This window comes from Streptococcus equi subsp. zooepidemicus, from assembly GCF_015689395.1.
Classification (GTDB): Bacteria; Bacillota; Bacilli; order Lactobacillales; family Streptococcaceae; genus Streptococcus; species Streptococcus equi.
In genome coordinates, this window is the sequence record NZ_CP065054.1 from 288,358 (window position 1) to 346,028 (window position 57,671).

Below are 57,671 nucleotides of genomic sequence, written 5' to 3' on the forward strand. Positions count from 1 at the left end.
GATTGGCGATGCCCAAAAACGAACCAAAGGCCAATTAACCGAGAAAGTCAAAAACAAGCCTTATGCTGTGGTCTTGTTTGATGAAATCGAAAAAGGTGCACCAGAAATGTATGATTTATTGCTTCAGGTATTGGATGATGGTCGCTTAACCGATAGTAGTGGTCGACTCGTTTCCTTTAAGCACACGGTGATTATCATGACAACCAATCTAGGTGCACCAAAAATTATCAAACAGACCGAATTGAAAGGGCCAATTGATCACTTGAATGATAGGGATTACAAACAGTTTTTGGCTAGTATGATGGGAGAATTGCAATCTGATTTTCGTCCTGAATTTCTCAATCGGATTGAAGGGATGGTTGTCTTTAATTTACTTGATCAAGCTATTATTCGTGAGATTGCGCAGAAGCACCTTGACCACTTAAACCAAACCTTGAAAGCAAGAGGCTTTAATCTCATCTATGATGACCAACTGGTTGACTACCTCGCAGAACTGGGGACTGATATTAAAAATGGAGCAAGACCGCTTGAGCGATTTATGAAAAAACACTTACTTGCCCCAATTGCCAAAACCATCTTACCACTCAAGCAGGAAGGCTATGATCTGCTTGTTAGTATTGAGGGCGAGTCACCAAGCCCCAATCATCGTTTCGATAAACGAACAATCAAGGTTCTTATGAACCCTAAAAAGGATTCTTAAAATGAGTTGCCCATTTAAGAACATGGTTTGTCATTATCCCTTATGATGATTCTAGAAAAAAGAAGGAGGCATGTATGCAATATCATCTAACACCATTTTTCAAACAGCTAAAAGAGAGTCGAAAGCGCTATTGGCTTAGTTTGTCTCTTTTTCTGACAAGTTTACTCAGTCAAACGGCTTATGCGGATGACCCTTTTGCTAAAACGCAGAATCTGGCTAATCAAGGCATTACCAAGTTTCAAACAGTTAGTGTCGCTGTCTTTGGAGTGGCTTTAGTTGCAACAGGTCTTGTCTACGGCTTCAGTGGACGAGAAACTAAGGCATCTATCAAGAAGCACTGGATTCATATTCTAGTTGCCATTGTAGTGGTCACGCTTGGACCTGCGATTGTGCAATTTATCATTGATTTTGTCAAGAGTTAGGAGGTGGCAAGATGGGATTTTCCCTTTTTCAAACCTTTCCTAATCTATCAGATGACTTATTTGTGGAGGTGACTTGGGGCAAAACCCTTTCACCAGAAACCGATGAGGACTTGGAAGAGTTGGTTGCGGACTTGGACCTGATGGATACCTTGCCTTATTTAACCTTTTATCAGGCAGAAGTCTTATTTCAATCCCTCAAAGATAACTATCAGATATTTGAATTGAGCCGAATTTCAATTTGCCATCAAGAAGGAGGGAAACCCTCATCAGAAGGAGAAGTTTTTAGCGAACCCTTTGTTATTAATCAAACCTATACCAATCTCTTGAACCCCTTAATGGATGTCATTCTAACGCATCCAGCTTTTTCTGATTATCCTTATTCTGAAAAACGGGATTACTTTGTAGGACAGGTCTTTCCTGCCTACCAAGCAAGTTTAGGGCTATCGCTAACTGATTTACCTGATTTTCCCCTTGAAGAACCCCAAAAGCAAGGGTTATCAAAGCAAAGTAGTAAGTCTAAGAGCGTTGCTAAACCCTCTAGAGCTTCTCCTAATGAGCAAGGAAAACTAGTCAAAAAGCAGGTCTTTATCTGGTTGTTGCTGATGGGAATGATTAGTTTAACTAGCTTAGGAATAGCTCTGAAATCGTATTATCAGTTGTCAAAACAAAATGAAAAGATGACGTATCTTTATCAAGAATTAAAGGACACTAAGAACTTAGCGAACAGAGAACATCAAATAGATGTTTTCAGTCGTTACTTCTTACCAAATTACTATTCTGGTAAAAAGGAAAACTTGAATGATTTTCTTTCTGATGGTGATGCCAAGTACACTGTTCCAAAAGAAGGAAGCTTGCAGTCAGTTATCCTAGAAAAAGTGACATATAATGCAAAAACGAAACACTATCAGCTAACCTATGTGTTAACGATTAAAGCAAAAGAGCAATTAACCAGTGTTCGTCTAGAGTTTGAGGTGAAAGAACAGCCTTCAAGGAAATATGGCTATGTCGTTACCTCTGAACCCAAGGAAACCCCTTATCTAATGAGAAATTAATGCAGGAGACACTCATGAAACAAGTAAAAGTATTAACAGGAATTGCAGTCGCAGCTTTATCGACAGGCACAGGTCTTGTGCAGGCAGATGATTTATCAAACACACGACCAGTTATAGCATCTGAAGTTGTGACACATACTGAAGTGACAGAAAATCAAGTGGCGGACGCTAAAACAAAAGCCGATCAAGCAACCCAAGCCGTTAAGGATCAAGAAGTTAAGGTTAAGGCTATTGAGGCAGAAAAATCTCAAGCCCAACAATCTTTAGTTGAGGCGACAACAGCAGTTAATGATACCGAAAAGTTAGCCAGTGAAGCAACGCCAGAAGGTCTAACAAAAGCCCAAGAAGAGACTGAGGCTAGTCAAAGCGCTGTTATTGATGCACAAGCACAACTTGAAGCAGCTCAAGAGGCTGAATCAACAGCTCAAACAGCAGTTGACCATCAGAAAGAAACAGTCGCCAAAGCGTCTCAAGCAGTTGTTGAGAAAGAAGCTACAGTGACAAGTGCTACTCAAGCTGTTAATCAAGCCAAAGCAGCTCTCACGACAACTAATCAAGCCGCTGATGTTAGTGCAGCAGAAGAAAAAGTGTTAGAGGCTCAAGAAGCGGTTACGAAAGCAGAAACACAAGTTAGTCAGGCTCAAGCAGCAGATGCTAAACATGAATCTGATGTGAGTCATGCTAAAGCAGAGCTTGACCTTAAGTCACAAGAGTTAGCAGAAAAACAAACAACTCTAGAACAAGTCATGGCTGCGATTGAAGCAGAGCGTCTGACTAAACCTGTTGAAAATGGCACTTACTTTAACCAAAGAGATAACGAGTGGCAAAAAGCTTATGGTAATCAAACCTTTGCAGCAACTGGTTGTGTACCTAGTGCCTTGGCTATGGTTTTTTCAGATTTGGCTAAAAGAGAGGTGACACCGACTGAGGTTGCTGATTACTTATGGCATAACACAGATGAGTTTAATAAACATTATGGAGGCACGAGTGGTAAAGGACTTGTAGCTGCTACTAATCGTTATGGCTTTGTTTCAACACATTTAGATAGTCAATCAACTATTATTGCAGCTTTGCAAGCAGGTCATCATGTTTTGGCCGCAGTACAGAATAATAAATTTAGTCCTTGGGGACCACAATATAGTCATGAAATTGTCTTGCGTGGGTACTCAAATGGAAATACTTATGTCTACGATCCATATGAAAAAGCAAATATTGGTTGGTATCCTGTAGCTAACCTTTGGAATGAACAAAGTCGTGATGCTATTGACACAGCAGAGGTTGGAGTACCTTTCTTTAAAATAACAACTCAAAAAATGGCACAACTCGAAATGGCAAAAGCAGTAGCTAATGAAGGCTTAGATGAAGCTAAGCAAGCTGTTAAACAAGCGGAAGCGAATGTAGAAGTCTTAGAACAAGTTATTTCTCAAACCTCACAAGCCAAAGAACAATTAGCTGCAGCTAACGCTAACTTAGTCATAGCCAAAGATATGCTGAATAAGGCTAAACAAACGGCTAAATTAGCAGAACAAGACCTAGAAACGAAAACAGCTAATCTTAAGCAAGCTCAAGAACATCTAACCCTTAAACAAGATGACCTAGCTAAAGCTCAAACAGTTCTAGCAGCTCAAGAGAAAAGCTTAGAACAGTTAACTCAAGTGCTTTCATTAGCTCAAGAAAATCTTGGCCGTGCTACAAAAGCAGTTGAACAGGCTAAGGCTGACTTCACCCAAAAACAGGCTTATGTGACGAATCTTAAGCAAGTGACAAAACTGAGACAAGAAAGTCAAGCCAAAGTAAACCAAGTTAAGGCGGTTCTCAGTGAAGCAAGTGCTCGTTTAGAACAAGAACTTGAGACCTTAAAAACCTTACAAGCCAAAGAGGCTGACCTAACAGCACAGTATCAAGCCATCTTTAAAGCCTATCAAGCTGTCATAGAAGCGACAACCAAACAAGAAGCTAACACAACAGCTATTGATCAAGCGATGGCAGAAAACAAAGCTATTGCTCAAGCCAATCGTGATGAAAAAGCTAGGGTTGATGCTCTTAACGCTAAAGGAGAAGAAGCTGTTCCTGTGGTCAATGAAGTAGGACATGTAACAGATTACGTGTCTGGGACAACACAGTTGGTTGATACTGTAGCAGTGAGAACAGAAGAAACATCATCAAAAACAATGAACACTTCTCTTGTTAGCGTACAACCGATGGACAAGCAAGGTCATCAAAGGGTTCTTGGTGCCACTACTTCTCAAAGTAGCCTTCCTCAGACAGGTGAGCAGTCCTTATCGCTTTTAAGCCTATTAGGAATGAGTTTTCTTTCACTCTTGAGTTTCTTGGGACTTAGAATGAAGCAACAAAAATAATGTACGGAACTAGATAGATCCTAAAACAGACTAAGCTTTTAAATTAGCCCCTTTACAAAATAATTTTTATAGGAGGTCATTCTTATGACAAAAAAACAATTACTTAGTGTCCTCACAGCGACCACAGTGGCCCTACTCACAACCTCTCTTGCTTACGCAGATGAGCCCCCAGTGCCAGTGGATCCGACTGCTCCCTCTACAGAGGTAGTCACTCCAGCTCCAAGTCAACCTGAGAAACTACCAGACACCTCAAAACCAGCAGAGCCAGAAACTCCAAAAGAAGAACTACCAACTCCTGTGGATCCGACCACCCCATCAGATGGTAAAGAAGACAAGCCAGAAACTGTCCCAGGTCAGGCTGAAACGCCTAAAGAGGAAACAAAGCCCAAAGAAGAAGTAAAACCTGAACCCCCTAAGCCTAGTGAAGACAAGAAAAAAGAAGAGCTTGTCCCAGATAATGTCTCAAAAGACATTATTGAAAAGGTGGATACCACGACAGGTGAGGTGGTCTTTAAACCGATTCCAGTCACACCAGACAAAACAGTTATCGGTACTAAGGACAGTCAGTTGATTATTCGTGACCAAGCAGGCCGGACACAAGTCGTTACCCCTGAGAGCCTTGGTGGTCATGTTAATCCTAATGGGACAGTGACCATTACAGATAGTACAGGCGCTAAAAAGACCTTGCCAAAAACAGGTGATAAACAAAGCGTGCTTGGTTACTTGGGCATGATGTTAATTTCGGTTTTAGGCTACGCTGTCAAGAAAAAAGTATCACACTAATTACATGACCTGGGAATGTCTTTAAAAGCAACTTAGAAGAGAGAAATTAAAGATGAACACATTGAAACCGAAAGGACACGGCTATTTCCGTAAATCCAAAGCCTACGGTTTAGTTCCAGTTATTGCTTTGGGGAGCCTAGTTCTTATGGGCACAACAAGTGTTTCTGCGGATGACGTAACTCCTTTAAATCCAGCGACTAACTTAACAACGCTACAAACACCTCCAACAGTTGATCAAACACAGCTAGCTCATCAAGCTGGCCATCAATCAGGGGAGTTGGTATCAGATGTGAGCAATACTGAATGGGATAATGCTGTCACAACAGCTCAAGAAGCAGGTGTTACTGTCAAACAGTCTGATAAGGTCACGCATGATAGCTTATCATCTGCGCAAGCCGATTTAGAGAAACAAACTCAAGCTGTCACAGAAGCGACAACTAAACAAGAAGCCAACACAACAGCTATTAATCAAGCAGTTTCGGAAAATAAAGCTATTGATCAAGCTAATCGTGATGAAAAATCTAGAGTTGACGCTCTTAATACTAAAGGAGAAGCAGAGACCAAAGCTAAAAATGAAGCTGGTCAAGCCCAAGTAGATGCACAAAACAAACAAGCCCAAGAAGCGGCTGATGCCATGAATGCTAGGTTAAAGGCAGACTATGAGGCCAAGTTAACTGAAATCGAGCGAATCAAGGCTGAAAATGAAGCTATCCGTAAACGCAACCAACAAGCTAGTCAAGCGACTCATCAAGCTAATCAAGCAGCCCAAGCTGCCTACCAAGAAAAGCTAGCAGAGATTGAGCGCATCAAAGCCGAAAATGCTGCCATTCGTGATCGTAATGCTAAGGCCCAACAAGAAGCAGAGCGACAAAACCAAGCGCTCCAAGCAGCTTATGAAGCAAAATTGGCAGAAATCAAGCAGATTGAAGCAGAAAATGAAGCTATCCGTCAGCGTAATGAACAAGCAGGTCAAGCGACGAATCAAACCAATCAAGCAGCTCAAGCTGCCTATCAAGAAAAGCTAGCAGAGATTGAGCGCATTAAAGCTGAGAATGCCGCCATTCGTGATCGTAATGCTAAGGCTCAACAAGAAGCAGAGCGTCAAAACCAAGCGCTCCAAGCAGCTTATGAAGCAAAATTGGCAGAAATCAAGCAGATTGAATCAGAGAATGCTGCTATCCGTAAACGTAATGAACAAGCAGCTCAAGCGACGAATCAAACCAATCAAGCAGCTCAAGCAGAATACCAACAAAAATTAGCGGAGATTGAGCGCATTAACGCCGAGAATGCCGCCATTCGTGATCGTAATGCTAAAGCTCAACAAGAAGCAGAGCGTCAAAACCAAGCGCTCCAAGCAGCTTATGAAGCTCAATTATCAGCCTACCAACAAGCACTACAGGCTAAAAAAGAAGCTGAAAACAAAGCTATCGATCAGGTTGTCTTTGGAATTGATGCAAAAGCCAACGGTGTTGATAATGCAGAATATGGTAATTCAATCATGACTGTTACAACGCAACCAGATGGTACTTTTGTTTTTAAGCATGACATGATCGATGGTGTTAAAACAATTGGGCATGGGACTTTAACGGGTAAAATTAATCATCATTATGAGGCTAATAAAGATGGTAGCATTACAGCTTATATTGATAGTGTAACATTTGATAAGTATGAATATCAAAATGTAGCTAAAAATGACGCAGTTGATAAAAATATTGCTTTTCGTATTTTAAGTGCCACAGGTCAAGAATTATTTGTTAAAGCCCATGATGGTGATAAAACTTTTAGTGAAACTTTAAATAAGACAGTGTCTCTTAAGTTAACTTACCAACTAAAACCGCATGAAGCTGTAAAAGATATCAAAGTATTTCAATTGCATGATGACTGGGTACACGACACACATGGTTCTGCTTTAGTTTCTTATACTAATAACAATGATGCTGTGCCACATGTAGAGGTACCAGACAAGCCAGTACAGCCTGATATAGTTACACCAAAAGTTGAGCAAGAAAAACCAGTACCAGAGGCTCCTCAAAAACCAACAGATGGTGTTCCAAACTTAGAGAAGGAAAAGCCGGTTCCTCCAACCCCAGTTAAACCAGAGGCAGTTAAACCTGTTTTAGAACAAGAAAAACCAGTACCAGAGGCTCCTCAAAAGCCAACAGATGATGTTCCAAACTTAGAGAAGGAAAAGCCGGTTCCTCCAACCCCAGTTAAACCAGAGGCAGTTAAACCTGTTTTAGAACAAGAAAAACCAGTACCAGAAGCTCCTCAAAAGCCAACAGATGATGTTCCAAACTTAGAGAAGGAAAAACCAGTACCACCAACACCAGTTGAACCTGAAGCAATTAAGCCAGATCTCAAGAGCTTTACGCCAGAGATTTATAATCCGATTAAACCAGTTGTGAAACCCCATGTCACGGTTCCTGAAAAGGTCGTCTATGAGGTTATGGTTCATCCTGTTCAAGTGAAACAAACGCCAACAAATGTTAAGTCTGTTACTAATAGTGATCAGGTTAATATCGATGGACAACTGGTACCAAAAGGATCAACGGTAACGTGGGAGCTTGTTAATGCCGCTCTCAAAGCTGGTCGTCAGGATATCACAAGCTATGAACTAACTGATCCACTACCAGATGGTTTTGAGTTAGATGTTACCGCCACACAAACCCTCTCTCCTGATTGGGTGATAACAACGGATGAAGCAGGCAAGGTTAGTCTTAAGGCTTCTCAATCCCTTTTAGATGACCTCAATAAACGTGACCAAGATGTAGAAGTCCCTAAGGTATCACTGGTTGGTCGTTTACTGAATGATGCGGGGACTTATCACAATACCTTTAAGACGGTGGTCACTACTCCAACTGGTAGCTATACGGTAACCTCTAACACACCAGTTATCTATACACCAGGGAACGATCCAAAAACACCTCGTAACCCAGGAGGAGATAATCCAACACCGCATGATAATCTGATTCAGCCAACTAAAACCATTGTGGATGACAAGGGTCAGTCCATTGATGGGAAGTCTGTCTTGCCAAACAGCACGCTGACTTACGTGGCTAAGCAAGATTTTGATCAGTACAAAGGGATGACAGCTGCCAAAGAAAGTGTCATGAAAGGCTTTATCTATGTCGATGATTACAAGGATGAAGCTATCGATGGTCATTCACTCGTTGTGAATTCAATTAAGGCCGCTAATGGAGATGATGTGACCAATCTCTTAGAGATGCGCCATGTGTTATCTCAAGATACGCTTGACGATAAGCTAAAAGCACTGATCAAGGCATCAGGCATAGTCGGTGAATTCTACATGTGGGTAGCTAAAGACCCAGCAGCCTTTTACAAAGCTTATGTTCAAAAAGGACTAGATATTACCTACAACTTGTCCTTTAAACTTAAGCAGAACTTTAAGAAAGGTGACATTACTAATCAAACCTATCAATTAGATATGGGGAATGGCTATTACGGCAATATCGTGGTTAACCACCTACCTGAACTAGCTGTTCATAAGGATGTTTTGGATAAAGAAGGTGGTCAATCAATCAATGCTGGCACTGTTAAAGTTGGTGATGAGGTCACCTATCGCTTGGAGGGTTGGGTTGTTCCGACTAACCGTAGTTACGATATTTTTGAATACAAATTTGTGGATCAATTACAACAGACACATGATCTTTACCTAAAAGATAGTGTTGTTGCAAAAGTAGATATTACTTTATCAGACGGTACGGTTATTGCCAAAGGATCAAACCTAGCTCAGTACACAGAAACAGTTTACAACAAAGAAACAGGACAATATGAATTAGCGTTCAAGCAAGACTTCTTAGCTAAAGTTGTTCGTTCTAGCGAATTTGGTGCAGATGCTTTTGTGGTTGTTAAACGCATCAAAGCAGGTGATGTGACAAATGAGTACACTTTGTATGTCAACGGTAATCCTGTGAAGTCTAATAAAGTCACCACTCATACGCCAGAACAACCTCAACCTGTGACACCGAAAGCATCAGCTTTACCATCCACAGGTGAGCAAGGGGTATCTGTCCTAACAGTGCTTGGGGCAGGTTTACTATCACTTTTAGGCCTTGTAGGGCTTAAAAAGCGTCAACAGTAACCAAGTTAATGGATAAGCCATAAAAGGAGTTTACCTTGGGTCTATCCATTCTCTCTAGCAAGTAACTATTAGGGGGATCTCCTTTCCCTTCAAAAAACTAGCCGAAAAAGTTTACTATTGGTTACTTGTTAGGGTGAGTGGATAGATCTTGGCTAATTCCAAAACTTTAATAAGGAGATTTGTCATGCAAGAATTTATTGCGAATGGCCGTGTATCGAATATTCCAAATGATGCAGTTGGGAGAACAGCCAATGGGCGTGTCAGTTTTAAGTTTGATTTTGCCTGTGACACCAGTTTACAGGATAATGATGGAAAACCATTGACGAGTTTCTTCCACGTACAAGTTTATGGTAAACAGGCTGAAGTTATGGCACAAAGTTTATCAAAAGGTTCTCCAATTCTAGTTAAAGGCGAAATTATTCAGCGACCTTATACGACTGAACAGGGACAACGTCGTACCTTCCAGTATATTTCTCCAAGCCAACATGATGGTATCACTTTCTTAGAAGGTAAAGAAGCAGCTCAAAGACGTAAGCAAAAAAACTTTAATACTTCTCAGGTAGCAACTCCAAAAGAAGAACTACCAGCGCCAGTGGATGCGGATGAGCCTTTTTAAGCACTATAAAAGTGGATAGGAAGACCTATTCACTTTTTTGACAATGCAGTTATGAAAGTGAGGTTTAGAATGGAAATAGAACGATTGTCCTTGAAAGAACTCATTCCTTATGAGAAAAATGCCAAGAAACACCCACAATACCATGTGGATCAAATCAAACGTTCAATAGAACAGTTTGGGAATATTGATCCCATTGCCATCGATGAAAACAATATGATTTTAGAGGGGCATGGTCGCTATCTAGCCCTAAAAGAATTAGGAATGACAGAAGTGCCCGTCATTCGGATCAAGCACTTGTCAGCTGAAGAAAAAAAGGCCTATATTCTAGCCCATAATCAGTTGACGCTTAGCACAGGTTTTGATTTGCCCATACTAGAAGAAGAACTAAGTGACATTGCTAGCCTTGATATGACGGACTTTGGCTTTTCAACACGCTTTTGGGAGCGTCCTATTCTCGATAGTCATTCGGATGAAACTGATTTCTTTATAAAAGAGGAAGAAGACAAGGTAGAAACATCCGTTGACGAGGGGGTGATTTATCAATTAGGAAGACATCGACTCATGTGTGGCGATGCGACCAATCCTGAACATGTGGCGAAGTTGTTAGAGGGTCAATGTATCGATTTATATGTCACCGATCCCCCTTATAATGTCGCTTATGAAGGGAAAACCAAAGAGGCCATGACCATTCAAAATGATCATTTATCTAGCCCCTCTTTTGAGGCATTTCTAGGTCAGGCTTTTTCAGCGGTTGATGCTCACCTTAAAGCAGGAGGTGCTTTTTACATTTGGTATGCGGATAAAGAGAGACTATCTGTCTCAAAAGCCTTGGATTCGTGTGGGTGGGACAACAAACAAACCCTGATTTGGGCTAAGGACCATTTTGTTTTAGGTCGACAAGATTACCAATGGCAACACGAACCTTGTATATATGGTTGGAAAAGCGGTGCTAAGCATTATTTTATCAGTGATTTTAGCTTAAGTACTATCTTTGAGTCCTCTCAAAGTTTATCTCAGTTGACAAAAGATGAGCTGATAGCACTGATACAAAGCTATCAAGAAGAGACACCAACCACCATTTTACGAGAAAGAAAACCGCTTCAAAATAAGGAACATCCAACCATGAAGCCGATTCCTTTGATGGAACGATTGATTCGCAACTCCAGTCGTCAAGAAGAGCTGGTTTTTGATTCATTTTTAGGCAGCGGCACGACTTTGTTAGCTTGTGAAAACCTTAATCGCAGGTGTTATGGTATGGAGCTAGATCCAAAGTATGTTTCAGTCATTCTGAAACGCTATGAAGAGTTGACGGGTCAAAAACCACTAAAATTAAGTTGATATCAAGGAGGGGGAAGATGGCAAATGAGAACAATCTCATCCCTATTCGCAAACGAAGCTCGAGGGAAGCTCGAGAAATGGGAAAAAAGGGTGGTATTGCTTCAGGAAAAGTCAGACGAAAAAAGGCTAATTTGAAAAAGGCATTTGACACACTTCTTGCTTCTGAAGTGAGCAATGATGACATGAAAGTCTTTTTGACAGAACAGGGCTTTGAACCATCCAATGAGATGGCACTGGCCATGGTCGTGTTACAAAAAGCCTTACGAGGCGATGCCAAGGCCTTGGATCAAATCATGGACATTTTAGAACGTCACTAAAAAAAGTCACCCCCTCGTAGAGATGACCTTGCCATCATTCTAAGGTTAAAAGCGATAAACAAAGAATGATACCATGATTATACCATAACCGTCTTAATGATCTGCCCCTTTAAGAGCAGACTTTTTCATTATCTCTTATACTAACTCAACAGAGATAGAAAGGACTTAATAATATGTTATCAAATGACCGCTTAGATGACTTGATGAGCGAGTCTCTTTACATGAGACGGTTAGTCTCTCGTTTAGGGACGCTTACAGAACCGCCACAGACAGATGAGGAGAAATGGTTTCATGCCTTTTTGGAGCGGTATTGGTTGCTTACGATGGCAGAACGCTATCGCTTATTTTGTTTTTCTTGTTTCTATATGCGAGAGGAGGAGTCATGGTGATGCTTGATTATGTGGTTTATGTGTTTGGTCGGTTGTTGGCCATCAATCCCATCTTAGCGATTGTCGGTACAGGAAGTATCAGTTATGGCTTGTGGGGGATTCTAAAGAGAAGTTGGTCTAGTTTCACAAATGGATGGCGACATCGTAAAGTCTTTTTGAAACGTTACAAGCATTTTATCTATGATCTACGCTCTAGCCTTTCTCAGCTGAAAACAATGAAACCCAGTCATTTCGCAAAATCCTTTGGCTGTCAATCGATCAAATGGATAAGAATGATTCCTCAGTGGCTCTTTAGTTTCCTCTTGTTAGTTGTTTGGAATCTCGTGGTAAGGGTTTTAGACTATTTACCATTCATTCATCGGGAACGCAAACGCTTTGCCAAAGAAATGCGCCCTATCCTTTACTTCAAGACGCCACGGAGCTTTGTGGTGATGGGACTTGCTTTTAGTGTTATTGCGCTCATGTTAACCAATTATGTGGTGGCTTTGCTTCGATCCTGTTTTCATTATCTGTACCTAACGCTTCAAAGCAAATCATTAGAAATAGCTTTTGATCAGACTGGTCTTGCTTTTTCCAACCTCTGGTGGTTTGCGTCGTTCTCAGTTGCCCCTATCTTAGCTGTTCCCATCTTTTTGCTTGGTCTTGGTTTAGCTTGGCGCTCTGCTTGGATTAATTTTGAGCAGTATCGCAATTACAATAACAACGAAGAAGGGGATGACCGTTTTGCGACAGAACAAGAAATCAAAGACCAATATATCAAAGTGCCTAATAAGGCAGCTTCTTTTGAGGGAAATGGAGGCATCCCTGTTTTCCATGAAACCAAGAAGAGCCTAGGAGGGGTAACCTTAAGAAGTCATATCATCTGGCAAAATCGCAAGATTAGCCCAATCATCACCCATGCGCAAAAAATCCTTGGTATCTATGGCAAACCCTCAGGCTATTATTACATTGAAACCAATCCCACTAATATGCTTGGTTTAGGAACAACTCGATCTGGTAAGGGAGAGGGATTTATCACAGAAACCATTGACATCAATAGCCGAGCTAAGGAAAAGCCCTCCATGGTTATCGCAGACCCTAAAGGGGAACATTATCAATCCTCTTATAAAACCATGCGACAAAGAGGCTATGACGTGGAAGTTCTGTCATTTCAGAACATGGATTGGTCGATGTCGTATAACCCTTTAGCCCTTGCGATTGAAGCTGCTAAAAAGGGCTATTATGAAAAGGCACAGACTTATGTCAATGCGGTCGCAGAAGCCATTTATCGCAAAACCAAACCGGGTATGGGTAATGGCAATGCCAAGTATTGGGAAGACACCTCTATTTCCCTCTTTAATGCCATTACGATTGCCCTCTTTGACCGTGCCAATGAAGCTCTTCAAAATGGCGAAGACGATGCTTGGGATACGGTAACCATTCGAAACGTGGCTAAATTCTTGACAGATTTAGGCTCAGAAGAAGTCTTGGTAGACAGTAGTGGCATGATTGTGGAAGAGCCAATGGACGACCAAATCCTAACTAAAAAATCAAAACTCACGGTGTATTTTGATAACCTTAGACAGATTAATCAGAGACGCTTTTCCAAGTTTCGAGAAATGGCTGATATTAATTTCAGGGCTTCTGACTTTGCTTCAGAAGAAACCAAAGGCAATGTTTTCTCTAGCATGATGGCAGGGATTACCCTCTTCTTACAAGATAATGTGGCGAAATTAACGTCTAAGAATGCCATTGATTTGACCTCTGTTGGTTTTCCAAGACGCTTAGCCATTCGCTTTCGATCTAGTCATAATCGTCAATTGAAGAATGCCTTTTTGCATCAAACGGCTAAGATCACGATGACGAGCCACAAACAATGGGGGAAATCGCAAAAAGAGGTGGTTCATGTCAAGGAAGCAACAGCTCTTGTCGATGAGGCAGGCTATTTGACCTTTGTCATTGCCCCTAAACTGCCTGATACCTTTCAGATTAGGATTGATTTCAATCATGATGCCAATGACGAAGCTGTGAAAGACCAAGTCTTTCTTCTACAAGGGACGAAGGTTTATCAAAAAGCAGGTGGACTTGGCAATCGTCCTAAGAAAGATCCTTATAGCGGAGAAGCCACGCTTGATAAGGTAGCGCTCACGATTCAAGAAGCGCCTAAAGGGTCTCTTCTTCAGCTGGAAGACATTGAGTTGACTTATTCCGATAAGCCTAAAGTGATTTATTTGGTCACACCTCCTAATCAGGTGGCCTATAATGCCTTGGTGTCACTCTTTTTGGATCAACTCTTCAATGCCAACTATGAGATGGCACTCTCAAGTGGTCGAAAAACCGTTCATCGGATTGTTCATGTCCTTGATGAGTTTACCAATATTCCAATGATCCCTCACATGGAAACCAAGATTTCCATTGGTCTTGGGCAAAACATTCTCTATTATCTCTGGATTCAGAACCTTGAGCAATTAAGTGATAAGTATGGCGATAATGTTGCAGCAACGATTCGAAGCAATTGCTCAATTGAAGTCTATATTAAATCCAATTCTGATAAGACCAATAGTGCTTATAGTAAGGCACTAGGCACACGGACGATTACCTCTCGTCACCGTTCTGCTAATATCATTGATGAAGCTAATCCAAATGTATCTGTCACGCAGAAGAAACAAGAGTTATTGACCCCAACCCAGCTCTCAAAACTCCAAGAAGGGGAAGCGGTTATCTTGCGTGGGGTGAAGGGACGAGACAAGAAGGGACGTAAAGTGACCACTGACCCTATTTTCCTAAGGGAAAAGACTAGTTTGCCTTATCGGTACATGTTCTTAGAAGATGCATTTGATCAAAGCATGACTTTGTCTGATATTCCAGTCAAGAGTGGCCACAGGGGACTTGATTTGCAGGATATTGCCGTGGATGCCAAAACCAATTTTAATCATATGATTGCATGGCGCTATGATTTAATCAGTAACTCTGAAAGTCGTTTGGCAGGACGAAAACGTCCGCAAGCTCCTAAACAATTTGAGTCTATGGACGATCTATATGATCAGACAGCGATTGATCTTTTTCAAGAGGATAGTGACTACACGATGACAGACGTGTCGTAAGCCATGATGTCAAAAATGACGTAACAAGATACGTCATTAGTTGATGATGTGATACAAACGTGCTATAATGACGGTAAACATACCATTGAAAAAGAGGGATTTTGGGATGATGAAATCAAGAAAAGTAGTGGGCTTGTTTATGGTGTTACTAGCCAGTATCTTATTAGTAGCTTGTGGTCAAAAGACCAAAGACGGTGTACCAACCATTCTCCAAGACAAGTATAGTGGGTATTCGAATGTACTAGGAACAGATGGACCGTTTGCAGAAGGAGGAAGTGAACTTGCTTTTGATAAGAAAAAGAACACCATCGTTAATCTCTCAGATGAAAATGGTAAGTACATTTATTATTTTCAAGTAGTTCCTGAAGATAAACTAACTTCCAAAGAAAAAGGGATTTTAGCTAAGCATAAGTCCGAATTAGAAGGTAAAGACTATTTTCTAATGAAGGTAGACAGTGATAAGTCCTCTTTGCCAAAGATTGTTGATGAGAAAATAGGTGTTACTTATGGCGTTGTATTGAATGACGGTGGCAAGTCCATCCACATCTTCGAATTTGAATGGCAAGGGTATTCATCTGACAAGTATTATAATTTCACAGGTCAAGCCACCAAATAAGATTTTTCAAAGGGATTCAGATTTGAATCTCTTTTTTTGTCGCTAAACGAGTTGCCCATTTAAGCACATGATTTCCGATTATCCCTTAGACTAAAGTAGAATTCTAACAGAAAGAAGGCTACTTTATGACTTATGAGACCTTTTCAGACCTAGTTAGGGATCTTGAAAAGCTAGATGGAGAAATTACTGGAGAAAAGGGCCAAAAATTAGCGAGTTTTTACCAGTACTGGCATAATTATTTGGATGCGACCCCTGCTGTTTTGACCGTGATAAACAAGCTGTTGGGAGGAATAGCTAAGGCACTCTATATGATGACCCTTAGTTTAGAACACGTCTTTAATAACCTTTTTAAGCTCTTTGGCCTGTTTGGCTATCTGACTGATTCAAAGACGGTCATTGGTCAATTTTATCAATCCTTTCAGACGCTAGGTTTGGTCATTTTTGTCTTAGTCTTAATTGTAAGTGTGATGGCAGGAGTTTTTACCAAACCTGTCAAATATAAGGAAGCTGTCTTAGCCTTCCTCTTGGTTACCTTGGTGACCTCAATCTTACCCATGACCTTGACGACAGTGGCCACAACACTAGCACAAGATGCGGTTACCATTCAATCCACTAATGGGAAAGGTGAGTCCAATTATTCGTCATTAGCCATTCAACCGCTGAAAAATAATGTGGTGGACCTTAAAGTCTTGGTAGATAAGAACTTTGACACCAATCTCTTTCCCATGGATGACCATGGCTACATCATGCCTGTGGTGGATGGGGCCATTCCACTGAACAAAATAACAGATGATGTCAGTCAGAAAGACTCAACCGATTTTGTGACGCAATTGGATTTTGGGGCCAGCTATGGAGTTACTAATGCGAACTATCTAAAAGATTGGCAAAAAACTTCAGGTAAAAATGGATTAAAAGGTTTATTTCAACACCAACTCAATGCCAATCGAGATGGGGTGGTGTCTATGAATGAACGTTCCCCTCTAAAGGCTTTAGAAGCTGTCTATCCTCGATACAAGGTGAACTGGACGGCGGTTTTTGTGCAATATGGCATTTTGTTGGTGCTATTAATAAGCATGTCAATCAAGTTTGTCAAGTCGGTGGTAGACATCCTGATTCAAGGGATTATCTCACCCATCCAAGGCTATAGCTCGCTCAACCGTAAGAAATATGTGGAGCTGTTGAAAACGATCGGAGGCGCTCTCGCAGGGATCGTTTTTGAGGTCATGATTATGCGCATTACCTTAGAGATTTGTCGGGATTTTCCGGGGCTATCCCTATCGACAGTCGAACAATTTTCCGGCGCATTCACAACAGGTATGAACGGTTGGGAACAATTCCTCGCTTGCAGCATCGTCTATCTTGGTATCTTTATGGCCGCCATGCAAGGAGTCACCATGATTGAACGCTGGCTTGGTGTTTCAACGGGTCATAGTGAGACCGCCCAACAATTGATTGGGGCGATGATGGCAGGTAATGCCTTTGCGAGCGGAGTTGCTGGAGTTGGTAGCCTCGCCTTAGGGGCGGGTAAAATGGGGGTTCACGCAGTTAAGAAAACCCCAAGTGCCATTGCCGGAGGGATTGCTAAGACGGCAGGAACCTTTGGAGGCATAACCGATATTTGGAAAGACCAAGGAACGGCTGATACGGTTAAAGGTGGGATTAGTAGTGGGATTGATGCGGCGACAGCTATGGCTAATCAAGCTTTAGGTCATCCTACTCAAAAAGCCAAACAATCCCACGATAAAGCTTACGAGGCTCTGAAACACCAAAAGGGTACTAAAGATGCCAACAAGCAAGGGCAACAAAATGAACCACCACTTGGTACACCCCAACAAAACCAACCCCATCAAGAAGGCGAAGGCGGTATTACTGATCCAACGCTACCAACGGCTATCATACAGGAACAAGGATCTGCCAGCCAGTCTGATCAAGACCTTTCTTCTCCCTTATTTCAATCGACAGAAGGCGGTGTTACCGATCCAACGTTGCCACAAGACCTGACACAAACTCAAGAAAATCCTAGTCCGTTTAACCAATCGCCTGCCTCAGCCTTATCTCAGTCGAAAGAAGCGGTTATCTCTGACCCCTTGTCAAAACCAAAAGTGTCGTCAGGCTTAGGTCACTTGGCTAAGTCTAAACAGGGCCTGACACAGGCCAATCAATACCTTAACCAACAAAGCCATATCAAAGGGGCTGAGAGTGATGAGGAGGAATAGCCAATGGAGCTAAAGGACAAGCACGTCGTCATTACAGGAAGTCTCAGACCCCTGAAACGAGTTGAAGCAATGACCTATTTAGAAGATGCGGGCGCTATTGTCCAAGGCTTTGTGTCTAGGAAAACGGATATTCTCATTGTGGGACACAAACAATTGTCGCTCTTTGAGCCGGAGAAACAGTCTCGAAAGCTCCTTGCGGCGGAAGCTTTAAAAACTCAAGGGTACGCCATTAGGCTTGTTACAGAAAGTCAATTTTTTGAGTGGCTCAGAGCATCTCACCGTTGGTGAGGTGTTTTTTTAGTCAGTTGCCCATTTAAGCACATGATTGTCGATTATCCCTTAAGATGGTTTTATTAGGAATCGAGGAGGTATTTTATGAAAGATAGTTATGGTGTGCCACGTGATATTTATGCCAAAGTTAAAATTCTAGGTGTCTTTCTGATGGACATTGTCTTTGTCAGTTTAACGGGTATCTTAGCTTTTACCTTTGGAATGAAAGTCTTTCCCCCACAAGAGTGGCCAGTCTTTTTAGTCTTTTGGCTCTTAAGTGTTACTTTGGTCGTGTATTTATTATTACCGGTCAAGGGTGGCAAGAAAAACTGGCAAAGCATCCTCTTATTTTTCAGCCGAAGATGTAAACGCTACATCAGTATCAATCACAGGCAAGGAGGCAAACATGGCGCTTAGAAAACAAGCAACAATAACTGACAACTCAATGAAACGACTAGGCAAGAAAGAAGACCGATCTCAGCGAAAACGCTTTGGCTTAACCAAATCAACACTTGAGCTACTAGCAGTCAAGAGGATTCTCTCTCAGCCTCCTCACTATATTCAGCTGAAAGATGATACTTACCTTGAGCTGATGGAAATCTCAGGCAAGGACCTAGATTATCTCAGTGAGAGTGAGATCAGACGTACCTTGATGAATTTTGAAACGTGGCTTACTAATGTACACGCGGATATTCAGGTAGAAACCACACGTCTTCCCACCAATACCGATCCACAAATTGCTCATCTCAGACATCATTTAGAGGCCGTCAAAATGGAGTTGGGCCGCCCCTCTCTTTCTGATAGGCGACAAAAACAATTAGGAGATCGTAAAGCGCTGTTGGAAACGAAGATTCGGATTGAAGAACAAATTAAGCAAGAAATTTATAATGCGGAGTTTATACTTTGGCTTTTTGCACCAACCATCACAGATATGGATACCATAGTGCGTAAAGTTCAAACCAGTGGCAATCAAGATTTTGTGCCTGAACCGATTCGGTTGGAAAAGAAAAAGCAATTGTTGACCCAGTTTTATAACATGTTAGATAGTCTCTAGGAGGAAACCATGCCATTATTATCGAAAAGACATGAACGACAACTGATGAAGGACGGCTATGATTTAGCCCTGTTGAGTACCATTCAGCCGCAAGGAAATCTCACCTTTCGAAAGTCTGATCGCTATTTTGAAGCTGGCGATGGGTTACACACGACCTTGCATTATTATGGCTACCCTGCTTCTGATCTGCCTCGCTTTTGGTTGACAGACCTTTTGCAACTGCCTGATACGATTGCTTTTTTAAGTCTCTATCGTCAAGACAATCAAGAAATCAAAACGGTCTTGGAGGATTCCATCGAAGAAAAAGCGACACGTCTGTCAGACAATGCCAAGGTTGTTGCTAATCAGACCGAACTATCACAAATTCGTGAATTGACGCAACTTCACCAAGAGATTGAACGGACCAATTTAGCGACTTTTGGTATGTACACACGGGTTTATGTGTCTGATCAGACCAGAGAAAGTTTGTTTGAACAAGTGACTGACCTCAAGAATAAGACCTCTAAATATAAGGCAACGATTTTGTTGGGGGAACAAGACTTAGAATACCAAGCGCCTTTTGTGCCAGCTTCGCTCCAACAAGATTTGCCCAATCATCGCAAAGGTACCTTCATTCGAGTGGATGACCTTGCAGGAGGCTACCCTTTTAATCATACCAAGCTAGAAGATGAAAGGGGATCCTATTTTGGGTGGACACCAACCAAAGGGGCTGTAAACTTTAATTTTCTGCACCGTGATGATCGCAGGACACGATCTTTTATGATTGTGTCAGGTAATCCTAAAATGGGGCAACGCTCTTTTCTCTTGAAACAAACCGATGACCTCTATGCCAAGGGGCACTTCATCCGAAACCTTGACGCCAGTGGGATGTTTACAGATCAAACTAAACAACAAGCAGGTTTAGTGCTTGACTTATCGGGTGAAGCTAATCGGATTAACCCTTTTCAAATTTTTCCAACAGTAACCAAAGACAATGGGATTGAAGTAGATGAGGAAAAATCTTACCAACAACACCTCCAAAAGCTAAAGAACCTTTTTCAGCTGCTTAATAGTGAGGTAACAGGCGATGACCTTGCGACCTTTGGGAAATTGGTCAACGATTTCTATATTGATGAGGTAAGGATTTGGTTTCGCAATCCTGCTCTCCATGAAGGAGAGCTGCGTGCTACGCAATTGGTGGCAGAAGAATATCCGATTTTGTCCGATTTCATCCTCTTTTTAGAAGATAAAAAACGGCAAAGTCAAGCTCGCAAACACCCTGATAAATTGGAGTTAAAAACCATTAATCGAGCGCTCAATACCTTTGAGGAACTCTTAAGTTCCCATGCGGCCATTTTTGAAGGGACAACAGCTTTTCGAGATATTTCAACAGAACAAGTCGTGACCTTTGACTTATCAGGTTTAGTGGATAGCCCTCATCTCCTTAATGCACAAGTCTTTTCCTTGTTATCGTTGATGTCGGCCGATATTGTCAATAACGGTAAACAATGTCGTCAGCGCTTAAAAACGCATCCGCACTTGACCGAGATGGATATGCCCCACTACATTGTCACCATTAGTGATGCTCAGACATTGATGACTCCTCAGTATGAACAAAGTGTCTCGCTTCTAGCAAGCGTCATTGATCGGATGGGCTACAATTTTGCGGGGGTCATCTTGTCTGTGCACTCACTTGAAGGGATTTTACTAGAGACCAACCAAACCTCTGCCAAAGATCCATATGTTTTAGCTGTGAGACGAATATTTGGCTTAATGCAGTACCGGGTCTTTGCCCAAACGGATGAAACCAGTATTGGTCTCTTATCCAATGCCTTACACGGGGCAATGAATGCTTCAGAGCTTGAGACCTTGCCACGATTGGCTAAGGGACAGCTCTTGATGAACATTGCAGGGGTTAAAAATATCGTCTTTAATCAACAATTTTTAGCGCAAGAATTAGAGCGTTACGGTAGTATTCAATAAAAGAAAGGGTGTTGACTAATGAAATCTAAACAAGGCTTTTTCAGCCGACAAAAGCTAGCCCTGGAGGCTTATGTGGCGCTTCGTAAAGAGCGGATGCGACAAGAACGGGAATACTTCGCTTCTAGCGGACCATCTGATCCAGAGCGATTGCAGGCACAAGCCGAGCGGAATCGTCAATTTCTCAAAGACTTGAAAAAAGTTGGCATTGTGGTATTTACTTTCCTACTTGTTTATGCCATCATGCGCACGATTCTTGGGTTATGGTAGGAGACTCAAATGAAAAAAACAGTAATGACAGTTGGTAGTTTGTTCTTACTGGGTTACATGGTGATTGTTGCTTTTGCCAGCCTGTTGATTGGTGCGGTAGGAGATGGAGCGTCACCTTGTGATGTTAGTCCTCAGACAGCTTCAGTACCTACGGATGCTAGCAACGCTTCGATTGATGTCTTTGTCAAGCAATATGAGGAGGCTTACCTTTTGTCGTGGAAAGCGGGAGGTTTTCTGCCCTCTGCATCCATCACCCAGACCATGATTGAAAATGGCTTCAATTTCAGTAATCCCAATGGAACTTCCCTCTGGCAAGCTCATAATATGGGCGGTGTGAAAACCTCTAGCCTATCTAACTTTCCAGTGACCCTAGCAACTTATGGTCAAGATAGTGTTGACCTTTCAGGAACGAAACCAGGATCTCGTGTTGGTGATGGTACAGGTGGGGCATACACGTGGTTTTCTAGTTATGATGCAGGAATTGTTGGCAAGGCTGAATTTATGGCCCACCAAACCTTGTATCAAAAAGCGATTAATAATACCGATGGAGTCGCAACGCTTTCAGCCATTGCAGATGGCGGTTGGGCGACCGATGGATCGTATAAAACAAAGTTAATCGCCATGTATCAAACCTTAGGCAAAAAGTATCAATGGTTAGACCAAAAAGCGATAGAGCAATACGGGGAAAAGCCCTATCAAACCTCCCAATCCTCTTTCTCAGTTGACACTAAGCGAGACACTAGTAGTGATGAAGGCGCAGTTGAGGAATCTAGTGATTGTAGCGATGGGGCTTCAGGTGATTCGGTAGACGGGACAGGGTCTGTTCCAGTCGATGCGACGGCTTGGGGCTATAAACCAGATAATCTTCCTCAAAGTCTAAAACCATACATCATTGACCCTAGTCAAAATGGCTTGGTCTATGGTGGAAGCGGCTGGGTCGAAAACTCAGGTCAGTGTGTTGACTTAGCGGTTAGTTTAGGCAATCGTTTGTGGGGGCGTTCAGGAACGGTTGTTGGTAACGGAAAAGACCAAGCAAGAGCTTGGGCAGCTATCTTTGGCAACTCGGTTAAAACAACTCCTAAAAAAGGAGCAATCTTTTCGACTCAAAATGGAGGTGGTGGATATGGACATACCGGTATTGTCTGTCATGTCTTTGAAGATGGTTCTATTTTGATTGTGGAACAAAATACTCCTTTATCGGGCCACGATTACTTCCATCAAAACAACACATGGAACTACCGCATTTGGACACCTGCCCAACAAAAAGCAGAAATCACCACCTTTGCCTATCCAGACGGTAAAGAAGCGAATATCAAGTAGAGAGAAGGAAAAGAGATGATTAAATACGTTAAAGAGTATTGGATGTTTGTAGGGATTGTGTTGTTGGTTGTTCTTTTTGTTGGAATGTCATTCTTACATCCTCATAAAAAGTCTTCCCAAACAACCACCGCACCAACGGAGAAGGTGATGAAAGATAAGGGGTCATCATCCGAAGAGCTGCCAACTGAAACTGAAAACGAAAAAAACTATCGACAGGCTTTTCTTGCTTTAGAGAGACCCTACGGAAGTGTTCATTCATCTGAGAAGGAAAAGCTCTCAGCTAGTCTTTTCCAAGGACTTCAAACGCTAACAGCTGCCCAAACCGTCTCAGATGTCACAGGGACGGTTGAGAATCACTTGAGTATGACGAGTCAAGCTATGCTTGAGACGGTGGGGATTGCTTTTCTGGTCAATCACTATCAAGTGGATCAGGAGAGTCTCTTAGTAACCCCCTCTAAAGCAGAGGATGTCCTTCAGTTTTTAGTCGTTTTGAAAAAGGAGAATAGCCCCAATGCTTACCTGATTGGGAATTGGAATAAGACGGTTGACCAGCTTCAAATCGTTCAGATTATCGGAGGAGATATTGGAGCAACTTACGGATAAACTTACTTCATAAGTGACGTAACTTTATTCATAAGAAAGAGGGTAAATTCTTGAAAAATCACATGAATAGTGGTATAGTGTGGTTAAATAATAAGTTATGTAATAAGTTGCGTAAAAAACAGCGTTGTTATTTGGAAGTAGTAAGGAGAGCAGTATGAAAATCATCACGATTCATTTGAACAAGGGTGGTGGTGGAAAGTCCACAACGGCTTATAATTTAGCCGATTATTTTGTGACAGAAAAAGGGCAACGTGTCTTACTCATTGATGGTGATCATTCTTGTAACCTAAGTCACTCCTTTGAAGTGAGTAGCTCCCATACACTCTACGATGTGATGACAACAGGAGAGGCTGATATCGTTTCTGTTACAGAGCAATTGAGTCTAATTTGTGGCGATGCTCGCTTGACAGATGCTCGGTTAGACTTGATGAACCGAAACAATCAGTATCTCCAACTCTTCATGTGGTTCAGTAAGTACTATGAGGCTTTGGATAGCCAGTTTGATGTGGTCATCATTGATACCCATAATGATGAGAGTTTGCTTACGGCTAATTTGATTGCGGTGTCTGATATGGTAGTTGGAGTGACCGACCCCTCAACCAATGGGTATCGAGCTTGGCTAGGTTTAAAAACCTTCATAGAGAAGATTCAAAGTGAAGCTATTGAGGTTGTGAGTCGACAGAGTTACGTCAAGACCAAGCCCTATCTGTTGGCCAATAAAATTGACATCGTTGGCCAAAGATTGACAGAAACTTCTGCTCAATTTCTAGATGTTGTTCGTCAAGAAAATACTTTTGTTGGAGGGGTGAGGAAGAAAGAATTGTTGGCTAGAAGCTTGGTTTATAACCAACCTATCTTTTCTCTTTGGAAGTCTATGACTCCTAAAGAAAAAGAAAAGCAGGCTTCGTTTTATCAAGATATCAGAGCGACTTATCAAACGATCTACACTGAATTAATGAAGGAGGCTATCCATGAGTAATAACCGTTTTGCGCAAATCAAAGATCAATTTCAATCACAACCGGCCAAACTCGTTTCCTCCTCGTATCAACGAGGAACGGCTTCCCCTAAGGAGTACGAAAAAAAGAAACGCTATACCTTGGCATTTTATCCCTCTACTCGAGAGGAGAAGTTGGAACATTTAGTTCGCTATCACGGAGCGAAATCGGCTTCAGAATATTTAGAGCAGTTGATTGAACGTGAGTGGCAAAACATCAAAGACATTTGGAGGAGCTAGTCTATGTATATCATAAATTTTCGCTTTGTAAGTACCTGTATCACCTTGTTCCTTGTGGCTGGTATTTGTGCGGCGTTATTCGGAAAATTTGGCTTTCAAGTCTTCTTTCTCTTGTGTTTGTATGGGTTATTTCGAAAGTTCTTATCGGACGGGGGAACCATTATTGCGATTCTCATTCTTCTAGTCTTATGCGGTGGTGGACCGCTCCTCTTATCAGCGGCAGTTAGCTTGTTTTTCATTGCGCTATTAGGTGTAGTAGGCATTATTGCTTTGATGTGGCTGTGGGTAGCCTTGACGAAAAAGCATCGCAAGTTATAGTTGGTATTAGGGATAGTCAATAAACCTCTTGGATAAGTCATCCAAGAGGTTTTTGGCTGCGAAAAAAAAAAGAAACTTGAAGCCTTTTAGGAGAATCAGTAGACTAATAAGTTAGGAATAATTTTCGGAGGGCTTTACTTAAAATGATTGATGAGCGAGACCTAAAAGTGCAGTGTCAAGAAGTAGCGATGCAACATTTCCATCGGTTGGTAGAAAAACATGATCAAGAGATGATTCCCATTATGAAACAAAAAGGCTACACTTATGTGCATTCGACGGAGCGAACGGTTACCTTCACCTTTGGGGAAGTCCGTTTTAGGCGGAGACGTTGGCAGAAGGGCAATCATTGGGTGGTTCCTGTAGACGAGCATCTTGGTTTAGAGCCTTATACAAGGTATTCTAAGGAATTTTTGTATCAAGTGGCAGAACTATCTACTATGATGCCTTACGCCAAAGTAGTCCACACGGTTAAGATGACTTATAATATTCATATTACGACCTCTACAGTTGTCAAAGCCGTTAAACTCGCTCATCGGTTACTCGAAGAAAGGGAAGATTATCGCTTTTTTGAAGAAAGAAAAGCCCCTCAAAAGCAACAGGTTGATATGATTTATATCGAAGGTGACGGGGTTATGGTTAGGGTTAGGGATGAAGCCAGCGATCATAAACATTTCGATTTGTCTCATTTTATGGTTCATACGGGAAGTCAACATGTCGGAGGAAAACGATTTGAGCTTCAGAAGAAAAAAGAATTTGTCTCTCTAGATAATCGCCTGACTCGAGAGCAGGTGCTTGATTATCTCTATAATCACTTTGAGATAGATCATCATACGCTGCTCGTTACGAATTCAGATGGTGGTCATGGCTATACCCCCTACATCTTTAAAGAAATTGCCAAAGCATTGGGGATTAAGCATCATGAACATTTTTGGGATGAGCATCATTATAAAAAAGAACTCACTAATTTCTTTAAGCTCTACTCCACAGAGTTGTTAGAACAAGCCCTTCAAGCTATCCAACAGCACGATAAAGGACAGTTACGACTGGTTTTTGATAATACAGCATCTCTTCTTGTCACAGATGAGGAGCAAGAGGCTTTTGAGAAGCTCAAGCGAAAATTTATGAACAATTTTCAGTACACTAAACCAGCAGAACTTAGAGGATTTACGCATGCCGGTATCGGTGTGATGGAATCGCAACATCGGAAAATCACATATCGCATGAAAAAACGGGGAATGTACTGGACATTTTGGGGAGTTGAGACGATGGCTCAATTAATTATCAGATTGTATGAGGGTGATTTGAGGGAACTCTTTTTTGGGAATTGGCGAGAGCAGTATCAAGCGATTTGTCAGATGTCTGAAAAGATGATTAGGGTTGACAACAGCTCAAAGCCAGACTATTTTCCAGAACATCGCAGACCAGGGACAAGGGATTATCAGCGTGGTTCACGTTAATAGCACTACTGTATGAAACATAAAAAAACTTTCGTCAGAAGGTCTTTTTGTCGTGCTTTTTTCTGATATTAGGCTTGTCAAGTGTGCCTTGGTGTGCTATAATGAAGACAAATTTACGAATAAAAAAAGTCGTAAGAACGGACATTCTTACGACACCGAGTAAGGAAGTAGCAGTTTCTTACTCAGTCACTTACCTACTATAAGGGATAACAGATAAACTGTCAAGGGGCTGAGCAAGAAAAAAGTGCTTGCCCTTTCTTACTGACCTTATTTTTTGTTCTCCCTTTTATCAGCTATCCGTTACCTAAAAAATTTGAACACATACCAAAGGAAAATAGAGCTTGACAGGGTAGTCTGATTATTATAGAATAGTAGGGTATGTTTAGTAACTGATATCACAAATAGCCGGCTAAACGAATACGAAAATCTATGAGGAGGTATTCACTGTGAAACGTACTTATCAACCAAGTAAGATCCGTCGTCAGCGCAAGCATGGCTTCCGTCACCGCATGTCAACAAAAAATGGTCGTCGTGTGCTTGCTAGCCGTCGTCGCAAAGGACGCAAAGTATTATCAGCATAATTGCAGAATACATCAATTAAACAAATCAAGAGTGCTCGAGGCTCTTGGTTTTTTTATTGTTCAAGAGTGCTAAGAGCAGCTTGATATGGGCTTATAAGGCAGGAGATAGGAGCTAAAAAGGGGCTGCTTTTTTAATGGCTTTATCTGAATACGTTTTCAAAAATAGCGGAAATAGGTCTAAAAATGAAAGTAGTTTCTAAAACCAGAGGAGGTATTGAAAACGCTTTAATATCTGCTACAATAAAGATGTGAACGTTCTCTAAAATTAATAAAAGGAGTAGAAACTATGCCTGAAAAACCAAGCAAGGCAGAGCTGCTGTCAGTTCTGAAGGACGGGCTGATTGTTTCCTGTCAAGCTCTACCAGGTGAGCCTCTCTATTCAGAGGCAGGAGGCATCATGCCTCTGATGGCAAAGGCAGCAGAGGAAGCAGGAGCAGTAGGCATAAGAGCTAATGGGGTTCGAGATATTAAGGAAATTCAAGCGGTGACAGCTCTGCCGATCATAGGGATCATCAAAAAGGACTATCCCCCTCAATCTCCCTTTATCACGCCAACTATGGCAGAGGTAGATGCCTTAGCGGCCTTAGATGTAGCAGTGATAGCCTTGGATTGTACGCAGAGGGAGCGCCATGATGGCTTAGCGATAGCGGACTTTATTCGAGCGATAAAGGAGAAGTACCCAGATCAATTGTTTATGGCAGACATCAGCACGCTTGAAGAGGGGCTAGCTGCCTATGAGGCTGGTATAGATTTTGTAGGGACGACCTTATCAGGGTATACGCCCTATAGTCGTCAGGGGACAGGTCCGGATATGGAGCTGATAGGTGCCTTGTGTGAAGCAGGGGTATCAGTGATAGCTGAGGGCAAGATTCATAGTCCAGAGGAGGCTAGGGCTGTTCAGGATTTGGGAGTAGCTGGTATTGTGGTTGGTGGTGCTATTACCAGACCAAAGGAAATTGCAGAGCGCTTTGTGGCGGCTTTGACATCGTCATTGTCTATAAAAAATAATTAATATAAAGGAGAATTTACAATGAAAATGAAGAAATTAGCTTCATTTGTGATGCTTGGAGCATCTGTTTTAGGATTAGCAGCCTGTGGCAGTAGCAGTGGCAAGGAGGCTGACAAATCGGATTCAACTGCTAAGACAGAGATCACCTGGTGGGCCTTTCCAACCTTCACTCAAGAAAAGGCTGATGATAGTGTAGGAACTTACGAAAAGAAAATCATTGCAGCCTTTGAAAAGGCCAATCCAGACATCAAGGTTAAGCTAGAAACCATTGACTTTACCTCTGGTCCAGAAAAAATCACAACTGCGATTGAGGCAGGTACAGCACCAGATGTGCTTTTTGACGCTCCGGGTCGTATCATTGAATATGGTAAAAATGGTAAATTAGCCGACTTAAATGACCTATTTACCGATGAGTTTATCAAGGACGTCAACAACGATAACATTATCCAAGCTTCTAAAGCAGGGGACACAGCTTATATGTATCCTATTAGCTCAGCGCCGTTTTATATGGCCTTAAACAAAAAGATGCTCAAGGACGCTGGTGTTCTTGATCTTGTCAAAGAGGGCTGGACGACTGATGATTTTGAAAAGGTCTTAAAAGCTTTGAAGGATAAGGGATACAATCCTGGTTCATTCTTTGCCAATGGTCAGGGTGGTGACCAAGGTCCTCGTGCCTTCTTTGCCAACCTCTATAGCAGCCGCATCACAAATGACGATGTGACTAAGTACACTACTGACGATGCTAATTCTGTCAAGAGCATGGAAAAAATCGCAGGCTGGATTAAGGATGGCCTTCTAATGAATGGCTCTCAATATGATGGCTCAGCTGATATTCAAAACTTTGCTAACGGTCAAACCTCATTTACAATCCTATGGTCACCAGCGCAAGCAGGAACCCAGGCTAAGCTGTTAGAAGCAAGTAAGGTTGATTATGTTGAGGTTCCATTCCCATCAGAGGACGGCAAGCCTGAATTAGAATACCTAGTGAATGGCTTTGCGGTGTTTAATAACAAGGACGACAAAAAGATTGAGGCTTCTAAGAAATTTATCCAGTTTATCGCAGATGATAAAGAATGGGGACCAAAAAATGTTGTTCGTACAGGCGCTTTCCCTGTAAGAAGCTCTTATGGCAGCCTTTATGATGATGAACGTATGGCAATGGTTTCTAAGTGGACACAATACTATTCACCATACTACAACACTATTGATGGCTTTGCTGAGATGAGAACACTATGGTTCCCAATGGTTCAGGCGGTATCAAATGGAGATGAAAAGCCTGCAGCAGCCCTAAAAGCATTCACTGAAAAAGCAAACAAAACCATCGAAAAAGCACAATAGTGTGAGATAAAAGTGGCTCCTTTTCAATGCACGTGTCCAATGGTCACTGGTAAGGAGCCTTTCCTTTTAGGAAAATTAATAGAAAAAGAGGTATCTTTTAGTGAACGTCAATAAGTTAAAAATGAGAGAGACACTCGTTTCATATGCTTTTTTGGCCCCAGTCTTGGTTTTCTTTGTGGTATTTGTTTTGGTACCAATGATTATGGGCTTTGTGACTAGCTTTTTTAATTATACAATGACAGACTTTACCTTTGTCGGTCTTGATAACTATGTGAGAATGTTTCAGGATCCTGTGTTTATAAAGTCTTTGATTAACACCCTTATTATTGTAGTTGGTTCAGTACCGATTGTCGTTTTCTTTTCCTTATTTGTAGCGACAAAAACCTATAATAAGCATGTGATTTCGCGTTCTTTTTATCGGGCGGTTTTCTTCCTACCTGTTGTAACAGGTAGTGTTGCGGTTACTGTTGTTTGGAAATGGATCTATGATCCTATGTCAGGTATTTTGAACTATGTGCTAAAGTATGGGCATGTCATTGAGCAAAATATTAGCTGGCTTGGAGACAAGCATTGGGCTTTGCTGGCTATTATTGTGATTTTATTAACAACCTCTGTTGGGCAGCCGATTATCCTATACATTGCTGCAATGGGAAATATTGACAATTCCTTGGTAGAGGCGGCTCGTGTTGACGGTGCGACTGAGTTGCAGGTCTTTTGGAAGATTAAGTGGCCGAGTTTATTGCCAACCACTCTCTATATCACTGTCATCACAACGATCAATTCTTTCCAATGCTTTGCCTTGATTCAGCTGTTGACCTCTGGTGGTCCAAACTATTCAACCAGCACCCTGATGTACTATCTTTACGAAAAAGCCTTCAAATTATCAGAATACGGTTATGCTAACACGATGGGGGTTTTCTTGGCTATCTTGATTGCACTGATCAGCTTTGCCCAATTCAAATTCTTGGGTAATGATGTGGAATATTAAAAGGAGCTTGACATGAAGAAAAAGAAATTAACAGCATCAGATATCCTAACAACAGCCATTCTATGTTTATTAACAATATTATTTATTTTCCCCTTTTATTGGATCATGACGGGAGCCTTTAAATCCCAGCCGGATACTATTGTTGTCCCACCACAATGGTGGCCAAAGGCACCTACTGTTGAAAATTTTAAGGCCTTGATTATCCAAAATCCAGCCCTTAAATGGCTATGGAATAGTATTTACATTTCTGTAGTGACAATGCTTTTGGTCTGTGGCACGTCCTCTCTGGCCGGCTATGCTCTAGCTAAGAAACGGTTTTATGGGCAGCGTTTATTGTTTTCAGTATTTATTGCTGCTATGGCCTTACCTAAGCAGGTTGTCCTAGTGCCATTGGTTCGTATTGTTAATTTTATGGGCATTCATGACACCCTAGCAGCGGTTATTTTGCCATTGGTGGGCTGGCCTTTTGGGGTATTCCTGATGAAACAATTTTCAGAAAACATACCAACAGAGCTGCTGGAATCTGCCAAAATTGATGGCTGTGGTGAGATTAGAACCTTCTTTAATGTTGCCTTTCCTATTATTAAGCCAGGCTTTGCTGCCTTAGCGATCTTTACCTTTATTAATACTTGGAATGACTACTTTATGCAGCTCGTGATGCTCACATCACGCGATAACCTGACCATCTCTCTAGGGGTTGCCACCATGCAGGCTGAGATGGCAACAAACTATGGTTTGATCATGGCTGGTGCAGCTCTTGCGGCAGTTCCAATTGTTACAGTCTTTCTTGTGTTCCAAAAATCCTTTACCCAAGGTATCACCATGGGAGCTGTCAAAGGTTAGAAAGGTCAGAAGATTATGCTTTATGATGTCTTAGAACATATTGAGCGCTACAAGGGGATCCATCATCATTTGGATTTAGCCATTGACTTTTTGATGATGACAGATTTAACATCATTAACAGACGGTAAGCATACCATTTTAGACGATAGGGTTATCCTTTTTATTCAGCATAATTGTCTCAATAAAGAGGATAATGCCTTGCTTGAATACCATAAGCGCTATGCCGATTTGCATCTACTAGTCGAGGGGAATGAGCGAGTACGCTATGGCTTGGGCCAGAGGCAGGAGGCTGTTAGCTTTGATGAGGCATCAGACATCGGCTTTGTGACCTGCGAGAGGACTTATGACTTGGACTTGGGAAATGATTGTTTTTGCTATTTCTTTCCCAATGAAGCTCATCAGCCTAATGGCTTTAACGACGATGGTGATGCGGTCACAAAATGCTTGATTAAGGTGTTGATGGAAGATTAACTAGAGAGGATAGGGAGTAATGATATGAGCAGCAAAAAAAGAAAGCTAATGCAGTCCGTTTTTAGCTTGGATAGCAAATGGCTGAGGGCTAGTGCTACTATCTTTGACCTTATCATACTCAATTTACTTTTTGTGCTGTCTTGCTTGCCTGTGGTAACGATTGGCATTGCCAAAATGGCCTTATATGCTAGTCTGCGAGATTACCGTCAAGGAGAGGTAGGCTCTGTTGTAGGGGTCTACGGCTCTTATCTACGACGGTTTGCCAAGAAAGGCCTTCAATTGGGAATCCTAGAAGTGCTCTTGACGAGCTTTATCTTGGTTGACCTTTATCTCGTTCAAGCTCAGGAGTCATTTTTCTTTCAGCTGTTTAAGATTAGCTGTATTGCTATATTATTTGTAGCTATTATGGTCTTTTTGTATGCTTATCCTTTAGCTATGCTGGGTGATTTGCCTCTTATGTCATTATTTCAGCGAAGCTTTATCTTGCTTAGTCTTTTCTTCCCCTTTAGCTTTGCGTTTTTAGCTGTTATGCTACTAGTGGTCTTTTTGCTGCAGCTATCTTCGCTAAGTCTATTAGGAGGGCTGTCGCTTTTAGCCATTATTGGCATTAGCAGCCTAACCTATCCTTATGTCGTCATTATGGAAAACCTCCTTCAAAAGGTACAACTTCATTAAAAATAAGATTTAGAAAAAGAGTGTCATTATGAAAACTTTAACCAAATATCAAGGGATTATCCCTGCATTTTATGCCTGCTACGACGCTGAGGGCAATATCAGTCCAGAGCGTGTTCGTGCCTTGACACAATATTATCTTGATAAGGGTGTGCAAGGGCTTTATGTGAATGGCTCATCTGGCGAGTGCATCTACCAAAGTGTGGCTGATCGTAAGCTTGTTTTGGAGCATGTGATGGCAGTAGCCAAGGGTAAGCTAACAATCATCAATCATGTTGCCTGCAACAATACCAAAGACAGCATTGAGCTGGCAAAGCATGCTGAGGCCTTAGGTGTTGATGCTATTGCAGCCATTCCGCCGATTTATTTCCGTTTGCCAGAGCATGCGGTAGCTGCTTACTGGAATGCGATTTCAGCTGCTGCTCCTAATACCGATTTTGTGATTTACAATATTCCGCAATTGGCTGGTGTTGCCTTGACTCCAAGCCTCTATCAGGAAATGCTAAAAAACGAGCGGGTCATAGGAGTCAAAAATTCCTCCATGCCTGTTCAGGATATTCAAACATTTTGTGCTATCGGAGGTGATGATCACCTTGTCTTTAATGGACCTGACGAGCAATTCTTAGGGGGACGACTCATGGGAGCCTCTGCTGGTATTGGTGGTACCTATGGGGCGATGCCAGAGCTCTTCTTGCGCTTAAATCAATTGATCAAGGACAAGGACCTAGAGACTGCCAAGGCCTTGCAGTACGCTATCAATGATATTATTGGACTGTTGGTATCAGCTCATGGCAATATGTATGGTGTTATCAAGGAAGTGCTGCGCCTTAATGAAGGGCTTGATATTGGCTCTGTTCGGTCACCCTTACCAGAGCTAACAGAGACTGATTTGGTGATCTGTCAGCAGGCTGCAGCCTTGATTCAGCAGACCAAGGAACAATTTTGCTCTTAAAATGAGGTGATCAAATGAAGCGTTATCTTTCCATTGACATTGGCGGTACAGCCATCAAATATGGTCTTATGACAGAGACAGCAGACATACTTGAAAAGCACGAAATGGCCACTGAGGCTCATAAGGGCGGTCCTGCTATTTTAGACAAGGTCAAGGACCTGGTTGCAGCCTATCAGGAGGCTGGACTAGCTGGTGTTGCGATTTCTTCAGCTGGCATGGTGGATCCTGATAAGGGTAACATTTTTTATGCGGGACCACAGATTCCTAATTATGCTGGCACGCAGTTTAAAAAGGTCATTGAAGAGACCTTTGGCATTCCCTGCGAGGTTGAAAATGATGTTAATTGTGCTGGTCTAGCTGAGGCTATTTCTGGCAGTGCCAAGGACTGCCCTATAGCCCTTTGTTTGACAATTGGTACAGGGATTGGTGGCTGCTTGCTAATTGATTCGCAGGTTTTTCATGGCAGCAGCTATTCTGCCTGTGAGGTAGGCTATATGCAGCTGTCAGATGGTGAGTTTCAGGACTTGGCCTCAACAACAGCCCTTGTCAGAGATGTTGCTAGGCGTCATGGTGACCCAGTCAGTGCTTGGAATGGCCGCCGTATTTTTGAGGAGGCTAAGGCAGACAATAGCAGCTGTATCAAAGCCATTGATCGATTGGTTGACTATCTAGGTCAAGGGATTGCTAATATCTGCTATGTCGCTAATCCAGATGTCGTTGTCCTAGGTGGTGGTATCATGGCTCAAAAGGACTATTTGCAGGATAAAATCCTAGCCGCGCTCAATAAATACCTGGTATCCAGCATCGCAGAGAAAACCCAGATTCGGTTTGCCAGCCATGAAAACAATGCTGGTATGATTGGTGCTTACTACCATTTCAAGCATAAGGAGCAAATCTAATGATAGAAACCATGTCACTTGAAGAGATGATGTCCTACAGGGGGCGTCACGAGGTGCCCAAGGATTTTGATCATTTTTGGGAGACCTGTATCAAGGAAAATCAAGCTGCCTCTTATCAGCTTGATCAAAAGGATTTTGGCCTTGATTTTGCTGATTGCTATGAGTTGCGTTTTAAAGGGAGCAATGGCTCAACCATCTATGCTAAATGTGTCTTTCCAAAGGCCAAGCAGCCAGTCCCAGTTGTCTTTTATTTTCATGGCTACCAGGGTCAGAGCCCAGACTGGAGTGATCAGTTTAATTACCTAGCGGCTGGCTATGCTGTGGTCTCAATGGACGTTCGCGGACAGGCAGGCTATTCTCAGGATTTAGGTCAGTTTGATGGCATTACCGTCAAGGGACAGGTCATTCGCGGCATGACCTCAGGGCCTGAGCAGCTCTTTTATAAGGACGTTTATTTAGATGTTTACCAGTTGATCGATATAGTGTCTGCTTTTGCTCGTGTTGACGATAGTCGCTTGTATAGCTATGGCTGGTCACAAGGAGGTGCGCTATCACTCATTGCAGCAGCTCTGCACCCCAAGATTGCTAAGACAGTTGCTGTTTATCCTTTCTTGTCGGATTTTAAGCGTGTCTTAGAGCTAGGCAATCATAGCGAGCCTTATGATGAGCTGTTTCGCTATTTCAAGTACCATGATCCTTTTCATGATACTGAGGCTGAAATATTGGGAAACCTTGCTTACATTGATGTGAAGAATTTTGCTCACTTGATTACCTGTCCTATTGTCATGCTGACCTGTATGGAGGACATTATTTGCCCACCGTCTACACAATTTGCCATCTTTAATCGATTGGCAACAGCTGACAAATGTCATAAATTAATTCCTGATTACGGTCATGACCCAATGGGCGTTAAGGTTAAGGACTTTATTTTTGATCAGCTGACAGGCAGTCACTTTACCAAAGTCTAGCTCCTGTTCTGGCTGATTTACTTTTTTGTTAACCATGAGGCTTTTGAAAAAGCTTACCCATTCGCTTTTATCACTCCTTGCCTCTAATATAAAAGCCCCTCAAAGGCTCTAGCTAGTCCTTGAGGGGCTTTTTGGGTTTGAATGAATTCATCAGCTTGTGACACAAGGCCTTTGTTCAGCAGCTGCGGACCTTTGCTGTATCATTTGTCTGAGTGATTGATGATTGTATCTTGGAAAATTTTTGTCTTTCCTTCCTTATTGATCTCTAAAAAGTAAGCGTAAATGATGTCAGTGACAAAGAGCATTGGAAATTGTGGTGAGATACGATTGCCATAGTTAAGGTGACGAGCTGTAGCGATATGCACAATTTCGTCAAGCTGGTAAGGGATCTCATCGGTCTGGGTTGTGAGCAGCACTGTCTTGGCACCACGTGTCCCAGCAGTTTGCAGAGCTTCTAAGACGGACGCTGTTTGAGCAGAGAGTGAAAAACCAATAACCAAGCATTTATCTGTAATGCTGCTGTTAACCCAGGTGAAGCTATCAGTGTCATCTAAGGCCTCGCAAATAACACCAAGTCGCATCAGACGGAGCTTGAATTCTTTGGCGGCAAGAGCTGAGCTGCCCTTACCGTAAAAATAAATCCGCTCGGCATTTTCAATCCATTGTGCAATGTCCTGTAGCTGCTTTTCGTTGATCAGCTCGGTAGCCTTTTCGATCAATTCGCGGTAGTTCATAAGGACCTTTTTGGTGTTGGAATTTTGCAGGTTGGGTGCCTTTTGATCCATTGCCTCACGACTTTTTTGACATTCAAAAACAAATTCGCGATAACCGGTAAAGCCACATTTTTTGGCAAAGCGTGTTAAGGCTGCCTGCGAGACGTGAAGCCTTTTAATCATGTCTGAAGCTGTTAACTCTTCGACCTTTAGGTCTGTTTCCATAAAAAATTGAGCGATGCTTTTTTCTAAGCTAGTCATGCTGTCTAGTGCAGCTTCCATTTTGCTGATTAAACGGTGATTGTGTATCATATGAACTCCCTGATGTAAGGCTGTCTATTATAATAGTATATCATAAAAAGGAAAAAGATAAAGAATACAGATAATATAATAATATGAAACTGACATGGCTTTCATTGCCAAGGCTGACTATTTAAGTAAAGCAAAAGCTATGATAAGACTGAAGTAGCTGGTAAGATATGGTATAATAATCAAGCAGATATCCCCTTTAGGGCAATACAAGAAAGAGGAATGACTAAGAATGATAGAGATTTTTGATACCCACACACATTTGAATGTGGATCATTTTAATGGCAAAGAGGACGAGGAATTAGCCCTTGCCAAGGAGCTGGGCGTTAGCTACCATAATGTCGTTGGCTTTGATCAGGAGACTATTGACCAAGCCCTTTCCTTAGCTGATGCTTATAGAGAGGTTTATGCAACGATTGGTTGGCACCCGACTGAGGCAGGCTCTTACACACAGGCTGTTGAAGACAAGCTGATAGCTCACCTGAAGCACTCAAAGGTTGTTGCCTTAGGAGAGATTGGCTTGGATTATTATTGGATGGAGGACCCCAAGGAGGTACAGATAGAGGTTTTTAAGCGTCAGCTGCAGCTTGCTAAGGACCATGACCTTCCTTTTGTGGTGCACACGCGTGATGCCCTTGAGGATACCTATCAGGTTTTAAAGGAGGCTGGAGTAGGGCCTAGGGGTGGTATCATGCATTCCTACTCAGGCTCGCTTGAGATGGCTCAACGGTTTGTAGATCTGGGTATGCTGATCTCCTTTTCAGGGGTTGTCACCTTTAAAAAGGCGGTTGATGTGCAGGAAGCAGCAAGACAGCTGCCGCTGGATAAGCTCTTGGTGGAAACAGATGCTCCCTATCTCGCTCCAGTACCAAAGCGGGGACGTGAAAACCATACCGCTTATACGCGCTATGTTGTTGAGAAAATTGCGGAGCTACGCGGTTTATCAGTAGAAGAGATAGCTGCAGCAACGACTGCCAATGCAAAGAGGGTGTTTAGGATTGACTGAGAAGCTAAAAATTCACGAGGTTATTGTGGTAGAGGGTAAGGACGACACCGCTAATTTACAGCGCTTCTATGATGTCGATACCTATGAAACAAAGGGTTCTGCCATCACTGATGAGGACCTAGAGCGCATTGATCGGCTTAACAAGCTGCGTGGCGTGATTGTCTTTACGGATCCAGATTATAATGGCGAGAGGATTCGTAAGCTGATTATGGGAGCTGTCCCAACAGCTCGTCATGCCTTTTTACATCGACATGAGGCTAGGCCAAGGTCCAAAAGCAAGGGGCGTTCTTTGGGTGTGGAGCACGCTAGCTTTGAGGACCTGCAAAAGGCCCTGTCTCAGGTTACTCAGTCCTTTGATGACGAGAGTTATTTTGACATTAGTCAGACAGACTTGATTCGTCTAGGGCTTTTATTGGCAGCTGATAGCCGCAAGCGCAGAGAGTATCTAGGAGAAGGCCTTCGTATCGGCTATTCCAACGGGAAGCAGCTCCTAAAGCGCCTAAAGCTATTTGGCATTACCCTATCAGAGGTTGAGGACGTGATGAGCTCCTATCAGGCTGAGCAATAGCTTGGTCTTGAAGAGCCAGCCCGATAGGATCAAAAGAGCCTGAAGACTTGTGTCTCAGGCTCTTAATTGCTCAGCTAGTAGCTGATGTGCTGTCGTTCTGATAGGCTTCTAAAAAGCTGATCAGGGCTTTGTCGTCCGTATTGGTATTGTCAAATGCTTTGATAAGTCTTCCTTGTCTGAGCACGAGTAATTTAGGAATGCTATGAATGTGAAAACGATCAGCAAACTCATGAAGTGCTTTGCTTTTATGTTCAGTATCTAAATAATAGACCTTAGCTTTAGTGACTTGGATAGCGTCAGCCAGCCTAGGACAAAAATCTCGGCAAAAAGGACAAGATTCCCTCCCGACATAAAGAAGGTAAAACCTATCCTCTGATGATTGAGAGTTGATCTCCTCTAGAGAGGCCTTGGTCAGTGATTGCACACATGTCCTGTAGCTATGATCTCTTGATGTGACGGACCTAGTGCTGGTAGTGGCTTGCTTAGCGGTCATGCTTGCTGGTTAAGCATGAGCTGGCTTACCCCAAAGCAAATGGGGAGAAAAGAAATGATGATATAGAAGCCTTTTTTGTCGCTAAGGACATTGGGATAACGATGCTTGAAAGCCAGCAGAATACCATATATGATTGCTGTTCCAATGATTGGCAACCAAAACCGCAGCGAGTTATCCCAAAAGATGAGGTACTGTATGCCGATAGGAGCAAGGGGAAAGACATAAGCTAAGTTTGGTTTTTTCATCACAGTCTCCTAACTAGTGAGAGAACTAATCTATATATGATTACAAGCAGACATGGTTTTCCACGTGTTTATTAGTATGATAGCTCCCCCACCCACAGATACAGGTATGGCAGCAGCGGTAAATGGTAAGGAATAAGCCGATAACACGCATTGCCACTGATCTTTGTTGAGCTAGATTTTTCCTCCTACAGGTCTGCCAGCAATATAGCTGCAACTTCTTGGGGATAGCTTTCCGTATCGAACGAGCTCTTCACAGGTTCCTCGACGTCTGAAAGCTTTGCTCGGTGTACCTAAAGGGTCACTCACTGTTGAAGTGCTTGCATGCTCTTGTGGTAGGCTGGTTAGGCTATTTGCATAGGCTATACTTGGAGTAAGAAAAGAGATTAGCATAAAGCTAACGAGCATTTTCTTGTCTGTTTTTAATATTTTTTCATGTTGTGAATCTTTTCTTTGCTGATCAAAAAGCAATGTCGATAAGATGACAACTTTTGTTGGTTTATGTGGTTAACCTTACAAAAGTATTATAAACTAAAAAAGAAAACGCTGTCAACGCGTTTTTTGTCTCTTTTTTTGCTGTGGCTCTGATAAACAATAGAAATATGCTACAATAGATATAAAACAATGAATAGGACATCAACATGAGAATTGCAGATTACAGTGTGACCAAGGCTATCCTTGATCGCTATGGCTTTACCTTTAAAAAATCATTTGGTCAAAATTTCTTGACGGATACTAATATTTTACAGAAGATTGTTGATACGGCTGAGATTGACAAGTCAGTCAACGTCATTGAGATTGGTCCTGGTATCGGGGCTTTGACCGAATTTTTGGCAGAAAGGGCTGCAGAGGTCATGGCCTTTGAGATTGATGAGCGCTTGGTGCCAATACTGGCTGATACGCTTCGTGATTTTGACAATGTTCAGGTGGTGAATCAGGATATTTTAAAGGCAGATTTACAGACCCAGCTAAAGCAATTTAGCAATCCGGACCTTCCTATCAAGGTGGTAGCCAATTTGCCCTATTACATCACTACACCCATTTTGATGCACCTGATTGAAAGTAAGATTCCCTTCCAAGAATTTGTCGTCATGATGCAGCGCGAGGTGGCAGATCGGATTTCAGCTGAGCCCAATACCAAGGCCTATGGCTCTTTGTCTATAGCAGTCCAGTATTATATGACCGCTAAGATAGCCTTTGTTGTTCCTAGGACTGTTTTTGTGCCAGCACCAAATGTGGATTCGGCAATTCTGAAGATGACTCGTCGTGACCAGCCCTTGATTGAGGTTCAAGATGAGGATTTCTTTTTTAGGGTGTCACGAGTTGGCTTTGTGCATCGCAGAAAGACGCTTTGGAATAACTTGGTTAGCCATTTTGGCAAGGCTGAGGACACAAAGGCAAGGCTTGAGCAGGGACTAGCTCTAGCTGGAATCAAGCCTTCTATCCGAGGAGAAGCGCTGTCTATTCAAGATTTTGGATGGTTAGCTGATGCCCTAAAGCAAGTAGGCTTATAGTGCCTTGGTTATAATTGTAGCTTGTCACAGCAACCCTGCTGTGGCTCTTTTAGATAGTGGTGGGTTCATCCTATCTTTGGTGAAACTTGGGCTAAACTGCTGAATTCGAATGATTTTTCTGATATAATGGCATTATTCTAGGATAAAAAAAGGAGTTCATTTGCAAGGTAAAATCATTAAGGCTCTGGCTGGCTTTTACTATGTTGAGTCAGAGGGGCAGGTTTATCAAACGCGGGCGCGTGGCAATTTTAGAAAGCGTGGTCAAACACCCTATGTAGGAGATTTAGTGGAATTTTCTGCTGAGGACAATTCAGAGGGCTATATTTTAGCCATCTATGAACGAAAAAATAGTCTAGTGCGTCCTCCTATTGTCAATATTGACCAAGCAGCTGTCATTATGTCAGCCAAGGAGCCTGACTTTAATGCCAACCTTTTGGATCGCTTCCTCATTTTACTTGAGCACAAGGCTATCCACCCTATTATTTACATTTCAAAAATAGACCTGCTTGAGCAGCCAGAGAGTATTGAAGCCATCGGTCAGCACTATCGTGCGATTGGCTATGATTTTGTGACGAGCTTATCACATCTCCTGCCATTATTAGCTGGTAAGACAACAGTATTTATGGGACAGACAGGGGTTGGAAAGTCCACTCTGTTAAACCGTATCGCACCAGAGCTAGCCCTTGAAACGGGTGATATTTCAGACAGTCTGGGACGGGGACGCCATACCACTAGAGCTGTTAGCTTTTATGACGCTTACAATGGCAAAATCGCAGACACACCCGGCTTTTCGTCCTTGGACTATGGCATTGATAATGCTGAGGACCTCAACGAAGCCTTTCCAGAGCTTAGACACCTTAGCCATAGCTGCAAATTTCGCTCCTGTACCCATACTCATGAGCCCAAGTGTGCGGTTAAGGAAGCCTTGGAAAATGGTGAGCTCTGGTCTGTTCGCTATCAGAATTACCTTCAATTTCTGAGTGAAATCGAAAACCGTCGGGAAACATATCAAAAAGTTAGTAAAAGAAAGTAGGTTTAACCATGTCATCTCTGAAAATTGCACCATCTATTTTAGCAGCCGATTATGCTTGCTTTGCTGCTGAGCTGGCTCGTATTGAAAAAACAGATGCTGAATACGTTCATATTGACATCATGGACGGTCAGTTTGTGCCAAATATCAGCTTTGGAGCAGATGTTGTTGCTAGCATGCGCAAGCACAGCAAGCTAGTCTTTGATTGCCACTTGATGGTTGTGAATCCTGAGAGATATGTCGAGGCCTTTGCTCAAGCAGGAGCTGATATCATGACCATTCATGTGGAGAGCACTCTTCATAGTCATGGCGCCTTGCAAAAGATCAGGGCTGCCGGCATGAAGGCTGGTGTGGTGATTAATCCTGGGACACCTGTCTCTGCGGTTGAGCCTTTATTAAGCTTAGTAGACCAGGTGCTGATCATGACTGTTAATCCAGGCTTTGGGGGACAGGCCTTTATCCCGGACTGCTTGGAAAAGGTTGCAGCTATTGCTAAAATGAGAGATGAAAGAGGCTTGAGCTTTGATATTGAGGTTGATGGTGGTGTTGATGACAAGACCATTCGTGCTTGCTATCAAGCAGGAGCTAATGTCTTTGTAGCTGGCTCTTATCTGTTTAAGGCAGTGGATTTGGCAGCTCAAGTGCAAACATTGAGGGCGGCTCTTAATGGTTAAGGTGGCCCTCTTTGCAGGCGGGGATTTGTCCTATTTTACCTGTGATTTTGATTATTTTGTTGGAATTGATAGAGGAAGTCTATTTTTGTTAGAAAATGGGCTTCCTTTGAATATGGCTGTAGGCGATTTTGATTCAATCTCCCAAGCAGCCTTTGAGGTTATCAAGGAGCAAGCAGAGCTTCTTGTTCAGGCTAGTCCTGAAAAAAATGATACGGACACTGAATTAGCTCTCAAAGAGGTATTTACCCGTTTTCCAGAGGCAGAGGTCACGATCTTTGGTGCTTTTGGCGGTAGACTAGACCACTTGTTGTCCAATGTATTTTTACCAGCTGATCCAGAGCTTGCCCCGTTTATGGCACAAATTTGCCTGCAGGATCAGCAAAATGTCATCAGCTATAGATCCTCTGGCTGGCAGACGATTAGGCAGGATAAGGACATGACTTATGTGGCCTTTATGGCTGATGGTGATGCAGACTTGACCATTACAGGTGCCAAGTTTGATTTGATGACTTCCAATTTCTTTAAGAAAAAGGTATACGCTAGCAACGAGTTCATTGATCAGCCCATCAGGGTTCATGTGCCAAAGGGCTATTTAGTTATTATTCAGAGCAAAGATAGGAGTTAGTATGGACCTTATTCTTTTAGTGTTAGTGCTTGCGTTGATAGGACTTGCTGCCTATTCATTTGTTAGCATAAAGCATTTGCAGAGCAGGCTAGAAAAAGCCTTAGACAATAATGCTGATAATCTATCAGATCAGCTAACCTATCAGCTTGATATGGCAAATAAAACTCAGCTGCTAGAGCTGTCAACAGTGATGAATCGTCAGCAAAATGAGCTTTTTCAGCAGCTGATGGATATTCGTGATACGCTGCATCAAGGCTTGGCTGAAAATCGTGACCGCTCAGATCAGCGTTTAGAAGTAATGACGCAAAGCCTTAGTCAATCTGTCAAGGACCTACAGGATTCTAATGAAAAGCGGCTGGAGGAAATGCGCCACACCGTCGAAGAAAAACTAGAAAAAACACTGAAAAATCGGTTGCAGACCTCCTTTGAAGCCGTTTCAAAGCAGCTAGAAAGTGTTAATCAGGGTCTAGGAGAAATGCGGACCGTAGCTAAAGATGTCGGTACCCTAAACAAGGTCTTATCCAATACCAAAACCAGAGGAATTCTAGGGGAGCTCCAGCTTGGTCAGATTGTTGAGGACATCATGACAGCTAACCAGTATGAAAGAGAGTTTGCCACAGTTTCTGGCTCAAGCGATCGTGTCGAATATGCTATCAAGCTACCTGGAAATGGGCAAGGAGACTATATTTACCTACCTATTGACTCCAAGTTTCCCTTGGAGGACTATTACAGGCTGGAGGACGCCTACGAGGCTGGTGATAGAGCTGCTATTGAGACTAGCCGAAAGGCTCTTCTTGCGGCGATTAAACGTTTTGCTAAGAGTATTCATAGCAAATACCTGAATCCACCTGAAACAACCAATTTTGGGATTATGTTTTTACCAACCGAGGGACTCTACTCAGAGGTGGTGCGCAATCCGGCTTTCTTTGATAGCCTTCGTCGTGAGGAAAATATTGTTGTGGCAGGCCCATCAACCTTATCAGCCTTGCTTAATTCCTTATCTGTTGGCTTTAAAACCCTTAACCTGCAAAAAAACGCAGACGATATTAGCAAGATTTTAGGCAATGTTAAATTAGAATTTGAAAAATTTGGCGGTCTGCTTGCTAAGGCGCAAAAGCAGCTTAACACTGCTAACCATACCTTAGATCAGTTGATGTCAACTAGAACCAAAGCGATTGTTCGTGCTCTGGCTACTGTTGAAGACTACCAAGATCAGTCAACCCAATCCTTATTACATATACCCTTATTAGAAGAGGCAGACGATGAAGATTAACCAAATGAAAAAAGATCAACCCTTTGAAGGCTTTTACCTGATAAAATCAGCAGAAGTCAGAAAAACAAGAGCTGGCAAGGATTTTATTGCTTTTACCTTTCAAGATGATACTGGTGAAATTTCAGGCAATTTGTGGGATGCTCAGCCTTATAATGTTGAAGAATTTGTCGCAGGTAAGATTGTCTTTATGAAAGGCCGTCGAGAGGTCTATAATGGTACTCCTCAGGTGAACCAAATTACCCTAAGAAATGTCCGACCAGGTGAGCCTAATGACCCAAAGGAATTTAAAGAAAAGGCACCTGTCAGTGTTACTGAGGTTCGTGACTACCTTGATCAGATGCTCTTTAAGATCGAAAATGCGACCTGGCAGAGGATTGTTAGAGCACTTTACCGCAAATATGATAAGGAATTCTTCACTTATCCAGCAGCCAAAACCAATCACCATGCCTTTGAATCGGGCTTGGCCTATCATACAGCAACGATGGTTAGGCTAGCAGACAGCATAGGAGATATTTACCCGGAGTTGAATAAAAGCCTCTTATTTGCAGGCATTATGCTGCATGATCTAGCCAAGGTGCTTGAGCTGACAGGCCCAGACAATACCGAATATACTATCCGAGGCAATCTGATAGGACATATCGCCCTCATCAACGAAGAGATTACAAAGACCATCACAGAGCTGAACATTGATGACAACAAAGAAGAGGTCACCGTTTTACGCCATGTAATCTTAAGTCATCATGGCCAATTAGAATACGGCAGCCCTGTTCGTCCACGCATTATGGAGGCAGAGATTATTCACATGATTGACAACATTGACGCCAATATGATGATGATGTCAACAGCTCTCAGTCGTATTGGCGAAGGAGAAATGACCAATCGTATTTTCGCTATGGATAACCGATCCTTTTATAAACCTAAATATTAGCAAGGATCATAATAAAAAACGAACATTTTGCAGTTGAATGTTCGTTTTTTCGTTATGTTATGATATAATAGTAGAGAATATATAAATAATGGGGAACATATGAAATTAAGACGAAGTGAACGCATGGTTGTTATTTCGAATTACCTGATTAACAACCCTTATAAGCTAACGAGTTTAAATACCTTTGCCACAAAGTACGAGGCGGCTAAATCATCTATTTCAGAAGATATTGCCATTATCAAAAAAGCCTTTGAAGAATCTAATATTGGAGAGATTGACACTCTAACAGGGGCAAGTGGAGGTGTCATTTTCACGCCAAGCATTTCAGAGGCAGAGGCTCGCTCAATCGTAGAAGAGCTATGTCAGCGGCTTTCAGAAAGCAACCGCATTTTACCTGGTGGCTATATCTATCTGTCTGATTTATTAAGCACACCAAAGCTCTTGCAGAATATTGGTCGCATTATCGCCAATGCTTTTAAGGGGCAAAAAATTGACGCGGTGATGACAGTTGCGACTAAGGGGGTTCCCTTGGCTAATGCGGTTGCAAATATTCTGAATGTACCCTTTGTGATTGTCAGGCGCGACTTAAAAATCACAGAAGGTTCAACCGTCTCAGTCAACTATGCTAGTGCCTCAAGTGATCGCATTGAAAAAATGTTTTTATCAAAGCGAAGCTTAAAGCCAAACAGTCGAGTCTTGATTGTTGATGATTTTTTAAAGGGTGGTGGTACAATCACAGGCATGATGAGCCTGTTAACGGAGTTTGATAGTACATTGGTGGGTGTAGCTGTTTTTGCAGAAAATGCACAATCAGAGCGCGAACAAATGTCCTTCAAGTCACTATTAAAGGTCTCCGAAATTGATGTCAAAAATAATAGGGTCGTTGTTGAAGTAGGAAATATTTTCGATAAATAAATCGAACGTAGGTGGAAAAATAAAAGGGGATTAATCATGGAACAAGAAAACTCAAGAACAAAGCATGTTAAAAATACCATTGCTTTGACATCAACCATTGCCCTATTAGGGACAAGCGTTGGTGTATCACATCAGGTAAAGGCAGATGATACTAAGTCAGGCGATGCCAATACAAGTAATACCAGTGAAGCTACGCTAGCTAAGCCGGAAACGCTTGAGGAGGCAGTCCTTGCGGTAAAGACTACAGAAGAAACACTCAGTGAGCAGAAACAGCAATTAGCTGAGACTAATACAAATATCGCAGAAACAGAGGGCGAAATCGCAAAGTTAGAGACCGCTAAGGAGGAGCAGACAGCTGAGCTTGCCAAGGCTGAGGAGCTACTTGAGACTTACTCGTCCATGAGTGAGGAAGACCTAGCCAAGTCAATTGAAAAGCATGAGACAGAGCTAGAGGCAACTAACACAGAACTAGAGAAGGCGACTACTGAGAGTCAAGTTCAGGCAGAGGCAGTGGCTAAGCAGCAAGAAACAATCGCAGCAGAGGCTACAAAGGCCGACCAGCTAGCTACCCAGCTAACAGCAGCAGAGCAAAAGGTCTCAGACCTTAACACAATGATTAGCCAGCCGGAAGCTATTGTCTCAGAAGCTCAGGCTGCAAAAGAAGAGGTCAAGCGCATTTCTGATGACCTAGCAAAGGCTAAAGCTGATCTAGCCACTGTTAAGGAGACCGTCAGCCAGCAGCTAGCCTCTGACTTAGCAGCGAATAAAGCGGCTCTAGCTGCTAAAGAGACAGAGTTGCAAAAGCTTCAAGATGGAACTGCCACTGCTCAATTGAATGTCGCTGGCAGCAATAAATTAGTCTTGCCTGAAGGCTACCCAATTGAGGAGATTAAAAAGCTAGCAGCCAGTGGTTATATCGGAACAGCAGCATATAATCAATATTATCAGGCAGTTAAGGATACAATGATTGCAAAGGCAGAGCCGGGTGCTGCCATGAATCAGTATGTTGATATCCCTGAGGACCTCAATCGTGTTGTTGACCCTGACAACCTATCACAAGAGGTTCAAAATGAGCTAGCTCAGTTTGCAGCTCAAATGATCAATGATGTTCGCAAGCAGCTAGGACTTGTCCCTGTAACAGTAACAGTCGGCTCACAGGAGTTTGCTCGCCTGCTAACCAAGAGCTACAAAGCGACACATCAAAATACTCGACCTTCCTTTGTCTATGGACAAGTAGATGCTTCAGGTCATCGCGGTGTAGGTCCGCATGATCAAACGATTATTGAAGAATCTGCTGTAAAGGTAGGACTTCGTCAAAAAGATGACAACATGTACGAAAACCTTGGTGCCTTTAACGAGGTTCACACTGTCAACGGTATCAAGCGCGGCATCTATGACAGCATTAAGTATATGCTGTTTACAGATCACCTGCATGGAAACACCTATGGTCATGCTGTTAATTTCCTGCGTGTTGATAAGACTAACCCTAATGCACCTGTTTACCTAGGATTTTCAACAAGTAATGTTGGCTCCTTAAATGAGCATTTTGTGATTTTCCCAGCGTCAGATATTGTGGACGCTACTCGTTTTAGCACGACTGAAATTCCAAAATCAGGTCAAGTGATTGATCGCTCAGCAAGCATACAGGCATTGACAAATGATATTGCCTCTATCAAGGGCAAGATTGCGTCTCTTGAAAGCAGATTAGCTGATCCTTCCTCAGAAGCTGAGGTCACAGCTGCCCAGGCAAAAATCAGTCAGCTGCAACATCAGCTAGAAGCAGCCCAAGCCAAATCTCATAAATTGGATCAACAGGTTGAGCAATTAGCCAATACAAAAGATTCTCTACGCACACAGTTGCTTGCTGCCAAAGAAGAGCAGGCACAATTGAAGGCTAATCTAGATAAGGCCTTGGCCTTGCTAGCTTCTTCAAAGGCTACGCTTCATAAGCTTGAAGCAGCTATGGAGGAGGCTAAGGCAAGAGTGGCTGGCTTAGCTAGTCAGAAGGCTCAGCTTGAGGATCTGCTAGCCTTTGAGAAAAATCCTAATCGGATCGAGCTTGCACAGGAAAAGGTAGCCGCAGCCAAAAAGGCTTTAGCTGATACAGAGGATAAGCTCTTAGCTGCTCAGGCCAGCCTGTCTGATTTGCAGGCTCAAAGAGCAAGACTCCAGCTTTCTATTGCGACAATTGAACAACAATTAGTACTATTGAAGAATTTAGTCCAAGAAAAGCAAAGGCTCAGACTTGAGGCTGAAAGGCTAAATAGCATGTCAGAAACAAGACAGCTTCTCAATCAGCTAGCGCCGCAGGCTGCAAAAGCAGGTGTCGGCTCAGAATTGGTTGCTACAGGTCTTCTTGTCTCCAAGGTTGCCTCAGCTATCGCTAAGCAATCGCCAACAAGCCATTCCTATGGAGCAGGAGCAGCATCACATGCAGCTGTTGATGACAACACACAGCGTGCTGTTCAGGCTGGTATGGTCATGCTGGCAGCTGCCGGCTTAGCAACGGTTAAGCTCAAAAAAGGCAGCAAAAAACGCTAAGCCTAGCTTAAAAAGCATTTGACACAAGGTATCGTCTATGTTATTATATTAGACGGTACTTTTTACTTTTGGTCTCTCAAGAGTGTACAGAGACGTGCTGACAATTGTTGCAAAAAGTGCACCGGATATAGGCTGTCACCAAGTGCTATATCAACCAAAATTAAAAAAACAGGAGAATGTAGATGCCTACAATTAACCAGTTGGTACGTAAACCACGTAAATCTAAAATTGAAAAATCAGATTCGCCAGCTTTGAACATTGGCTACAACAGTCATAAAAAAGTTCAGACGAAGCTTGCTGCTCCACAAAAGCGTGGTGTTGCGACTCGTGTTGGAACAATGACACCTAAAAAACCTAACTCTGCCCTTCGTAAATTTGCGCGTGTACGCTTAAGCAACCTTATCGAAGTAACAGCTTATATCCCAGGTATTGGCCACAACCTACAAGAGCACAGTGTTGTGCTTATCCGCGGTGGACGTGTAAAAGACCTTCCAGGGGTACGCTACCATATCGTTCGTGGAGCACTTGATACTGCAGGTGTTGCAGACCGTAAGCAAGGTCGTTCTAAGTACGGTGCTAAACGTCCAAAAGGATAATAGAGGGGGGATAAGAAACAATGAGTCGTAAAAATAGAGCGCCAAAACGCGAAGTATTACCAGATCCATTATATAACTCAAAGCTTGTAACGCGTCTTATCAATCGTATTATGCTTGATGGAAAACGCGGAACTGCGTCATCAATCGTTTATGATGCTTTTAGCGAAATCAAAGAAGCAACAGGCAACGATGCTCTTGAAGTATTTGAAACAGCTATGGACAACATCATGCCTGTCCTTGAAGTGCGTGCACGTCGTGTTGGTGGTTCAAACTATCAGGTTCCAGTTGAGGTTCGTCCAGAGCGTCGTACAACACTTGGTCTTCGTTGGTTGGTAACTGCATCACGTGCTCGTGGTGAACACACTATGAAAGATCGTCTTGCTAAAGAGATTATGGACGCTGCAAACAACACCGGTGCGTCAGTCAAGAAACGTGAGGATACTCATAAGATGGCTGAAGCTAACCGCGCCTTTGCACACTTCCGTTGGTAAGAATAAGATACGAAGGCGTACAGAACGCATAGTGAAGATAGGAAGCTTGACGAAGAGATTTTTATCTCTAGGAAAGCTTACCTTTTTCACAAAGCGTTTAGCCTGAGTTCAGTTTTAAGTTGTTTTAGTGTGAGACAAATGCTAGCCCAAATCGGGAAATTGACGCAGAAACGGTCATTCCCAGAAGATTTTATCTTTTTGGCAGACATTTGTCGCTAAAATTCAGCTAATCTAAGATGTGAGAGTGTTAAGCAAGTTCTAGACAAACTGATCTAGCATCTTTTTTGTCAGTGACTTGCAGCTCAAACTCACTTACAATCAAGATGTATAGACAAAGAGAGCAATATTTTAATAGAAAATCCTCACCTTCAAGATGAGTTATTGTTTTGATCGGATTGCTCTTAAGTCGGGTTTTGGTTTGCAAACATACTAAATGCTATCTATCAAACATATCTTAGGAAACGGGTAGGCCTCTGCCTATCCGTTTTTAATGAATAGTGTTATAATAAGATGTAAATAAAAAATATAGGAGAAAAAACCTAATGGCTCGCGAATTTTCACTAGCAAAAACTCGTAATATCGGTATCATGGCTCACGTTGATGCTGGTAAGACAACTACAACAGAGCGTATCCTTTACTACACCGGTAAAATCCATAAAATCGGTGAAACACACGAGGGTGCATCACAAATGGACTGGATGGAGCAAGAGCAAGAGCGTGGGATCACAATCACATCTGCTGCTACAACAGCGCAATGGGATGGACATCGTGTTAATATCATTGACACACCAGGGCACGTGGACTTCACCATTGAAGTACAACGTTCGCTCCGCGTTCTTGACGGTGCAGTAACCGTTCTTGACTCACAATCAGGTGTTGAACCTCAAACAGAAACTGTTTGGCGTCAAGCAACTGAATACGGTGTTCCACGTATTGTTTTTGCCAACAAGATGGATAAGATCGGTGCTGACTTCCTTTACTCAGTACAAACCCTTCACGATCGTCTTCAAGCAAATGCTCACCCCATTCAATTACCAATCGGTTCAGAAGATGATTTTCGTGGTATCATTGACTTGATCAAAATGAAGGCTGAAATCTACACCAATGACCTTGGTACAGATATTCTTGAAGAGGATATTCCTGAGGAATACCTAGAGCAAGCTCAAGAATATCGTGAAAAGCTTATCGAAGCAGTTGCTGAAACTGACGAAGATTTGATGATGAAATACCTTGAAGGTGAAGAAATCACTAACGAAGAGCTTGTTGCTGGTATCCGCAAAGCAACAATCAACGTTGAGTTCTTCCCAGTTCTTTGTGGCTCTGCCTTCAAAAACAAAGGAGTTCAATTGATGCTTGATGCGGTTATTGCATACCTTCCAAGCCCACTTGACATTCCAGCAATTAAAGGGGTTAATCCTGATACTGACGCTGAAGAAGAGCGTCCAGCATCTGATGAAGAGCCATTTGCAGCCCTTGCCTTCAAGATTATGACTGACCCATTTGTAGGTCGTTTGACCTTCTTCCGCGTTTACTCTGGTGTTCTTAACAGTGGTTCATACGTGATGAATACCTCAAAAGGTAAGCGTGAGCGTATCGGACGTATCCTTCAAATGCACGCTAACAGCCGTCAAGAAATTGAAACAGTTTACGCTGGTGACATTGCTGCTGCTGTTGGTTTGAAAGACACTACAACTGGTGACTCATTGACTGATGAAAAAGCAAAAATCATTCTTGAGTCTATTGAGGTTCCAGAGCCAGTTATCCAATTGATGGTAGAGCCTAAGTCTAAGGCTGACCAAGATAAGATGGGTATTGCTCTTCAAAAGCTTGCTGAAGAAGATCCAACCTTCCGCGTTGAGACAAACGTTGAGACTGGTGAAACAGTTATCGCTGGTATGGGTGAGCTTCACCTTGATGTCCTTGTAGACCGTATGCGTCGTGAATTCAAGGTTGAAGCTAATGTAGGTGCTCCTCAGGTATCTTATCGTGAAACCTTCCGCGCTTCTACACAGGCTCGTGGCTTCTTCAAGCGTCAGTCTGGTGGTAAGGGTCAATTCGGTGACGTTTGGATTGAATTTACTCCAAATGAAGAAGGTAAAGGATTTGAGTTTGAAAATGCTATTGTCGGTGGTGTGGTTCCTCGTGAATTTATCCCAGCCGTTGAAAAAGGCTTGATTGAGTCTATGGCTAATGGTGTCCTTGCAGGATACCCAATGGTTGACGTTAAGGCTAAGCTTTACGATGGTTCATACCATGATGTCGACTCATCTGAGACTGCCTTCAAGATTGCGGCTTCACTTGCCCTTAAAGAAGCAGCTAAAACAGCACAGCCAGCTATCCTTGAGCCAATGATGCTTGTTACAATCACAGCTCCAGAGGATAATCTTGGAGATGTTATGGGACATGTGACAGCTCGTCGTGGACGTGTTGATGGTATGGAAGCACATGGTACTAGCCAAATTGTTCGTGCTTATGTGCCACTTGCAGAAATGTTTGGTTATGCGACTGTTCTTCGTTCTGCAACGCAAGGACGTGGTACATTCATGATGGTATTTGACCACTATGAGGACGTTCCTAAGTCAGTTCAAGAAGAAATTATCAAGAAAAATAAAGGTGAATAATCACCCCTAAGAGGCTGTGGATAGTATCCCAGCCTTTTTGATGTGCTACAACAGATGGGCGGTGCAGCAATTGATCAAAGCAATGACAGAAAAATCAAGCCCTATCAGGCATAAAAGTTTAGAAAAAGGTCTTAAGAAAGCGCTTTTAACAACATTAAGCGACACTTTTAGCTGCCCTAAAAAGCTCTTTGCTGTCTTAACATTGATGGAGAAGCAGTCTTTTGAAAATGGGTAATATGTTTGCATTTTTTCTGAAATAGTTATATAATAGTTACGTTGAAGGGTTGTTGCAGGAATCTGCAAGTTAATCTTTTCACAATAGGTAGGGATTAATCCCTTTAATAATAATTCTTTTGATTTTCATAAGGAGGAAATCACTAATGGTAGTTAAAGTTGGTATTAACGGTTTCGGTCGTATCGGTCGTCTTGCGTTCCGTCTTATCCAAAATGTAGAAGGTGTTGAAGTAACTCGCATCAACGACTTGACAGATCCAGCCATGTTAGCACATCTTTTGAAATATGATTCAACTCAAGGACGCTTTGATGGCGACGTTGAAGTAGTAGAAGGTGGATTTAACGTTAACGGTAAATTTGTTAAGGTTTCTGCTGAAGCTAACCCTGAAAACATTGACTGGGCTTCACAAGAAGTAGATATCGTTTTGGAAGCAACTGGTTTCTTCGCTTCAAAAGCTGGTGCTGAAAAGCACTTACATGCTAATGGTGCTAAGAAGGTTGTTATCACTGCTCCTGGTGGAAACGATGTTAAAACTGTTGTTTTCAACACTAACCACGAAATTCTGGATGGTACTGAAACAGTTATCTCAGGTGCTTCATGTACAACTAACTGTCTTGCACCAATGGCTAAAGTTCTTCAAGACCAATTTGGTGTTGTTGAAGGATTGATGACAACTATCCATGGTTACACTGGTGACCAAATGACTCTTGATGCACCACACCGTAAGGGTGATTTCCGTCGCGCACGTGCTGCAGCTGTGAACATTGTTCCTAACTCAACTGGTGCTGCAAAAGCTATCGGCCTTGTTATTCCAGAGCTTAATGGTAAGCTTGACGGTGCTGCACAACGTGTTCCAGTTCCAACAGGATCTGTTACTGAATTAGTATCTGTACTTGAAAAAGAAGTTACAGCTGACGAAGTGAATGCTGCAATGAAGGCTGCTGCAAACGATAGCTTTGGTTACACTGAAGATCAAATCGTATCAAGCGACGTTGTAGGTATCCACTATGGTTCATTGTTTGATGCAACTCAAACTAAGGTATTGACAGTTGACGGTAAACAATTGGTTAAAACTGTTTCATGGTATGACAACGAAATGTCATACACTGCTCAGCTTGTTCGTACACTTGAGTACTTTGCAAAAATTGCTAAATAATGACTAGAGGGCCTGGTTTACCTAGGCTCTTTTTTGTGTCATGATAAAGGTTGCTTATCCATCATTGGCTAGCTTATTGCTGAACTTGCATTTAGGCTTAAGCTGCACATAGGATAAGTTTTTTTTGCTAACGCTTTAGTGATTAGCTGTTCTCAGAGAGGGTCATTTTAGAAACTTTCTTGAGGTGATATGGCTATCAAGCCGCCTTCTTTGAACTGCTACGCTTAGGCTTTGAATTTAGGTCTTAAAAGCTTTAGCTGGGCTTTTTGCTATAATTACTGCGTAAAGCATGGCTTTAAGCTCATTTTCAGCGCAAATCCCCTTCTTTGCGAGATGTCAAAGAGGAGTGCTGTAATGGTCCAGGCTTATCTACATTTTTTGCTCAGCTATTTTTAGCTGTTTTTTAGCTGTGGCTCTATGAAATTGTGAAGCGTTTTCATTTTTATTGCTTATAGTCTTGACAATCTGAAATGATGGTAATAAAATGAGAGGTGGATAAATAACCGTACTTAATAATGTATGGAATATTAGGAGGATTTTATGACATCTAAAAAAATTCTTAACCTTGTGTCTTTAGGGTTATCGTTGGTTTTAATCTCTGGTTGTACGACAAATGGAGAGAAAAAAGCAGCTCCTAGTCAAGACAAGGATAAGCAAGAAAAGGTTGTCCGTCTAACCAATGATCAGCTAAGGGCCAGAGAAAATACCATGGCCACACTCTGGTATCAGCAGTCTGAAGAGGCTAAGGCTCTTTACTTACAGGGATACCAAGTGGCTAAGGAGCGCTTAGATACATTATTGAGTCAAGCAACTGATAAACCATACTCTATTGTTTTGGACATTGATGAGACAGTGCTCGATAATAGTCCTTACCAGGCTAAAAATATTAAAGAGGGCACAGGCTTTACGCCGGATTCTTGGGATAAATGGGTCCAAAAGAAATCAGCCAAGGCAGTAGCAGGTGCTAAGGACTTCTTGCAGTATGCAAATGACAAGGGCGTTCAGATTTACTATGTTTCTGATAGAACGACTAAGCAAGTAGAGCCGACTATGGAAAATCTTGAAAAAGAAGGTATTCCAGTGCAAGGCAAGGATCATTTCTTGTTCTTAGAGGAGGGGGTAAAATCAAAAGAGGGCCGTCGTCAAAAGGTGCAAGAAACAACAAATCTAGTGTTGTTATTTGGTGACAATTTGCTTGATTTTGCAGAGTTTTCTAAGACCTCTCATGAGGATAGAAGAAAGCTTTTGGATCAGCTGCATGCAGAGTTTGGCAGCAAGTTTATCATCTTCCCTAACCCAATGTATGGATCATGGGAAAGCAGTGTCTATAATGGCCAAAAATTAGACAGTGAAGGCCAAATCAAAGCACGTGACAAGGCTTTAGAGGCTTATTAAAAGCCCTGATTTGCGTGATTGCTATGACTATGTTGTGGCTTGCTGCCTGCTTAGGTGATTGTGATCTGCTAAAAAGAGATTTCCTCAAGGGATTTTTTAAGCGCTTTGAAAAATTGTGAAATAGTTAATTTATTGTTTTCAGATTTTATCCTTATCAAAAGAATTGTGTTATAATAGAGTGTACTAAAAAATATTAAGGAGTCTATGAAATGGCTAAATTGACTGTTAAAGACCTTGACCTAAAGGGTAAAAAAGTGCTCGTTCGCGTTGACTTTAATGTCCCTTTGAAAAATGGTGTTATTACAAACGATAACCGTATTTCTGCAGCACTTCCAACAATCAAATATATTATTGAGCATGGTGGTCGCGCTATCCTTTTCTCACACCTAGGACGTGTGAAGGAAGAGGCAGACAAGGAAGGCAAATCATTGGCGCCAGTAGCGAAAAACTTGGCTGAAAAGCTTGGTCAAGAGGTTATTTTCCCTGGTAGCACTCGTGGGGTAGAGCTTGAAGCTGCTATTGATGCTCTTGAGGATGGACAGGTTCTTTTGGTTGAAAACACTCGCTTTGAGGATATTGACGGTAAAAAGGAATCTAAAAACGATCCAGAGCTTGGTAAATACTGGGCATCACTAGGAGAAGGAATCTTTGTTAATGATGCCTTTGGTACAGCTCACCGCGCTCATGCGTCAAACGTTGGTATCTCTGCAAATGTTGAAAAAGCAGTGGCTGGTTTCCTTCTTGAAAATGAAATTGCCTATATCAAGGAAGCTGTTGAGACTCCGGAGCGTCCATTTGTCGCTATTCTTGGTGGTTCAAAGGTTTCTGATAAGATCGGTGTGATTGAAAACCTTCTTGAAAAAGCTGATAAGGTGCTTATCGGTGGTGGTATGACCTATACCTTCTACAAAGCTCAAGGTATTGAAATTGGAAACTCACTTTGTGAAGAGGACAAGCTCGATGTGGCAAAATCACTTCTTGAAAAATCAAATGGCAAGCTTGTTTTACCAGTTGATTCTAAAGAAGCAAACGCTTTTGCAGATTACACTGAAGTGAAGGTAACTGAGGGTGAAGCAGTTGATGCAGGCTTCCTTGGTCTTGACATCGGTCCAAAATCTATCGCTAAATTTGATGAAGCCCTTACAGGTGCTAAAACAGTTGTTTGGAATGGTCCTATGGGTGTCTTTGAAAATCCTGATTTCCAAGAAGGTACAATTGGTGTGATGGACGCTATTGTGAAGCAGCCAGGCGTTAAGTCAATCATCGGTGGGGGTGATTCAGCAGCGGCAGCCATCAACCTTGGACGTGCAGATAAGTTCTCATGGATTAGTACAGGTGGAGGTGCTTCAATGGAGCTTCTTGAAGGTAAGGAGCTTCCAGGCTTAGCAGCTCTTACAGAAAAATAAGCTGATACCATTTCGGTGCTGTCAGTCGCAGGCTGCTATATGGTCTGTTAAGGGCTAAGACAGCTGAAGGCTCACAAAGGTGGCTTATGTTGCTGGCTGTGCTTATGCTAATTGTTATGATTAACAAGCTGTCAAAGGATAGGCTAGAGCCTGCTGTACCAGTCTATCAGGCCTTGCTGTCAGCTACTAAATGAATGAGTCAGAAAAAGGTGCTATGTAGGTACCTTTTTCTGCGTTTTGCTTTGCTTTAGGCTGATAGTGAGCTTGCTTGACGTCAAGACTGGCTTCATGCTGGTTTCAGAGTCTTTGCTAGGAATGCTATAAGGTGGGTTCTGAGCTCATCCATTTAGGATATGTGACAAATGCTGTTAAAATATGTTACACTAACATTAGCTTTAATTTCAATAGAAAGTATCTGATATAGGTTATGAATTATCATTTTGATGCCTCTAAGTTAAAGTTGGGCATGCGTACGTTTAAAACTGGCTTAGCTGTATTTTTTGTTTTGCTTTTGTTTCATTTTTTTGATTTTCAGGGCCTGCAGATAGGGGCCTTGACAGCTGTTTTTAGCTTGAGAGAGAGCTTTGATAAGACGATCTCCTTTGGCACCTCTCGTATTTTAGGAAATTCGATTGGTGGTTTTTTTGCGATTATATTTTACCTGCTTGATACTCTTTTTCAGGGCGCATTTTGGGTTACCTTGGTTTTTGTTCCGATATTGACGATGCTAACCATTATGTTTAATGTGGCTTTTAATAATCAATCTGGCATCATCGGTGCAGTTGCTGCTCTTTTAATTATTACCTTGTCTATTCCTACTGGGGAAGCTTTTATGTATGTTATTGCTCGGGTTTTTGAAACCTTTTGTGGGGTTTTTATTGCCATTCTTGTCAATACAGACGTGGAGCTGATTAGAAATAAGTGGTTGAGCAGGAAGCTCAAAAAATGATGTCAGGAAATATAACATGTGACCTTGACAGTTTATTAAAATCAACCTATAATAGGGGTGTGAAAGGAAGTTTTCATGAAAGAAAAAGAACTTAGACGCTCAATGGCAGTCTTTCCGATCGGTGCAGTCATGACCTTGACAGATCTATCTGCTCGGCAAATTCGCTATTATGAGGATCAGGAGCTGATAAAGCCTGAGAGAACAGAGGGCAACCGGCGCTTGTTTTCCTTAAACGATATGGATAGACTTCTTGAAATCAAGGACTTTTTGGACGAAGGATTAAATATTGCGGCAATTAAGCGAGAATATGCTGAACGTCAGGATAAATTAATGCAAAAGCAAAAGGTCTTGACAGATGCTGATGTGAGACGGATCTTACATGATGAGCTTCTTAATCAAGGTGGCTTTTCCACCCCTTCACAGCATATTGGGAATTTTCGTATCTAGCATACGACTGGCATGAAAGAAAAAGGAGATTGATTAATGGCAATCACAGCAGCTGATGTTCGTCGCGAGGTCAAAGAAAAGCATGTGACCTTTCTTCGGTTGATGTTTACGGACATTATGGGTGTTATGAAAAATGTTGAGATACCTGCAACTGAAGAGCAATTAGATAAAGTCTTATCTAATAAGGTCATGTTTGATGGCTCCTCGATTGAAGGCTTTGTGCGTATCAATGAATCAGATATGTACCTTTATCCTGATTTAGAGACTTGGATTGTCTTTCCTTGGGGAGATGAAAATGGAGCTGTTGGTGGCTTGATTTGTGATATTTACACTGCTGAAGGCA

At 42.2% G+C, this 57,671-nt stretch carries 55 protein-coding genes (2 of these 55 only partly in view); 52 read left to right on the forward strand and 3 right to left on the reverse strand.

Annotated elements, in window-relative coordinates; translation table 11 throughout:
• The 33 genes from I2432_RS01520 to I2432_RS01680 all read left to right on the forward strand — a co-directional run.
• Window positions 1-700: the 3' portion of an AAA family ATPase gene (locus I2432_RS01520; RefSeq protein WP_111710233.1), read on the forward strand. It extends 1,112 nt beyond the left edge of the window; 700 of the gene's 1,812 nt are visible here — the last part of the coding sequence; its start codon lies off the left edge, out of view; the stop codon is at window positions 698-700.
• A gap of 74 nt (window positions 701-774) precedes the next feature.
• Window positions 775-1,122, forward strand: a complete 348-nt coding sequence (locus I2432_RS01525; protein WP_001199271.1) for a TrbC/VirB2 family protein — start codon at window positions 775-777, stop codon at window positions 1,120-1,122.
• An 11-nt stretch (window positions 1,123-1,133) separates the two neighbouring features.
• A complete protein-coding gene (locus tag I2432_RS01530) occupies window positions 1,134-2,174 on the forward strand; it encodes a hypothetical protein (protein WP_111710235.1) in 1,041 nt (346 codons plus the stop codon).
• Window positions 2,175-2,188: 14 nt separating this feature from the next.
• Window positions 2,189-4,534: a C39 family peptidase gene (locus tag I2432_RS01535; RefSeq protein WP_111710919.1), complete on the forward strand. Its 2,346-nt coding sequence runs from the start codon at window positions 2,189-2,191 to the stop codon at window positions 4,532-4,534.
• Between the two features lie 84 nt (window positions 4,535-4,618).
• On the forward strand, window positions 4,619-5,317 hold the full coding sequence (locus I2432_RS01540) for an LPXTG cell wall anchor domain-containing protein (RefSeq protein WP_111710237.1): 699 nt from the start codon (window positions 4,619-4,621) through the stop codon (window positions 5,315-5,317).
• Between the two features lie 52 nt (window positions 5,318-5,369).
• Complete coding sequence (locus I2432_RS01545) at window positions 5,370-9,419, forward strand: SspB-related isopeptide-forming adhesin (RefSeq protein ID WP_206158950.1); 4,050 nt, start codon at window positions 5,370-5,372, stop codon at window positions 9,417-9,419.
• A gap of 184 nt (window positions 9,420-9,603) precedes the next feature.
• The gene (locus tag I2432_RS01550; RefSeq protein ID WP_027970814.1) at window positions 9,604-10,035 is read left to right on the forward strand and encodes a single-stranded DNA-binding protein; all 432 of its coding nucleotides are present in this window, start codon (window positions 9,604-9,606) and stop codon (window positions 10,033-10,035) included.
• A 69-nt stretch (window positions 10,036-10,104) separates the two neighbouring features.
• Window positions 10,105-11,373: a site-specific DNA-methyltransferase gene (locus I2432_RS01555; RefSeq protein ID WP_111710239.1), complete on the forward strand. Its 1,269-nt coding sequence runs from the start codon at window positions 10,105-10,107 to the stop codon at window positions 11,371-11,373.
• Between the two features lie 17 nt (window positions 11,374-11,390).
• Window positions 11,391-11,690 carry a hypothetical protein gene (locus I2432_RS01560; protein ID WP_111710240.1) on the forward strand — a complete coding sequence of 100 codons (300 nt, stop codon included), beginning with the start codon at window positions 11,391-11,393 and terminating at the stop codon, window positions 11,688-11,690.
• Window positions 11,691-12,072: 382 nt separating this feature from the next.
• Entirely contained in the window at window positions 12,073-15,162 is a 3,090-nt protein-coding gene (locus tag I2432_RS01565) for a VirD4-like conjugal transfer protein, CD1115 family (protein WP_206159072.1), read from the forward strand.
• Window positions 15,163-15,268: 106 nt separating this feature from the next.
• On the forward strand, window positions 15,269-15,778 hold the full coding sequence (locus I2432_RS01570) for a hypothetical protein (RefSeq protein ID WP_000978200.1): 510 nt from the start codon (window positions 15,269-15,271) through the stop codon (window positions 15,776-15,778).
• A 125-nt stretch (window positions 15,779-15,903) separates the two neighbouring features.
• On the forward strand, window positions 15,904-17,994 hold the full coding sequence (locus I2432_RS01575) for a pLS20_p028 family conjugation system transmembrane protein (protein WP_206158951.1): 2,091 nt from the start codon (window positions 15,904-15,906) through the stop codon (window positions 17,992-17,994).
• Window positions 17,995-17,997: 3 nt separating this feature from the next.
• Complete coding sequence (locus I2432_RS01580; RefSeq protein WP_206158952.1) at window positions 17,998-18,282, forward strand: BRCT domain-containing protein; 285 nt, start codon at window positions 17,998-18,000, stop codon at window positions 18,280-18,282.
• Window positions 18,283-18,369: 87 nt separating this feature from the next.
• The gene (locus I2432_RS01585; RefSeq protein WP_000655412.1) at window positions 18,370-18,681 is read left to right on the forward strand and encodes a DUF5592 family protein; all 312 of its coding nucleotides are present in this window, start codon (window positions 18,370-18,372) and stop codon (window positions 18,679-18,681) included.
• The gene (locus tag I2432_RS01590) at window positions 18,671-19,318 is read left to right on the forward strand and encodes a TraC-like domain-containing protein (RefSeq protein ID WP_001208031.1); all 648 of its coding nucleotides are present in this window, start codon (window positions 18,671-18,673) and stop codon (window positions 19,316-19,318) included. The genes I2432_RS01585 and I2432_RS01590 overlap by 11 nt, the downstream gene beginning before the upstream one ends.
• 9 nt (window positions 19,319-19,327) lie before the next feature.
• Entirely contained in the window at window positions 19,328-21,280 is a 1,953-nt protein-coding gene (locus tag I2432_RS01595; RefSeq protein WP_043036457.1) for a virulence factor, read from the forward strand.
• An 18-nt stretch (window positions 21,281-21,298) separates the two neighbouring features.
• Entirely contained in the window at window positions 21,299-21,547 is a 249-nt protein-coding gene (locus I2432_RS01600) for a hypothetical protein (protein WP_027970824.1), read from the forward strand.
• Between the two features lie 9 nt (window positions 21,548-21,556).
• The gene (locus I2432_RS01605) at window positions 21,557-22,867 is read left to right on the forward strand and encodes a CHAP domain-containing protein (protein ID WP_111710244.1); all 1,311 of its coding nucleotides are present in this window, start codon (window positions 21,557-21,559) and stop codon (window positions 22,865-22,867) included.
• 15 nt (window positions 22,868-22,882) lie between these two features.
• On the forward strand, window positions 22,883-23,470 hold the full coding sequence (locus I2432_RS01610) for a hypothetical protein (protein WP_154804153.1): 588 nt from the start codon (window positions 22,883-22,885) through the stop codon (window positions 23,468-23,470).
• Between the two features lie 154 nt (window positions 23,471-23,624).
• Complete coding sequence (locus tag I2432_RS01615; RefSeq protein ID WP_000692257.1) at window positions 23,625-24,449, forward strand: ParA family protein; 825 nt, start codon at window positions 23,625-23,627, stop codon at window positions 24,447-24,449.
• Window positions 24,442-24,705 (forward strand): hypothetical protein, encoded by a 264-nt coding sequence (locus tag I2432_RS01620; protein ID WP_000069811.1) that lies wholly within the window; start codon window positions 24,442-24,444, stop codon window positions 24,703-24,705. The genes I2432_RS01615 and I2432_RS01620 overlap by 8 nt, the downstream gene beginning before the upstream one ends.
• Before the next feature lie 3 nt (window positions 24,706-24,708).
• Entirely contained in the window at window positions 24,709-25,023 is a 315-nt protein-coding gene (locus tag I2432_RS01625) for a hypothetical protein (RefSeq protein ID WP_111710245.1), read from the forward strand.
• Between the two features lie 143 nt (window positions 25,024-25,166).
• A complete protein-coding gene (locus I2432_RS01630) occupies window positions 25,167-26,480 on the forward strand; it encodes an ISLre2 family transposase (RefSeq protein WP_206158953.1) in 1,314 nt (437 codons plus the stop codon).
• A 446-nt stretch (window positions 26,481-26,926) separates the two neighbouring features.
• A complete protein-coding gene (gene rpmH, locus I2432_RS01635; RefSeq protein ID WP_000831903.1) occupies window positions 26,927-27,061 on the forward strand; it encodes a 50S ribosomal protein L34 in 135 nt (44 codons plus the stop codon).
• 286 nt (window positions 27,062-27,347) lie between these two features.
• The gene (locus tag I2432_RS01640; protein ID WP_206158954.1) at window positions 27,348-28,073 is read left to right on the forward strand and encodes an N-acetylmannosamine-6-phosphate 2-epimerase; all 726 of its coding nucleotides are present in this window, start codon (window positions 27,348-27,350) and stop codon (window positions 28,071-28,073) included.
• Between the two features lie 18 nt (window positions 28,074-28,091).
• A complete protein-coding gene (locus tag I2432_RS01645; RefSeq protein WP_037580416.1) occupies window positions 28,092-29,408 on the forward strand; it encodes an ABC transporter substrate-binding protein in 1,317 nt (438 codons plus the stop codon).
• 100 nt (window positions 29,409-29,508) lie between these two features.
• Complete coding sequence (locus I2432_RS01650; protein WP_012678569.1) at window positions 29,509-30,396, forward strand: carbohydrate ABC transporter permease; 888 nt, start codon at window positions 29,509-29,511, stop codon at window positions 30,394-30,396.
• A gap of 12 nt (window positions 30,397-30,408) precedes the next feature.
• The gene (locus I2432_RS01655) at window positions 30,409-31,239 is read left to right on the forward strand and encodes a carbohydrate ABC transporter permease (RefSeq protein WP_037580414.1); all 831 of its coding nucleotides are present in this window, start codon (window positions 30,409-30,411) and stop codon (window positions 31,237-31,239) included.
• 15 nt (window positions 31,240-31,254) lie between these two features.
• Window positions 31,255-31,710 carry a NanQ anomerase/TabA/YiaL family protein gene (locus tag I2432_RS01660; RefSeq protein WP_206158955.1) on the forward strand — a complete coding sequence of 152 codons (456 nt, stop codon included), beginning with the start codon at window positions 31,255-31,257 and terminating at the stop codon, window positions 31,708-31,710.
• Between the two features lie 24 nt (window positions 31,711-31,734).
• A complete protein-coding gene (locus tag I2432_RS01665) occupies window positions 31,735-32,385 on the forward strand; it encodes a DUF624 domain-containing protein (RefSeq protein WP_115250553.1) in 651 nt (216 codons plus the stop codon).
• A gap of 28 nt (window positions 32,386-32,413) precedes the next feature.
• Window positions 32,414-33,334 (forward strand): dihydrodipicolinate synthase family protein, encoded by a 921-nt coding sequence (locus tag I2432_RS01670; protein WP_115250554.1) that lies wholly within the window; start codon window positions 32,414-32,416, stop codon window positions 33,332-33,334.
• 14 nt (window positions 33,335-33,348) lie between these two features.
• Entirely contained in the window at window positions 33,349-34,233 is an 885-nt protein-coding gene (locus tag I2432_RS01675) for an ROK family protein (protein WP_206158956.1), read from the forward strand.
• The gene (locus tag I2432_RS01680; protein ID WP_206158957.1) at window positions 34,233-35,201 is read left to right on the forward strand and encodes an alpha/beta fold hydrolase; all 969 of its coding nucleotides are present in this window, start codon (window positions 34,233-34,235) and stop codon (window positions 35,199-35,201) included. Before I2432_RS01675 ends, I2432_RS01680 begins: the two co-directional genes overlap by 1 nt.
• A gap of 200 nt (window positions 35,202-35,401) precedes the next feature.
• Here the strand turns inward: I2432_RS01680 and I2432_RS01685 are convergent, their stop codons facing one another.
• Window positions 35,402-36,226, reverse strand: coding sequence for a MurR/RpiR family transcriptional regulator (locus I2432_RS01685; protein ID WP_043038497.1), 825 nt, complete (start codon window positions 36,224-36,226; stop codon window positions 35,402-35,404).
• A 229-nt stretch (window positions 36,227-36,455) separates the two neighbouring features.
• Here I2432_RS01685 and I2432_RS01690 point away from each other — a divergent pair, with 229 nt between their 5' ends.
• Both I2432_RS01690 and rnmV read left to right on the forward strand, forming a co-directional pair.
• Window positions 36,456-37,229: a TatD family hydrolase gene (locus I2432_RS01690; protein WP_206158958.1), complete on the forward strand. Its 774-nt coding sequence runs from the start codon at window positions 36,456-36,458 to the stop codon at window positions 37,227-37,229.
• Entirely contained in the window at window positions 37,201-37,797 is a 597-nt protein-coding gene (gene rnmV / locus I2432_RS01695; RefSeq protein ID WP_037580397.1) for a ribonuclease M5, read from the forward strand. The genes I2432_RS01690 and rnmV overlap by 29 nt, the downstream gene beginning before the upstream one ends.
• Window positions 37,798-37,867: 70 nt before the next feature.
• Here rnmV and I2432_RS01700 read toward each other — a convergent pair whose 3' ends face one another.
• Together I2432_RS01700 and I2432_RS01705 are read right to left on the reverse strand one after the other, a co-directional pair.
• Complete coding sequence (locus I2432_RS01700) at window positions 37,868-38,290, reverse strand: thioredoxin family protein (protein WP_206158959.1); 423 nt, start codon at window positions 38,288-38,290, stop codon at window positions 37,868-37,870.
• Window positions 38,287-38,535, reverse strand: coding sequence for a hypothetical protein (locus I2432_RS01705; RefSeq protein ID WP_206158960.1), 249 nt, complete (start codon window positions 38,533-38,535; stop codon window positions 38,287-38,289). Before I2432_RS01705 ends, I2432_RS01700 begins: the two co-directional genes overlap by 4 nt.
• Window positions 38,536-39,173: 638 nt before the next feature.
• On the opposite strand from I2432_RS01705, the gene rsmA reads away from it, so the two are divergent.
• From rsmA to glnA, 17 genes are all read left to right on the forward strand, one after another.
• A complete protein-coding gene (rsmA, locus tag I2432_RS01710; RefSeq protein WP_196819829.1) occupies window positions 39,174-40,046 on the forward strand; it encodes a 16S rRNA (adenine(1518)-N(6)/adenine(1519)-N(6))-dimethyltransferase RsmA in 873 nt (290 codons plus the stop codon).
• A gap of 160 nt (window positions 40,047-40,206) precedes the next feature.
• The gene (rsgA, locus tag I2432_RS01715; RefSeq protein ID WP_164335375.1) at window positions 40,207-41,079 is read left to right on the forward strand and encodes a ribosome small subunit-dependent GTPase A; all 873 of its coding nucleotides are present in this window, start codon (window positions 40,207-40,209) and stop codon (window positions 41,077-41,079) included.
• Between the two features lie 8 nt (window positions 41,080-41,087).
• Window positions 41,088-41,750 carry a ribulose-phosphate 3-epimerase gene (gene rpe, locus I2432_RS01720; protein ID WP_043038501.1) on the forward strand — a complete coding sequence of 221 codons (663 nt, stop codon included), beginning with the start codon at window positions 41,088-41,090 and terminating at the stop codon, window positions 41,748-41,750.
• On the forward strand, window positions 41,743-42,375 hold the full coding sequence (locus I2432_RS01725; protein ID WP_206158961.1) for a thiamine diphosphokinase: 633 nt from the start codon (window positions 41,743-41,745) through the stop codon (window positions 42,373-42,375). Before rpe ends, I2432_RS01725 begins: the two co-directional genes overlap by 8 nt.
• Window position 42,376: 1 nt before the next feature.
• The gene (locus I2432_RS01730) at window positions 42,377-43,648 is read left to right on the forward strand and encodes a DNA recombination protein RmuC (protein WP_126436299.1); all 1,272 of its coding nucleotides are present in this window, start codon (window positions 42,377-42,379) and stop codon (window positions 43,646-43,648) included.
• Window positions 43,638-44,576 carry a 3'-5' exoribonuclease YhaM family protein gene (locus tag I2432_RS01735; protein WP_014622269.1) on the forward strand — a complete coding sequence of 313 codons (939 nt, stop codon included), beginning with the start codon at window positions 43,638-43,640 and terminating at the stop codon, window positions 44,574-44,576. Before I2432_RS01730 ends, I2432_RS01735 begins: the two co-directional genes overlap by 11 nt.
• A gap of 99 nt (window positions 44,577-44,675) precedes the next feature.
• Window positions 44,676-45,491, forward strand: a complete 816-nt coding sequence (gene purR / locus I2432_RS01740) for a pur operon repressor (RefSeq protein ID WP_012678556.1) — start codon at window positions 44,676-44,678, stop codon at window positions 45,489-45,491.
• A 36-nt stretch (window positions 45,492-45,527) separates the two neighbouring features.
• Window positions 45,528-48,032: an SEC10/PgrA surface exclusion domain-containing protein gene (locus tag I2432_RS01745; RefSeq protein ID WP_206158962.1), complete on the forward strand. Its 2,505-nt coding sequence runs from the start codon at window positions 45,528-45,530 to the stop codon at window positions 48,030-48,032.
• Between the two features lie 182 nt (window positions 48,033-48,214).
• Window positions 48,215-48,628 carry a 30S ribosomal protein S12 gene (gene rpsL, locus I2432_RS01750; RefSeq protein WP_027969350.1) on the forward strand — a complete coding sequence of 138 codons (414 nt, stop codon included), beginning with the start codon at window positions 48,215-48,217 and terminating at the stop codon, window positions 48,626-48,628.
• A 20-nt stretch (window positions 48,629-48,648) separates the two neighbouring features.
• On the forward strand, window positions 48,649-49,119 hold the full coding sequence (gene rpsG, locus I2432_RS01755; protein WP_012514926.1) for a 30S ribosomal protein S7: 471 nt from the start codon (window positions 48,649-48,651) through the stop codon (window positions 49,117-49,119).
• A gap of 542 nt (window positions 49,120-49,661) precedes the next feature.
• Window positions 49,662-51,740 carry an elongation factor G gene (fusA, locus tag I2432_RS01760; RefSeq protein WP_012678553.1) on the forward strand — a complete coding sequence of 693 codons (2,079 nt, stop codon included), beginning with the start codon at window positions 49,662-49,664 and terminating at the stop codon, window positions 51,738-51,740.
• A 380-nt stretch (window positions 51,741-52,120) separates the two neighbouring features.
• Entirely contained in the window at window positions 52,121-53,131 is a 1,011-nt protein-coding gene (gene gap / locus I2432_RS01765; RefSeq protein ID WP_012514929.1) for a type I glyceraldehyde-3-phosphate dehydrogenase, read from the forward strand.
• 540 nt (window positions 53,132-53,671) lie between these two features.
• Window positions 53,672-54,526, forward strand: coding sequence for a 5'-nucleotidase, lipoprotein e(P4) family (locus I2432_RS01770; RefSeq protein WP_043030440.1), 855 nt, complete (start codon window positions 53,672-53,674; stop codon window positions 54,524-54,526).
• A gap of 209 nt (window positions 54,527-54,735) precedes the next feature.
• A complete protein-coding gene (locus I2432_RS01775) occupies window positions 54,736-55,932 on the forward strand; it encodes a phosphoglycerate kinase (protein WP_206158963.1) in 1,197 nt (398 codons plus the stop codon).
• A gap of 427 nt (window positions 55,933-56,359) precedes the next feature.
• Entirely contained in the window at window positions 56,360-56,881 is a 522-nt protein-coding gene (locus I2432_RS01780) for an FUSC family protein (protein ID WP_012678993.1), read from the forward strand.
• Window positions 56,882-56,956: 75 nt separating this feature from the next.
• Complete coding sequence (locus tag I2432_RS01785) at window positions 56,957-57,328, forward strand: MerR family transcriptional regulator (protein WP_012678549.1); 372 nt, start codon at window positions 56,957-56,959, stop codon at window positions 57,326-57,328.
• Between the two features lie 36 nt (window positions 57,329-57,364).
• Window positions 57,365-57,671, forward strand: partial view of a type I glutamate--ammonia ligase gene (glnA, locus tag I2432_RS01790; RefSeq protein WP_206158964.1) — the 5' end (the start) only. The gene runs 1,040 nt beyond the window's last position; only the first 307 of its 1,347 coding nucleotides appear in the window; the start codon lies at window positions 57,365-57,367; its stop codon lies beyond the right edge, outside the window.

Bases quoted from the DNA above. Each gene is read 5' to 3' on its own strand.
- I2432_RS01640 (WP_206158954.1), top strand. From the start codon at position 27,348: ATGCCTGAAAAACCAAGCAAGGCAGAGCTGCTGTCAGTTCTGAAGGAC.
- I2432_RS01665 (WP_115250553.1), top strand. From the start codon at position 31,735: ATGAGCAGCAAAAAAAGAAAGCTAATGCAGTCCGTTTTTAGCTTGGAT.
- I2432_RS01620 (WP_000069811.1), top strand. From the start codon at position 24,442: ATGAGTAATAACCGTTTTGCGCAAATCAAAGATCAATTTCAATCACAA.
- I2432_RS01525 (WP_001199271.1), top strand. From the start codon at position 775: ATGCAATATCATCTAACACCATTTTTCAAACAGCTAAAAGAGAGTCGA.
- I2432_RS01655 (WP_037580414.1), top strand. From the start codon at position 30,409: ATGAAGAAAAAGAAATTAACAGCATCAGATATCCTAACAACAGCCATT.
- I2432_RS01645 (WP_037580416.1), top strand. From the start codon at position 28,092: ATGAAAATGAAGAAATTAGCTTCATTTGTGATGCTTGGAGCATCTGTT.
- I2432_RS01535 (WP_111710919.1), top strand. From the start codon at position 2,189: ATGAAACAAGTAAAAGTATTAACAGGAATTGCAGTCGCAGCTTTATCG.
- I2432_RS01700 (WP_206158959.1), bottom strand. From the start codon at position 38,290: ATGACCGCTAAGCAAGCCACTACCAGCACTAGGTCCGTCACATCAAGA.
- I2432_RS01575 (WP_206158951.1), top strand. From the start codon at position 15,904: ATGACTTATGAGACCTTTTCAGACCTAGTTAGGGATCTTGAAAAGCTA.
- I2432_RS01530 (WP_111710235.1), top strand. From the start codon at position 1,134: ATGGGATTTTCCCTTTTTCAAACCTTTCCTAATCTATCAGATGACTTA.
- I2432_RS01600 (WP_027970824.1), top strand. From the start codon at position 21,299: ATGAAATCTAAACAAGGCTTTTTCAGCCGACAAAAGCTAGCCCTGGAG.
- I2432_RS01690 (WP_206158958.1), top strand. From the start codon at position 36,456: ATGATAGAGATTTTTGATACCCACACACATTTGAATGTGGATCATTTT.
- I2432_RS01775 (WP_206158963.1), top strand. From the start codon at position 54,736: ATGGCTAAATTGACTGTTAAAGACCTTGACCTAAAGGGTAAAAAAGTG.
- I2432_RS01630 (WP_206158953.1), top strand. From the start codon at position 25,167: ATGATTGATGAGCGAGACCTAAAAGTGCAGTGTCAAGAAGTAGCGATG.
- I2432_RS01770 (WP_043030440.1), top strand. From the start codon at position 53,672: ATGACATCTAAAAAAATTCTTAACCTTGTGTCTTTAGGGTTATCGTTG.
- I2432_RS01780 (WP_012678993.1), top strand. From the start codon at position 56,360: ATGAATTATCATTTTGATGCCTCTAAGTTAAAGTTGGGCATGCGTACG.
- I2432_RS01670 (WP_115250554.1), top strand. From the start codon at position 32,414: ATGAAAACTTTAACCAAATATCAAGGGATTATCCCTGCATTTTATGCC.
- I2432_RS01585 (WP_000655412.1), top strand. From the start codon at position 18,370: ATGAAAGATAGTTATGGTGTGCCACGTGATATTTATGCCAAAGTTAAA.
- I2432_RS01555 (WP_111710239.1), top strand. From the start codon at position 10,105: ATGGAAATAGAACGATTGTCCTTGAAAGAACTCATTCCTTATGAGAAA.
- rnmV (WP_037580397.1), top strand. From the start codon at position 37,201: ATGCAAAGAGGGTGTTTAGGATTGACTGAGAAGCTAAAAATTCACGAG.
- I2432_RS01605 (WP_111710244.1), top strand. From the start codon at position 21,557: ATGAAAAAAACAGTAATGACAGTTGGTAGTTTGTTCTTACTGGGTTAC.
- rpsL (WP_027969350.1), top strand. From the start codon at position 48,215: ATGCCTACAATTAACCAGTTGGTACGTAAACCACGTAAATCTAAAATT.
- I2432_RS01565 (WP_206159072.1), top strand. From the start codon at position 12,073: ATGGTGATGCTTGATTATGTGGTTTATGTGTTTGGTCGGTTGTTGGCC.
- I2432_RS01550 (WP_027970814.1), top strand. From the start codon at position 9,604: ATGCAAGAATTTATTGCGAATGGCCGTGTATCGAATATTCCAAATGAT.
- I2432_RS01595 (WP_043036457.1), top strand. From the start codon at position 19,328: ATGCCATTATTATCGAAAAGACATGAACGACAACTGATGAAGGACGGC.
- I2432_RS01785 (WP_012678549.1), top strand. From the start codon at position 56,957: ATGAAAGAAAAAGAACTTAGACGCTCAATGGCAGTCTTTCCGATCGGT.
- I2432_RS01685 (WP_043038497.1), bottom strand. From the start codon at position 36,226: ATGATACACAATCACCGTTTAATCAGCAAAATGGAAGCTGCACTAGAC.
- I2432_RS01660 (WP_206158955.1), top strand. From the start codon at position 31,255: ATGCTTTATGATGTCTTAGAACATATTGAGCGCTACAAGGGGATCCAT.
- I2432_RS01735 (WP_014622269.1), top strand. From the start codon at position 43,638: ATGAAGATTAACCAAATGAAAAAAGATCAACCCTTTGAAGGCTTTTAC.
- rpe (WP_043038501.1), top strand. From the start codon at position 41,088: ATGTCATCTCTGAAAATTGCACCATCTATTTTAGCAGCCGATTATGCT.
- I2432_RS01725 (WP_206158961.1), top strand. From the start codon at position 41,743: ATGGTTAAGGTGGCCCTCTTTGCAGGCGGGGATTTGTCCTATTTTACC.
- I2432_RS01705 (WP_206158960.1), bottom strand. From the start codon at position 38,535: ATGAAAAAACCAAACTTAGCTTATGTCTTTCCCCTTGCTCCTATCGGC.
- rsmA (WP_196819829.1), top strand. From the start codon at position 39,174: ATGAGAATTGCAGATTACAGTGTGACCAAGGCTATCCTTGATCGCTAT.
- I2432_RS01675 (WP_206158956.1), top strand. From the start codon at position 33,349: ATGAAGCGTTATCTTTCCATTGACATTGGCGGTACAGCCATCAAATAT.
- purR (WP_012678556.1), top strand. From the start codon at position 44,676: ATGAAATTAAGACGAAGTGAACGCATGGTTGTTATTTCGAATTACCTG.
- I2432_RS01560 (WP_111710240.1), top strand. From the start codon at position 11,391: ATGGCAAATGAGAACAATCTCATCCCTATTCGCAAACGAAGCTCGAGG.
- fusA (WP_012678553.1), top strand. From the start codon at position 49,662: ATGGCTCGCGAATTTTCACTAGCAAAAACTCGTAATATCGGTATCATG.
- I2432_RS01680 (WP_206158957.1), top strand. From the start codon at position 34,233: ATGATAGAAACCATGTCACTTGAAGAGATGATGTCCTACAGGGGGCGT.
- I2432_RS01625 (WP_111710245.1), top strand. From the start codon at position 24,709: ATGTATATCATAAATTTTCGCTTTGTAAGTACCTGTATCACCTTGTTC.
- I2432_RS01745 (WP_206158962.1), top strand. From the start codon at position 45,528: ATGGAACAAGAAAACTCAAGAACAAAGCATGTTAAAAATACCATTGCT.
- I2432_RS01615 (WP_000692257.1), top strand. From the start codon at position 23,625: ATGAAAATCATCACGATTCATTTGAACAAGGGTGGTGGTGGAAAGTCC.
- I2432_RS01580 (WP_206158952.1), top strand. From the start codon at position 17,998: ATGGAGCTAAAGGACAAGCACGTCGTCATTACAGGAAGTCTCAGACCC.
- I2432_RS01590 (WP_001208031.1), top strand. From the start codon at position 18,671: ATGGCGCTTAGAAAACAAGCAACAATAACTGACAACTCAATGAAACGA.
- I2432_RS01570 (WP_000978200.1), top strand. From the start codon at position 15,269: ATGATGAAATCAAGAAAAGTAGTGGGCTTGTTTATGGTGTTACTAGCC.
- gap (WP_012514929.1), top strand. From the start codon at position 52,121: ATGGTAGTTAAAGTTGGTATTAACGGTTTCGGTCGTATCGGTCGTCTT.
- I2432_RS01610 (WP_154804153.1), top strand. From the start codon at position 22,883: ATGATTAAATACGTTAAAGAGTATTGGATGTTTGTAGGGATTGTGTTG.
- rpsG (WP_012514926.1), top strand. From the start codon at position 48,649: ATGAGTCGTAAAAATAGAGCGCCAAAACGCGAAGTATTACCAGATCCA.
- I2432_RS01545 (WP_206158950.1), top strand. From the start codon at position 5,370: ATGAACACATTGAAACCGAAAGGACACGGCTATTTCCGTAAATCCAAA.
- I2432_RS01730 (WP_126436299.1), top strand. From the start codon at position 42,377: ATGGACCTTATTCTTTTAGTGTTAGTGCTTGCGTTGATAGGACTTGCT.
- I2432_RS01540 (WP_111710237.1), top strand. From the start codon at position 4,619: ATGACAAAAAAACAATTACTTAGTGTCCTCACAGCGACCACAGTGGCC.